The organism is Streptomyces sp. SP18BB07, from assembly GCF_036322545.1.
In the GTDB taxonomy this organism is placed as follows: Bacteria; Actinomycetota; Actinomycetes; order Streptomycetales; family Streptomycetaceae; genus Streptomyces; species Streptomyces deccanensis.
Genome location: NZ_JAQYWT010000274.1, coordinates 57,672 through 113,261, shown reverse-complemented (window position 1 = coordinate 113,261; position 55,590 = coordinate 57,672). Strand labels below are relative to the sequence as shown.

Here is a 55,590-nt window from a genome sequence, read left to right as displayed (position 1 = left end):
ACCGTCGGGCCTGGGCCGGTACCGGAACCGCACCTTCCCCAGCACCAGTTCGTCGGGGACGACCCCGTAGTCCGTGCTGTCCCCGCCCGCGTACACGTTGTCCCCGAGCACCCACCAACCGCCGTCGCGCCGCTCGGCGATCCGTTTCACGACGAGCAGGTCCTGCTGGAAGGGGTGGCGCAGCACGAGCACGTCACCGACCCCCAGGCGTGCCCCGTAGTGAACGAGCAGCTGGTCCCCGTGGCGCAGGGTGGGAACCATGGACGGCCCCGTGACCTCGGCCACCCCGAAGGGCAGGAGGGCCCTGCCCCGCTCGCTCTCCAGCGACGGCTCCTGCATCACCCGGCACCTCCCCGGTCCGTTCCTCTCCAGTGCTCCACCAGTCCCAGTCTGACCCCGGACTTTTGTCCTAAGCCCATGGGGGCACTCGCGAAAACCTCTCTCGCAGGGAGTAATCTCCCACCTGAGAAGACGATCACGAGGAAGGAATGCTCCATGCTTTCCCGCCTGTTTGCCCCCAAGGTCAAGGTCAGCGCCCACTGCGACCTGCCCTGCGGTGTGTACGACCCGGCCCAGGCCCGCATCGAGGCGGAGTCGGTGAAGGCCGTGCAGGAGAAGATGGCCGCCAACGACGACGCGCACTTCCAGGCTCGCGCGACCGTCATCAAGGAGCAGCGCGCCGAGCTCGCCAAGCACCATGTGTCGGTCCTCTGGAGCGACTACTTCAAGCCCCCGCACTTCGAGAAGTACCCGGAGCTGCACCAGCTGGTCAACGACACCCTCAAGGCCCTCTCGGCCGCCAAGGGCTCGACCGACCCGGCGACGGGCCAGAAGGCTCTGGACTACATCGCCCAGATCGACAAGATCTTCTGGGAGACCAAGAAGGCCTGACCCCGGCCTCTCTCGTCCGCACCCGGTCCGCATACCGCCGTCCCGAACGACGGTGTGACGGGCCGGGTGCGGTCGTGTTCGGGGCCTGTACGGGCCGTCGCCCGGCCGGGGTCAGGGGGTCGGATCAGGGCCGGGCCAGATCGCGGACGCGTCGTCGCGGTCGGGGTTCGGGAGGCGGAGGGGGCGGACGGGGACGGGGGCGGTGTGGTCGTCGGTGGTGACCGTCCAGGGGGCGGGGCGGCCGGAGTAGCAGAGGGCGGTCAGGGCGAAGACGCCGTCCGCGTAGACCTCGACGTACTCGCCGACCGTCAGGATGCGCAGTGACGTGGGGGGTTCGCGCAGGACCGTCTCGGCGAACGGGGCGCCGGCGGGGCCCGTGACGCGGACGTTCTTGCCGTCGCAGGTGACCGTGAGGGCGGGGCGGGCGGGGTCGGCCGCCTCGGTGCGCAGGGCGACTTCGACGGGGCGGTCGCCGAGGGCGATGTCGCCGACCGCGTGGAGAGCGGGGGCGGTCGTCGGATCGCCGAGCCAGGCGTCGAGGCCGGGCCACCAGGCCAGGTGCGGGGGCGAATCCGCCCCCACGACCAGGGACTTGGGCTGGGCGAGCATGCCCCGGCAGGGGTCGCCGGCGTCGGTGAGGCCGACCCGGCGGGGGGTCGTGTGCAGGACGACTCGGGCGCCGTCGGGGTCGGCTATGACGCGGGGGGCGTACGCCCCGGTGGGGCCGAGTTGGCCGTGCCGCGTCCATGGGCCGCGCAGGCGGGGGGCCGTCCACGCGTCGAAGCCGCGCGTCGCGCCGATGGAGCCGAGGAGGAGCCAGGTGCCGTCGTCGAGGCGTTCCAGGACCGGGCACTCCAACTCGTCCACGTCGCCCGGGGAGATCAACGGCGGGTGGACCGTCCACTGTTCGAGGTCCGGGGAGGTGGCCCAGGCCACGCAGCCGCTGACCTCCACGGGGAGCGAGGCGTCGCTCGCGCAGATCACCATGACCCAGCCCTCGCCCTCGTCGTCGCGTACGACGAAGGGGTCCCGCCAGCCCATGCGGTCGGCGGTGCGGTACCAGCGGGGGTCGGCCTCGACGACCGGTCCGGTGCCGTGGCGCCGCCAGCCCGTGCCGTCCGTGCGGTCGGAGTGGGCGAGGCCGACGGACTGGAGGGGCCAGCCCTCCGGCGTCAGCCCGCTCACCCCGGTGTAGAACATCGCGCTCCCCGTGCCGTGGCGGACGGGGTGCATCGTCCACACCGCCTGCTGGTCGAAGCGGCCGGGCAGACCGTTGCCGAAGGCGGTGCCCTCGGGCCGCCAGCCGACCAGGTCGACCGAGGTGGCCCGACCGTAGGAGGTCTCCATCCGCAGATGGTCGAACTCGGCGGTCCAGGGCCCCTGGAGATGCAGCACCGTGTAGGTGCCGTCGTCCTCGCGGAGCAGGGCGAAGTCGTTCACGCAGAGGCCGGGCGGGGCGTATCGCATGCGCAGCAGTCCTGTCGGCTCGTAGCGCCCAAACGCGTGCGCTGACCATGGATCGGATCGGTATCGCTTGAGAATCAGCGCAAGTAAAACTGAACGCAAACGCTTGCGCAACAGGGAGGCCGGGTTTACGGTCACGTCACCCCCAGACACACACCGACGTGAACCCGACGGGAGAAATCCGCCGTGACGGTCAGCATCACCGATGTCGCCCGCGCCGCCGGCGTCTCGGCGTCCACCGTGTCCCGCGCGCTGCGGGGCAGGCCGGGCGTCTCGGACGAGGTGCGCACCCAGATCGCGGCCGTCGCCGCACAACTCGGCTACACCGCGTCCCGTTCCGCGTCCAGCCTCGCCAGTGGGCGCACGTACACGATCGGGGTCGTCGCCCCGTACATCGGCCGCTGGTTCTTCGGGACCGTGCTGGACGCCGCCGAGCAGGTGTTCAGCGCCGCCGGGTACGACGTGCTGCTCTACAACCTGGGTTCGGCAGAGGCGCGCAAGCGGTTCTTCACCAAGCTCCCGGTGCGCAAGCGGGTCGACGCGGTGCTGTCGCTGCTCATCCCCGACGAGGACGAGTCCGCCGCGCTGCGTTCCCTCGGGGTGCCGCTGGCCTCCACGGTCGGCGGCGCCCGGCCGGGCTTCACGGTGGTCGGCATCGACGACCGGGCGGGCGCGGAGAGCGCCGTACGGCATCTGGTGAACCTCGGCCACCGCCGGATCGGCATGATCTCCGGGGCCAGCGGGCCGCTGCACTGGACCACCCCCGTCGACCGTCGCGCCGCCTATCTGCACGTCCTCGCCGAGGCCGGGATCGAGCACGATCCGGCGCTGGTGGCGGACGGCGACTACACGGTGGACGGCGGCGAGCGGGCGATGACCGAGCTGCTGGCCGCGTCCCGGCCGCCGACCGCCGTGTTCGCCCAGTCCGACGAGATGGCGATGGGGGCATTGCGCGCGCTCAGACGGCATCGGCTCCGGGTGCCGGAGGACGTGTCCGTGGTCGGCTTCGACGATCACGAACTCGCCGATGTGGTCGGGCTGACCACCGTCGCCCAGCCGGTCGCCGGGCAGGGCGCGGAGGCCGCCCGGCTGCTGCTGCGGCAACTGGACGAGCCGGACATCGAACAGCCGCCCGGCCGGGTGGAGATGCCCATCCGGCTCGTCCTGCGCGAGACGACGGCGCCGCCTCGCCCGCGCGGGCCCCAGTGACTTCCCCTACGCCCCCACCTCCCGAATCCCCCGCCCTCGCACCCTCACCCCGCACGGAGGCACACACCATGAACCCGACCACCAGCTCGACCAGCAGAAGGTTCCGCCGCACCGCCCGCACGGGACTGGCCCTGGTCCTCCCCCTGGCGGCACTGGCCGCCTGCGGCGGGGGCGGTGGGGGCGACACGTCCGCCGAGGCCGGCAGCGGCGAGGGGACGATCAGCGTCTGGGCCCACCAGGGTCAGAAGAGCGAGTCGGAGGCGCTGCAGAACGCGGTGAAGTCGTTCAACTCCTCGCAGAAGAAGGTCAAGGTCGAGCTGAAGCTGATACCGGAGACCGACTACACCAAGACGATCACCGCGACGGACGCGGGCGAACTGCCGGACGTGATGGAGTTCGACGGCCCGACGATGGCGAACTTCGTCTACAACAAGAAGCTCGCCCCGATCGACGACCACGTCTCCGCCAAGACGCTCGCCAACGCCACCGACGCGAGCAAGGCGCAGGGCGAGATCGACGGCAAGCACTACGGCCTCGGCATGTTCGACTCCGGGCTCGGCATGTACGGCAGCAAGAAGCTGCTGGACGCGGCCGGGGTGACGTACCCGAAGGGCCTGGACGACGCCTGGACCGCGCAGGAGTTCGACGCCGCGCTCAAGGCGCTCAAGGCGAAGGACTCCGACGGCAAGGTCATCGACCTCCAGGAGGGCAACGGCTACGCCAACGAGTGGGGGACCTACGGCTTCGCCCCGATCGTCTGGTCGGCCGGCGGCGCCCTGCTCAAGGACGGCAAGGCGGAGGGCGCCCTCGACACCCCCGCCGTGGTGTCGGCCATGAAGACCTTCCAGTCCTGGAAGGCCGTGACGGACGCCAACACCGACGGCAATGCCTTCGCCAAGGGCCGGGTCGCCCTGAGCTGGGTCGGGCACTGGATGTACCCCGCCTACAGCGAGGCGCTCGGTGACGACCTGGTCGTGCTGCCGCTGCCCGACTTCGGCGACGGCCCGAAGACCGGCCAGGGCTCATGGTCCTGGGGTGTCGGCGCGAACAGCGAGAACGCCAAGGCCGCGGGCACCTTCCTGGACTTCCTGCTCGACGACACCAACGTCGGCGCCATGACGAAGGCCAACGGTGCTCCGCCGGCCACCAAGTCCGCCCTCGCGGCGAGCCCCCTCTACCAGCAGGGCGGCCCGCTCCAGCTCTTCGCCGACCAGCTCGCCAAGCCCTGCGGCGACCGTGAGATCAGCACGTCGTGTGTCGCCGTCACCCGTCCGGTGACCGCCGGATACCCCGTGGTGACCGCGAAGTTCAGCGAGGCCGTCAACTCGATCTACGGGGGCGCCGACCCGAAGGAGGCCCTGGCGAAGGCCGCCCGCGCCATCGACCGGGACTTCTCGGACAACGCCGGCTACGAGATCCCGTAGCGACGCGCCCCGTCGGCCGCATCGCACCCATCGGTCCAGTCGAAGTCAACGGGTTCAGCCGAACCCATCGGCCGGGGCGGGCGCGCACTCCGTGTCCGTCCGCCCCTCCGGGAAGAGGACCCCTCCGTGAAAACCGTGGAACCCGCGCCCGCGGCGGCCCCAGGCCGGCAGCAGGCCTCACCCCCCGGCGCGCCGGCACGACGGCCGTCACGCCGCGACCGCGCATGGCTGCACGGACTGCTCATGTCCGCCCCCGCCGTCGCCGGACTGATCGCCTTCGTCGGCATCCCCTTCTGCTACGCCGTCGTGCTCTCCTTCTACAACGTGCGCCTCGGCTCCCCGCTGGAGCCCACGTTCTTCGGCGTCGAGCAGTACCGGCGGCTGTTCACCGACCCCGACCTCTCCGGCCCCTTCCTGCGGGCGCTGCTCAACAACCTGACCTTCGCCGTGGTCGTCGTCCCCCTCCAGACCGGCCTCGCGCTGGGCCTGGCGATCCTGCTGAACCGCAAGCTGAAGGCGATCGGGATCTTCCGGTCGGTGTTCTTCATGCCGGTGGTCTTCCCGATGGCCCTGGTCGCGGTGATCTGGCGGCTGATCCTCGCCCGCAGCGACCAGGGCATGCTCAACTCGGCGCTGGACGCGGTGAGCCTCGGCAACTGGGGCGCGTTCGACTGGCTCGGCGACGGTCTGACCGCGATGGCCTCGATCATCGTCCTGTCCGTCTGGCAGGGCGTGGGTTTCCAGATGGTCATCCTGCTCGCCGGGCTCCAGCAGATCCCGGGCGAGCTCTACGAGGCCGCCCAGCTCGACCGGGCCACGCCCTGGCAGCAGTTCCGGCACGTGACTCTGCCCGGCATCCGCTCCACGCTCGTCTTCGTCGTGATGCTCACCTCGGTGCTGTCCTTCCGCGTCTTCGACCAGGTGTATGTCCTGGTCAAGGGCGGTGGGCTCGACGAGGACGCGGCCCGCACGGTGATGTACCAGGCCGTCACCACCGCCTTCGACCAGAACAACATCGGCCAGGCGTCCGCGATCACCGTCGTGTTCTTCCTGATCGTCGTCGTCCTGACCCTGATCCAGCGCCGCGTCGTCCGGCCCGACAACGAGGACTGAGCATGACCACGACCACGAGCACGCACACGGGTGTGGGCGGGAGCGCGGGTGGCGGCCTGTCCCGGGGACCGCTGCGCCGCTTCCTCGACTACGCCGTCCTCTCGGTCCTGGCGTTCGTCTTCGCGCTGCCCGTCCTCTATCTCCTCCTCGGCAGCCTCAAGCCGTCCGACGAGGTCCTGAACGGGCTGTCCGGCTTCCTCCCCACCCATCTCTCCTTCGACAACTACTCCGCCGTCCTCGACAGCCTGAACTCCGACAGCACGGGCCACTTCTGGCAGTTCATGGGCGTCTCGCTGCTGCTGGCGTTCGTGGTGGTGACCGGCGGTCTGTTCGTCAACTCGATGGCGGCGTACGGGCTCTCGCGGCTGAGGTGGCGGGGCCGGGAGGCCGTCTTCACCCTGGTGCTGCTGCTGATGCTGGTGCCGTTCGAGTCGGTGGCCGTGCCGCTGTTCTACATGTTCAACGACCAGCGGAACACGCTCTTCATCCAGGCGCTCCCCTTCGTCGCCAACGCCTTCTCGGTCTACCAGTTCCACACGTTCTTCCGCTCGATCCCGCCGAGCATCGAGGAGGCGGCCCGGCTCGATGGCGCCGGCCCGTGGCGCACCTTCTTCGCGATCATCGTCCCGATGTCGAAGCCGGCCTTCGCCTCGGTCGCCATCCTGACCTTCCTCACCCAGTGGGGTTCGTTCCTCTGGCCGGTGCTGATGGTCTCCGACCCGTCGGTACGTCCGCTGCCGCTGGAGATGAGCGTCTTCCAGGGGCAGCAGCCCCCGGACTGGGGCCAGATCCTCGCCTTCGGCGTCCTCCTCGTCCTGCCCGTGCTGATCGTCTTCGCCTTCTTCCAGCGATGGTTCGTCCAGGGGGTGGCCAGCTCGGCGGTGAAGGGGTGACGGGGTGAAGGAGCGACGGGGTTGTCAGTGGTGGGTGCGATGCTGTGGGAATGAACCGGGACGATCTGGTGCGGCTGCGGCGGGCGCGCGACCGCATGGACCGCGAGTACGCCGAGCCGCTGGACGTGACCGCGCTCGCCCGCACCGCGCTGATGTCCCCCGGACACTTCCAGCGCAGCTTCCGCGCGGCGTTCGGCGAGACTCCGTACGGCTATCTCATGACCCGCCGGATAGAGCGCGCCAAGGCGTTGCTGCGCCGCGGCGACCTCACGGTGACCGAGGTGTGCATGGCCGTGGGGTGTACGTCGCTGGGCTCCTTCAGCTCCCGCTTCACGGAGCTCGTCGGCGAGACACCGAGCGCCTATCGGGCCCGCTCGCACGAGGAGGGCGCTGCCATCCCCGCGTGCGTGGCGAAGCGTCTGACCCGACCGACCCGACACCGCATACGCACGGCGGAACCGGGCGACCCGTCCTAGGTCGCGCCCGGACGGGACTGTGCGGACCGACCTAGTGTGAGGACATGGCTACGAACGATCCGAACACCGCGCCCGGCCGCCCCGCCCCGGACGTGAAGCTCGCCCAGTGCTTCCTCGCCGTGGACGACCATGACAAGGCGCTCGCCTTCTACCGGGACGTCCTGGGCATGGAGGTCCGCGGGGATGTGGGCTTCGAGGGCATGCGCTGGGTCACCGTGGGCTCCCCGCTCCAGCCGGACGTGGAGATCGTCCTGGAGCCGCCCGCCGCCGACCCCGACATCTCCCCCGCCGACCGCGAGACCATCGCCACCCTCCTCGCCAAGGGCGTCCTGCGTGGCGTCAACTTCACCACCTCCGACTGCGACGCCCTCTACGCCCGCGTCGAAGCCTCCGGCGCCGACGTGCTCCAAGCCCCCACGGACCAGCCGTACGGCGTCCGCGACTGCGCGTTCCGCGACCCGGCGGGCAACATGCTGCGCTTCATGCAGCGCCGGGACTGATCATCCGGGTACCGCCGCAGCGGCCCGGCCCCACGGAAACGGCGTTGCGCTGAACGGGACGGCAAGGGACCGTACGAGTCGTTCAGCCGTGGGGGCTGGACCGTACGACGAGGGGCGGCGCTGTGGGTGGAGTGGGCGAGACGGGTGGGCCGATGTCCGGTGGGCCGATTCGGTGGACCTACGCGTTCGTCGACCGGCCGACGGCCTCGTTCGAGCGGGCCTGCGCCTTCTGGACGGCGGTCACGGCGACGCGGCTGTCCGCGCCACGGGGCGATCAGGGCGAGTTCGTCACCCTGCTGCCGGAGAACGGCGACGCGTGCGTGAAGGCGCAGGGGGTCGGGTCGGGCGACGGCGGCGCTCACCTGGATCTCGTGGTCGAGAACGTCCGCTCGCTCGTCGACCGGGCGGTCCGGCTCGGCGCGGAGGTCGTCGCCCCGCACGACGACTGGGCGGTGCTGCGCTCACCCGCCGGGCAGCTCTTCTGCGTGGTGCCGTGGCAGGGAGAGACCAAGCGGCCGCCCGTGGTCGACGGGAGCCGGCTGGACCAGGTGTGCCTCGACGTGCCACCGGCCGCCTTCGCAGGGGAGGTCACCTTCTGGGCGACCCTGACGGGGTGGGACTCCCGTCCGGGTTCCCGCCCGGAGTTCCACGTACTGCGACCGCCGGCCGGTCTCCCTCTCCGCATCCTCCTCCAGCGCCTCGACACCCCACGGCCGGCCTCCGCCCACCTCGACTTCGCCTGCGCCGACATCGACGCCACGCGAGCCCACCACGAATCCCTCGGCGCGACGTGCGTGTCACGCCACCCCCACTGGACCGTGATGCGCGACCCGGCGGGCGCCACGTACTGCCTGACGGGCCGGTCCCCGGAGACAGGCGGGCTGCCCCTGACGGCGGGCTGAGGCCGGGGCTCCGGGAGGAGGACAGGTGAGCCGGACGGGCCGACCGTCCGAGACATGCGCCGACCGTCCAAGACACGCACCGGCCGTCCAAGACACGCACCGGGCCGTCCGAGACACCCGCCGGCTCAGATGTCCTCCGCCCCTTCCAGCACCGGGCGGATGACCACCGGATACTCCTTGATCCCCTCGGGGCCGGGGCACTGGGCGACGCGGGCCGCGATCTCCGTGACCCGGTCCAGGTCGGCGCAGTCCAGGAGCCAGTAGCCGGCGAGCAGTTCAGCCGTGTCGGGGTACGGCCCGTCCCTGACCACCGGTTTGCCGTCAACGTCCGCCGTGACGAACCGGGTGCTCGCCGGCTCGGCCAGCCCCTGCCCGTCGATCATCTCCCCGGTCTCGGTGAGGTCGTCGTTGATGGCGCTCATATAGGCGTACATGGCCCGCAACTGCTCCTGCGTCCAGGCCGGAGAGTGCTCGGATGCCTTGCCCCGCATGCCCTCGTAGTCCGCCTGCGTGCCCAGGACCATCATCAGGAACTTCATGAGTCCGCTCCTTCGTCCGCCACCCGCCTGAGCGAGGGCCGAGCCCGGTCCGACCCGGTCAGGCCTTCTCCTCGGTCCTCGCCTCGGCCGGAGCCGGCTCCGTCACCTCGGGCGACTCGACCACCGCCTCGGCCTCGCCCGGGGGTGCCTCATGACCGGGGTGACCACCGTGACCTGCATGGGCGGCATCGGCGACATGGGCGGTACGACTGCCGTGACCGCTCCGCGCACCATGGCTCCCGTGCGTCCGCCGGGCCACCGCCCGGGGCTTCTCCGCGGCGGCCTCGACGGCCTCGTCGACGTACGCCGCACACTCGTGATTCCTGCACGGACCCGGACTCCATACGGGTACCCACGCGCCCAGCGTCTTGTGTCGCCGTACGACCGTGGCCACAGGCTGTCCGCAGACCGAGCAGACATGCTCGTCGATGCCCATGCCCTCAGGGTAGGACCGACTCCGTCGGTGCGCTCCCTGCCGTACACCGACAATCTCCGCCGCTTGAACGGACGCTCGGCAGGGCACTCGGCGCTCAGCGCTTCCTGCTGTACTTCCGCACGACGACCCCGTTGTCGAAGCCGCGCACCTCGTCGAGCGTGAACTCGGTGAGGGCGAATCCGGAGCCGAACATCGGCATGCCGCTGCCCTGCACGACCGGATACGTCTTGATGATCAGCTCGTCGATCTCGTTCACGAGCTCTCCCGCGATCACCGAGCCGCCGCAGAGGTAGATCCCGAGATCGCCGTCCTCCGCCTTGAGTTCGCGGACCTTCCCGACCAGGTCGTCGGAGATGATCTCGACGTTCGGGTCGGGCGACGCCTTCAGCGTGCGCGAGGCGACGTACTCGCGCAGATGGGCGTACGGGCTGGTGATGCCCTCCTTCAGCGCCACGTCGTAGCTGGCACGGCCCTGGATGATCGTGTCGTAGTCCTTGTTGGGCAGACCGTCGATGCCGATGAGCCGACGGACATGGACCGGGTTGGTGTCCGGGTACTCCGCGATGACGTACTCGGCGTACTCACCCACGACGTAGGGATACATGTACGACGCGTCACCGCTCGGGTCTCCGATGAACCCGTCGATCGAACACGCGATGAAGTACGTGAGCTTGCGCAAATCGGTCTCTTCTCCTCGTCGGACAGACAAGTCGCGTCAGAGCCGGCGGCAGCCATCCGACGCCGCATCCCCCGCAACCACGTCAGTTATAGTACTTCAGTCGTAGTGGTTGCAAGGGAATTACACACTCAGGAGCCCGGATGGTCAGGAACCCCGAGCGCAGAGGCGCTCTGTTGGACGCGGCGGTGGCGGTGTTGGCACGGGAGGGAGCACGCGGACTGACGTTCCGCGCGGTGGACGCCGAGGCCGCCGTCCCGGTGGGCACCGCGTCGAACTACTTCGCCGACCGCGACGCCCTGCTCCACCAGATCGACGCTCGGCTGAAGGAACGCCTGGTCCCCGACCCGGCCGTGGTCGAGGAACTGCTCGCCTCGCCGAAGGACCGGACCCTGGTCGAGGCCTTCATGCGTGATCTGCTGGCGCGCGTCACCGGGGACCGCACCGGCTACCTCGCCCACCTCGAACTACGCCTCGAAGCCACCCGCCGCCCGGCCCTGTACGCCTCGTACACCGAGTCGGTGCGCGGCGAGCTGGACTTCGGCATGCGGTTCCACCGCGAGGCGGGCCTTCCCGGCGGCGACGAGACCGTCATGGTGCTCTACCTGGCCATGCAGGGCCTCCTGCTCGAACACCTGACCTTGCCGGACGTCCTCGACGGCGCCCTTCCCGGGGTCACCGCCCCCGAGGGCCTGATGGAACGCGTCGTGCGGACGATCGTCCCGTGAACAAGAACCGGCGGGCCCCGCACACCGTGGGGATGTGCGGGACCCGCCGACCACCCGAAGGCGGCAGCGCCGTACGGGGTCAGGTCCGCACGGCGCGACACCTCCGGAGCATCAACCGCCCCTCGAACCCCACCTCAGCTGCTGCGGCGCGTCACGAACTCGGCGAGGGCGAGCAGCCCGCCGGCCGACTCCGGGTCCGGGACCGCGCGAGAGAGTTCGTGCATGGCCCTGGCCATGCGATCGGCGGCCTGGCTCTGCGCCCAGTCGCGTCCACCGGCCCGCTCCACGGCCGAGGCCGTGCGCTCCAGGTCCCCCTCCGCGTAGGGCAGTCCGTACAGCTCAGCGAGTTCGACGGCCTCGGGGGTGCCGGAGGCGAGCGCGGCGACCACCGGGAGGGACTTCTTGCGCACCATGAGGTCCGCTCCGGCCGGCTTGCCGGTGTGGCTCGGGTCGCCCCAGATCCCGATCACGTCGTCGATGAGCTGGAAGGCCAGCCCGGCCTCCCGTCCGAACGCGTCGAGAGCCTCGACGTCCTCCTCACCGGCGCCCGCGTACAACGCGCCCACCGCGCAGGCGCAGCCGAGCAGCGCACCCGTCTTGGCCTCGGCCATGACGTGCACCTCGTCGAGAGTGACCTCCTCCGGCCGGCGCCCCTCCATCTCGGTGTCGGTGTGCTGGCCCGCGCACAGTTCGACGACACAGGTCGCGAGGCGGGCGGAGGCGGCGGCCGACGCCGGATGCGGGTCCTCGGCCAGTAGTCGCTGGGCCAGGGCCTGGAGCGCGTCCCCGGCCAGGATCGCGTCGGGAATCCCGAACACCGTCCACGCGGTGGCCCGGTGTCTGCGCGTGGTGTCCCGGTCCATCACGTCGTCGTGCAGCAGCGTGAAGTTGTGCACCAGCTCCACCGCCGCGGCTGCCCGCACGGCGGCGGACTCGCGCCCGCCGAGCGCGGAGACCGCGGCCAGGACCAGCGCCGGGCGTATCGCCTTGCCGGCGTTCCCCGTGACCGGGGTGCCGTCCGCGTCCTCCCAGCCGAAGTGGTAGCGCGCGACGCGGCGCATCGAACCGGGTAACGACCCGACGGCCCGGCGCAGTTCGGGATCGACCGACCTCCGCGCCCGATCCAGGATCCCCGCCGCCTCGTGTCCTTCGAGTCCGCTCGCCGCGCCGGCCGGGCCGACCGACCCGCCGACGTCGGCACTCAAGCCCAAACCCAAGCCCAAACCCGCACCCGCACCCGCACCCGCACCCGCACCGAGTTCGGTCTTCTCCGGTTCCGCGTCCCCTCCCGGCTCCAGAACTCCCCTCCGCTTCCGCTCGACGACCGCCGCCGGCCTCGGGACCCCGCCGACGGGGCTCCGCTCGGTCTCCGTCACGAACTCACCCATGGGGTCGCCTCGTCGAGGCCGCGGACGGTGGCGGTTCCGCGGTGGGTGGGCGCGTGCTCGCGCCGTGCCCCCGCCCCGTCGGGCGGGGACACGGCGTCCGGTCGGACAGGGTCACCGCCAGCGGCCGATCTCGACGTTCTCCAGCACGCCGAGCGCGTCGGGGACCAGGACCGCGGCCGAGTAGTAGGCCGTCACGAGGTACTTGATGATCGCCTGTTCGTTGATGCCCATGAACCGCACGGACAGACTGGGCTCGATCTCGTCGGGGATGCTCGCGGCCCGCAGACCGATGACACCCTGGTCCTCCTCGCCGGTACGCATGGCGATGATCGACGTGGTCCTGGCCTCGGTCACCGGGATCTTGTTGCACGGGTAGATCGGCACACCGCGCCAGGTGGGGATGCGGTTGCCCGCGATGTCGACGGTCTCCGGGACCAGTCCGCGCTTGTTCAGTTCGCGGCCGAACGCAGAGATCGCGCGCGGGTGGGCGAGCAGCAACTTGGTGCCCCGGCGCCGGCAGAGCAGCTCGTCCAGGTCGTCCGGGCTGGGCACGCCGTCGTGCGGCTGGAGCCGCTGGTCGTACTCGCAGTTGTGGAGGAGGCCGAACTCCCGGTTGTTGATGAGCTCGTGCTCCTGGCGCTCCTTCAACGCCTCGACCGTCAGCCTGATCTGCTGCTCGGTCTGGTTCATCGGCTGGTTGTAGAGGTCGGCCACGCGCGTGTGGATGCGCAGAACGGTCTGGGCGACGCTGAGTTCGTACTCGCGCGGCGCGGCCTCGTAGTCGACGAAGGTGTGCGGGATGTCCGGCTCACCGCTGTGGCCGGCGGCGAGGTCGATCTCCTTCTCGCCGTACTTGTTGGTGCGCTGCGACGGGATCGAGCGCTGTTCCTGCAGGTGCTCGCTCAGGGTCTCGGCGCGCTCGGCGAGTTGCTCGACGGCCTGACGCGGCAGGACGAGCACCGTGCACGCGGTGACCGCGCGGGCCGTGTACTCCCAGATCGCGTCGGGGTCGAGCAGGGCCTGCTCGCCGAAGTAGGCGCCGTCGGCCAGTACGCCGAGGACCGCGTCGTCGCCGTAGGGGCCGGTGCCGATCTTCTCGACCTTGCCGTGCGCGAGCAGGAACACCTCTCCCGCCTGGCTGCCGAACTCGGCCAGCACGTCGCCGGGGGCGAACTCCCGCTGCTCGCACCGCTGGGCCAGCTCGCCCAGGACGTCGATGTCCTCGTAGGTCCGCAGGACCGGCAGTTCGCCCAGCTCCGCGGGGATGACGGCGACCCGGTCGCCGGTCTTCACAAAGGTGACGCGGCCGTCGCCGACCGCGTAGGTGAGCCGCCTGTTCACCCGGTACGTGCCGCCCTGCACGTTCACCCAGGGCAGGGTGCGCAGCAGCCAGCGCGAGCTGATCTCCTGCATCTGGGGCGTGGACTTGGTGGTGGTGGCCAGGTTCCGGGCAGCGGCCGTGCCGAGACTCTGCTGCGGCCTGTCCTGCTGCGAGCGAACCTCTTCGCCTACCGACATGCGGATTCCCCTCCGGGTATGCACTGACAGCACTGATCGCGGTCACCGATCTCGCGACCCACCCTTGCATCACGGAGCGTGCTGATGCTATTACCCGAAAGAGCGGGAATGGATCTTTGAAGACTGGGCATCTCCGCGGACTTTGTCGACCACGCGTGCGCCCGTCGCGGCCCTCCCCGAATCTGACCGGATCGACTCGTACGGCCCACAGTCGACTGGCCCCTGTCGGGAGTCAGGGGTACAAGCGTGCGTACGAGGCGGCCACGACCAGCGGCCGTCGCACGGCACGAAGGAGTCGGCCATGGCCCCACCCATGTCCGCGAGCAGGTTTCTCACCGTCCTCAGGAACGAGGGCGTCCGGGTCGTCGAGGTGGGCGACTGGGAACATCACAACCGCAACCACGTGGGCCCGTGGGGGCCCGTCCACGGCGTGATGATCCACCACACCGTCACCTCCGGCAGCGAACGCACCGTCCGGATCTGCCGCAACGGGTACTCGGGCCTGCCCGGCCCGTTGTGCCACGGTGTGATCACCAAGGACGGCCGGGTGCACCTCGTCGGCTACGGCCGGGCCAACCACGCCGGTCTGGGCGACGACGACGTGCTGCGGGCCGTGATCGCCGAGAAGGCGCTGCCCCTGGACAACGAGGCCAACACCGACGGCAACCGCCACTTCTACGGCTTCGAGTGCGAGAACCTCGGCAACGGCGAGGACCCCTGGCCGGAGGCACAGCTCGACGCCATCGAGCGGGTATCCGCCGCCGTCTGCCGCCACCACGGCTGGAACCAGCGGTCGGTCATCGGCCATCTCGAATGGCAGCCGGGGAAGATCGACCCCCGGGGCTTCACCATGGCCCACATGAGAGAGCGCGTACGGGACCGCCTGAAATAGGACCGACGGCGGGCGGGCCCGACGCCGACCGGTCATGTGTCCGACAATGGGCACGTGACCGGCCAGCCCTCCGCCCCGGACGACCCCACCGTCCTGGACAGTTCCTCCGCCCCCGACGACCTCACCGCCGCCCTGAATCCCCGGCTGCCGTCCCCTCTCCAGGAGGTCGCGGACGAGCGCTTCGCGCGCCACGGCCTCCGGCTGCTGCTCAAGCGCGACGACCTGATCCACCCGTGGCTCGTCGGCAACAAGTGGCGCAAACTGGCGCCGAACCTGCGCGCGGCGGCGGGCCGCCCGCTGCTCACCTTCGGCGGCGCCTACTCGAACCATCTGCGCGCCACGGCCGCCGCGGGCCGCCTCCTGGGCCTGCCCACCATCGGTGTGGTGCGCGGTCAGGAACTGGCCGACCGCCCCCTCAACCCGTCGCTGGCCCGCTGCACGGCGGACGGCATGCGGCTCCACTTCGTCGACAGGTCGATGTATCGCCGCAAGTCCGACCCGGCCACCCTGGCGGCCGTCCTCCGCGCAGCCGACGCGGAGGGCGCGTTCGTGGTCCCCGAGGGCGGCAGCAACTCCCTCGCCGTGCGCGGCTGCCAGGACCTCGGCGCGGAACTGCGTGACCGGGCCGATGTGGTGGCCCTCGCCTGCGGCACCGGCGGCACCCTCGCCGGACTGGCCGCGGGGCTGGCCCCCGACCAGCGCGCCCTCGGCATTCCGGTTCTCAAGGGTGGCTTCCTCGCCGAGGAGATACGACAGCTCCAGGACAGGGCGTTCGGTGCCCCGCGCGACAACTGGAGTCTCGACGACCGCTTCCACTTCGGCGGTTACGCTCGGACCTCGCCCGAACTGGACGCCTTCGCGGACGACTTCGAGATCCGCCACTCCCTCCCGGTGGAACGTCTCTATGTCGCCAAGTTGCTCTACGGACTTGTCGCCCTCGCGGCGGAGGGTGCCTTCCCGCGCGGGACGACGGTCGCCGCGGTGATCACCGGCCGCCCGTTCCCGGAGCACGCGGCCCAAAGCGATCCGCGCCGGACGGATCCGGGCCGAGCCGACCCGGCCTAGGAGGCCTCCCGGTAGACCGCCGCCTCCTCCAGGTCCAGCCTCCGCAGCAGCGTGCGCAGCATCTCGTCGTCGATGTACCTGCCGTCCCGGAGCTTGACGAAGACCGCGCGTTCGGCGCCGATCATCTCTCGGGAGAGGCGGCTGTAGGTGTCGTCGGCGCTCTCCCCGGTCACCGGATTCACGGCGCCGAGCCGCTCCCAGACGGCGTTGCGGCGCCGTTCGAGGACCGTGCGGAGGCGGTCGACGAGCGGGGGCGGCAGCTCGTTGCTCTCGTTCGCCAGGAGTTCGTCCAGCCGGGCCTCGGCCGCTCGGGACGCCTGGGCCTGGGCGTTGGCCTCGGCGAGGGTCTCGGCCTGCTGGTCGCGTCCCGGCAGCTTCAGGAAGCGGATCAGCGGCGGCAGGGTGAGCCCCTGGATGACGAGCGTCCCGATGACCGTCGTGAAGGTCAGGAAGAGGATCAGGTTCCGCTCGGGGAAGTCCTCCCCGCCGTGCACGGTGAGCGGGATCGAGAAGGCGATGGCCAGCGAGACGACGCCCCGCATGCCGGCCCAGGCGACGACGAACGGGCCCTTCCAGGTGGGGTCGGCCTCCCGTTCCCGGATGCGTCGCGACAATATGCGCGGCAGGAAGGTCGCCGGATAGACCCAGACGAACCGGGACGCCACGATCACGAGGAAGACGGCCACGGCGTACCAGGTGGCGCGGACCCCCTCGTACTCGCCGAGCCCTTCGAGGACGACCGGGAGCTGGAGTCCGATGAGGGCGAACACGGCGGATTCCAGCAGGAAGGCGACCATCTTCCAGACGGCCTCCTCCTGGAGACGGGTGGCGAAGTCGACCTGCCAGTTGCGGTGGCCCAGATAGAGGCCGACGACGACCACGGCGAGCACCCCGGAGGCGTGCACCCACTCGGCGAGCCCGTAGGCGACGAAGGGGATCAGCAGGGAGAGGGTGTTCTGCAGCAGCGCTTCCTCCAGGTGCGTGCGCAGCCAGTGGAGGGGCACCATCAGCAGCAGGCCCACCGCGACACCGCCGACCGCCGCCACCAGGAACTGCACGATCCCGCCGGTCCAGCTCGCGCCCTCGCCGACGGTGGCCGCGAGGGCCACCCGGTAGGCGGTGATCGCGGTCGCGTCGTTCACCAGGGACTCGCCCTGCAGGATCGTGGTGATCCGCGACGGCAGCCCCACCCGCCGGGCGATCGCCGTGGCCGCGACCGCGTCCGGTGGCGCCACCACCGCGCCGAGCACCAGCGCGGCGGTCAGCGGCATCCCCGGCACGATCAGGTACGCGGCCCAGCCCACGGCGAGGGTCGCGAACAGGACATAACCGACCGACAGCAGGGCCACGGGCCGCAGTTGGGCCCGCAGGTCGAGGTAGGAACTGTCGCGGGCGGCGGTGTACAGCAGCGGGGGCAGGATCAGCGGCAGGACGATCTCGGGGTCGAGTTCGTAGTGCGGCACCCCGGGCAGGTACGACACCACGAGCCCCACCGCGACCAGCAGCAGCGGGGCGGGCACCGGCGTACGCCGTGCGGCCCCGGCGACCGTCGCACTCCCTGCGACCAGCAACAGCAAGGGCAAAAAGTGCATCGCTTCCGCCGCCTTCGTTTCCGCGCGTGGTTCAGCGCGCCCGTCGTAACCTGGCAATCATGAAACAGTGCACGCACACGGACGCGCTGCCGCACCCCGAGCCCGATCCCCTGAGCGACACCTGCCCGGAGTGCCTGGCCGCGGGGACCCACCCGGTGCAGTTGCGGATGTGCCTGGAGTGCGGGCACGTGGGGTGCTGCGACTCCTCGCCGATGCGGCACGCCACCGAGCACCACAAGGAGAGCGGCCATCCCATCATGCGAACGTTCGAGGCCGGCGAGACCTGGCGCTGGTGCTTCGTGGACCATGTACTCGTTTGACGAACACGGCCGAGACGTCGTACGACGGAACCATGTCACCCCGTGACACGTCGACGTACTCGTGTGACACGGTTCGGCGGTCCGGCGCCTGGGTACGTCAATCCGGCGCGCGCTCTTCCTATTTGAGGCCCGCAGACCTCTAGCCACCGAGCGTATTCATAGGCTTACTATGAGTGACAGCATGGGGTGGGGTCCTCAGGACCCCGAGGACACGGCGCTCGGTAGCGCGATAGCGTCACCGCTGAACCACGTAGCGCGTTACCCCGGGGGGCGACCCTCGGCCCCCGAAAAAGCTTGTACCACCTTGGAGGTGAGGGTGTCCCAGATCGCAGGCGAGCCCGGGACCCAGGACTTCGTCGAAGTCCGGCTGCCGGCCGCGGGTGCCTACCTGTCGGTGCTGCGTACGGCGACGGCCGGCCTCGCGGCCCGTTTGGACTTCACCCTCGACGAGATCGAGGATTTGCGCATCGCGGTCGACGAGGCCTGCGCGATCCTGCTTCAGCAGGCCGTGCCCGGCTCGGTGCTCAGCTGTGTCTTCCGACTGGTCGACGATTCGCTGGAGGTCACGGTCTCGGCCCCCACCACGGACGGCCACGCCCCTTCGCGCGACACCTTCGCCTGGACCGTGCTGTCGGCCCTGGCGGGGAAGGTCTCCTCCGCGGTGGCCGACGACAAAACCGTTTCGATCAGCCTCTACAAACAGCGCGGCGCGGGACCCGGGCCGGCGTGAGGAACGGGGACGGGCCGGTGCGGGACGAAGAACGCGGCACACGGGAACTGCCCGCGGAGGATGACGGCGGTCCGAGTGGGCCGGCGCATCTGGCGGACGGCGTCGACGGCATCCCCGAGCAGGCCCGGCCGCACCCGGAGGACGAGTCCTCGGCGGCCGGAGCGTCTCGGTGGACGGAGCCGTCCGACGACGAGGCGCCCTCCGACGGGCAACAGGATCCGGAGGGTGCCCTACGGAGCACCACGTCCTCACGAGGGCGGACTGGGGCCTCCCCCGCTCGAGCACAGTCGAGAGCTGGGGGAACGGTGACGGCGGGCGGGACTATGAGCGAGCACGAGCGACACGACGAGGCGGGCGCGCAGAGCGTGCGGAGCGCACAGCACGACCCTCACGACCGCAGCGGGGCGCGCGCGCTGTTCGTCGAGCTGCGCGCCCTGCCGGACGGCAGTGCCGAGTACGCGGAGCTGCGCAACCGGCTCGTCCGGATGCACCTGCCGCTCGTGGAGCACCTCGCACGCCGGTTCCGCAACCGCGGCGAGCCGCTGGACGACCTGACCCAGGTCGCCACCATCGGCCTGATCAAGTCGGTGGACCGTTTCGACCCGGACCGCGGCGTGGAGTTCTCCACGTACGCGACCCCGACGGTCGTCGGCGAGATCAAGCGGCACTTCCGCGACAAGGGCTGGGCGGTGCGGGTGCCGCGTCGGCTGCAGGAGCTGCGGCTCGCGCTGACCACGGCGACGGCCGAGCTGTCGCAGCAGCACGGGCGCTCCCCGACGGTGCACGAGCTGGCCGAGAAGCTGGCCATCTCCGAGGAGGAGGTCCTGGAGGGCCTGGAGTCGGCCAACGCGTACTCCACGCTCTCCCTGGACGTCCCCGACACCGACGACGAGTCCCCGGCCGTGGCGGACACGCTCGGCGCGGAGGACGAGGCGCTGGAGGGGGTCGAGTACCGGGAGTCCCTGAAGCCGCTGCTGGAGGATCTGCCGCCGCGCGAGAAGCGCATCCTGTTGCTGCGGTTCTTCGGCAACATGACCCAGTCGCAGATCGCCCAGGAGGTCGGCATCTCCCAGATGCATGTCTCCCGGCTCCTGGCGAGGACCCTGGCTCAGCTGCGGGAGAAGCTGCTGGTCGAGGAGTAGCGGGGAGCGGCCGGGAGCGACGGAGAGGCACGGGAAGGGCCGAGCACAGGCACGCGCGCGCGGACAGCACCGACGCCTGACCGTGCCGCCGCCTCGACCGCACCGCACGAAACGCTCCCGCCCCGCCGAACAACGCGCACCTCAGCGGCACGCCTGATCGGATACGCCCCCGGATGCCGTTCGCCCCGTCGGCCACGCCGCCTCGGGTGGGACACGGCTTCAGGAAGGCATGGCGGTCCGGCGCCCCCCGTTACGCCTTCGGCTCCTGGGTGCGGCCCGGGCCCTGGATGTCGAGGGCCTGGGTCGTGGCGGGGTTGATCAGCAGGATCAGGGCGGTCGCCGCGACCACGGCGAGCGCGATGCCCGCCGGGATCGCCACGCTGTCGGCGCGCAGCAGGTTGTAGGCCACCGGCAGCGCCATGATCTGGGTGATGACGGCGGGCCCCCGGCTCCAGCTCCGCCGCAGCAGGAGCCCGCGTGCGGCGATCAGCGGCAGCAGGGCCAGCGCGATCAGGGTGATGCCGCCGGTGACGCCGGTGCTCAGGTCGTCCGAGTCACCGGTGAGGCCGACGACCAGCATGGCCCCGCCGCCCACCAGCAGGGCGACCCCCTCCAGCGCGGCCAGCGCCGCCGCGGCGGTCAGCCGCCCGGGGCGGGGCTCGGCGTCGGGGGTGTCCGGCGTGGGGGTCTGCTCAGGGCTCACCCCTGAAGGGTAGCCCTCGCCCCGCCGCCCGCTCCGCCCCTGGCGTCCCGCACGTACCCGGCCTTCGCTCCGCCCCCGTCGTCCGGCCCGTACCCCGGGTACGCGCGCCCCCACGTGCTCATCGTCACTACCCGATCTCCCCCTTGATCCGCACCTCGGTATGGGCCGGGTACCACCCAGTAGGTACCCTGCAACTCATGCGTGCACTTCTCGTGGTCAATCCGGCGGCAACCACCACAAGCGCACGTACGCGCGATGTGCTCATCCACGCTCTCGCGAGCGAGATGAAGCTGGAGGCGGTGACCACCGAGTACCGGGGGCACGCCCGGGACCTGGCCCGCCAGGCCGCGGAGGGCAAGGGCGACATCGAACTGGTCGTCGCGCTCGGCGGCGACGGCACGGTCAACGAGGTCGTCAACGGCCTGCTGCACCACGGCCCCGACCCCGACCGCCTCCCCCGTCTCGCCGTGGTCCCCGGCGGCTCCACCAATGTCTTCGCGCGCGCCCTGGGCCTGCCCAACGACGCCGTTGAGGCGACCGGCGCCCTGCTCGACGCGCTGCGCGAGAGCCGCGAGCGCACGGTCGGCCTGGGCATGGCCTCGGGCACCCCGGGCACGGAGGACGAGGCGGTGCCGTCCCGCTGGTTCACGTTCTGCGCCGGCCTCGGATTCGACGCGGGTGTGATCGGCCGGGTCGAGCAACAGCGGGAACGCGGACGGAAATCCACACACGCCCTTTACCTGCGTCAGGCTTTCCGGCAGTTTTTGGAAGAGCCCCACCGCAGACTCGGCACGATCACTTTGGAGCGGGCCGGCGAGGACCCGATTTCCGATCTTGTGCTGTCCATAGTCTGCAACACGTCCCCGTGGACGTTTCTGGGTAATCGCCCGGTGTACGCATCGCCTAAGGCCTCGTTCGATAAGGGTCTCGACGTGCTCGGTCTCAGCCGTATGTCGACGCCCGCGCTCGCCCGATATGGCACACAGTTGCTCACTTCGTCCCCCGAGCGGGGACCCCAGGGCAAGCACGCCACCACCCTGCACGATCTGACCGACTTCACCTTGCATTCGAAGGCCCCCCTCCCCCTCCAGATGGACGGCGACCACCTCGGACTGCGAACGAGCGTGACGTTCACAGGCGTACGCCGTGCACTGCGTGTGATTGTGTGAGCGGAACGGGCAAAAGTCCTTCCACTCGAACGTTTAGGCCAGGATCCACCCCATGGAAGTACGGCTGTGACACAGTCGACACCGAGGAATCAAAAAAAACTTTCCGGAAGGGGTTGTATCCGCCGCTGAGGTTTGCGAGTCTCTACGTGGCGCTCGGGACAGCCCGCAACACCGGCTCAAGCAAGCGCCAGAACCCCTCCTCAACCCACAGGACCACACCAGTCCGTCTGGTGATCGGCCCTTCACTTGTTGAGGGATTCGTGAAAGCGTTCACATTCACAAGCTAACGTGCATGTAATACCAAGGAGAGGTAGCAGCCATGGACTGGCGTCACAACGCCGTTTGCCGCGAGGAAGACCCCGAGCTCTTCTTCCCCATCGGCAACACCGGTCCTGCGCTGCTGCAGATCGAGGAAGCCAAGGCTGTCTGCCGTCGCTGCCCGGTTATCGAGCAGTGTCTGCAGTGGGCGCTTGAGTCCGGCCAGGACTCCGGCGTCTGGGGTGGTCTCAGCGAGGACGAGCGCCGCGCCATGAAGCGCCGCGCCGCCCGCAACCGGGCCCGTCAGGCATCCGCCTGACATCCCACCCAGCAATAGCCTGAGCTTGGCGGCGCGCACAGCGAGTGCGCTTCTCCCGCCCCCGAGCCGCAGCGCGCAGTACCCCCGGTGCGCTTAATCAGCCACTTTGCCCGAGCCCCGGACCACTTGATGGTCCGGGGCTCGGTGCTGTTTCCGGTACGACCTACTTCTGAGCGCGCACCGGGATGTCCAGGATCACCTGGGTGCCCTGCTCCGGCGCCGGGACCATGTCGAAGGTGCCGCCCAACTCCCCCTCCACCAGCGTCCGTACGATCTGCAGGCCGAGGTTGCCCGAGCGGTGCGGGTCGAAGCCCTCGGGGAGGCCGACGCCGTTGTCCTGGACGGTGACGAGCAGCCGGGTGTCCTTGGAGCTGCCGCCGCGGACCGCCGAGACCTCGACCGTGCCGGTGTCGCCCTCGCGGAAACCGTGTTCGAGAGCGTTCTGCAGGATCTCGGTCAGGACCATCGACAGCGGGGTGGCAACCTCCGCGTCCAGGATGCCGAAGCGCCCGGTGCGCCGGCCCGTGACCTTGCCCGGTGAGATCTCGGCGACCATCGCGAGCACCCGGTCGGCGATCTCGTCGAACTCCACCCGCTCGTCCAGATTCTGGGACAGCGTCTCATGCACGATGGCGATCGACCCGACCCGTCGTACGGCCTCTTCGAGGGCCTCCCGGCCGCGCTCGGACTCGATGCGCCGGGCCTGGAGACGCAACAGGGCGGCCACGGTCTGGAGGTTGTTCTTCACCCGGTGGTGGATCTCCCGGATGGTCGCGTCCTTGGTGATCAACTCACGCTCGCGGCGCCGCAGTTCGGTTACGTCCCGCAGCAGCACCAGCGAACCGATGCGCGGGCCCTTGGGCTTGAGGGGAATCGCGCGGAACTGGATCACCCCCTCACTGGACTCGATCTCGAACTCGCGCGGCGCCCACCCGCTCGCCAGTTTGGCGAGCGCCTCGTCCACCGGTCCTCGGGAGGGGGCGAGTTCGGCGGTCGTCCGGCCGAGGTGGCAGCCGACCAGGTCTGCGGCGAGGCCGAGGCGGTGGTAGGCGGAGAGGGCGTTCGGGGAGGCGTACTGGACGATGCCGTCGGCGTCGAGCCTGATCAGCCCGTCGCCCACGCGCGGCGAGGCGTCCATGTCGACCTGCTGGTCGGGGAACGGGAACGCGCCCGCGGCGATCATCTGGGCCAGGTCGGACGCGCTCTGGAGGTACGTCAGCTCCAGCCGGCTCGGGGTCCGCACGGTCAGCAGATTGGTGTTGCGCGCGATGACACCGAGGACGCGCCCCTCCCTGCGCACGGGGATGGACTCGACCCGTACGGGCACCTCCTCGCGCCACTCCGGATCGCCCTCGCGCACGATCCGGCCCTCGTCGTGCGCGGCGTCGAGCAGGGGCCGGCGGCCGCGCGGGACCAGGTGGCCGACCATGTCGTCCTGGTACGAGGTGGGGCCGGTGTTGGGGCGCATCTGGGCCACGGAGACATAACGGGTGCCGTCGCGGGTGGGGACCCAGAGGACCAGGTCGGCGAAGGAGAGGTCGGACAGCAACTGCCACTCCGACACCAGCAGATGCAGCCACTCCAGGTCGGAGTCGCTGAGGGCGGTGTGCTGGCGGACGAGTTCGTTCATGGAGGGCACGAGTGCGAGCGTACCTGGCGGTACGGACATGACCGGAAACAGCGGTTGGTGTGGCCGGTACGGGCCCGGGGACACCCGCGGGCCGCGGCGCCTGAGAGGGACCCTCAACCCTCCCGGCACCGCAGCCCGGAGCAACATCGGCCGCGGGGTGTGCGGTCCCGTTCGGCCGAAGGATGAGGATCCGGAGCAGTCAGGGCAGAGAGCGCCGGGTCCTCGGTCCGCCTTCCTGTGCGGGGAAGACGGAGGCTTGTCGTCACGTGCGGTCTCCGGCGGCGGGGCCGCTGATCGATCACACGCTCTACCACGCATTGTTGACTAGACCACTGCGTGTGTCCATGCGTTGGCGGATGTTTGTTGTTGTTCCCTTGTCCGCCACCCACGGACGGTTCACTCGCAGGGTAGCCCGCTTCGGCCCGGGCGCGGACCGGAACGGCGGGTCGATCGCCCCCTGTGGAGAAGGAGCCACCCCTGCTAGATTGGTCTACACCACATGAAGGTGCTTGACCCCGCGGGTTCCGGTTGAGTCCTCTTGAGTCCTTACTTTCCAGATCGGCAGGCCCAAGCGTGGAAGTTGTCATCGTTCCGGATGCCAAGGCGGGTGGCGAGCTCATAGCCGAGGCGATGGCGGAGTTGCTCCGACGGAAGCCCGAGGCGTTGCTCGGGGTGGCCACGGGGTCGACCCCGCTGCCCATCTACGAGGCGCTGGCACAGAAGGTGCGCTCGGGCTCCGTGGACGTCTCCCGAGCACGCGTCGCCCAGCTCGACGAGTACGTGGGGCTGCCGGCCGAGCATCCCGAGTCGTACCGCTCGGTGCTGCGACGGGAGGTGCTGGAGCCGCTGGGGCTCGGGATGGACGCGTTCATGGGGCCCGACGGCACCGCCGAGGACGTGGCGGGGGCGAGCGAGGCGTACGACAGGGCGCTGGCCGAGGCGGGGGGTGTGGATCTGCAGCTGCTCGGCATAGGCACCGACGGGCACATCGGGTTCAACGAACCGTGCTCGTCGCTCGCCTCCCGGACCCGGATCAAGACCCTCACCGAGCAGACCCGGATCGACAACGCGCGGTTCTTCGACGGCGACATCGACCAGGTGCCGCACCACGTCATCACCCAGGGCATCGGCACGATCCTGGAGGCCCGGCACCTGGTGCTGCTCGCCACGGGCGAGGGCAAGGCGGACGCCGTCGCGGCGACCGTGGAGGGGCCGGTGGCGGCGGTGTGCCCCGCGTCGGCGCTGCAGCTCCACCGCCACGCGACCGTCGTGGTGGACGAGGCCGCCGCGTCGAAGCTGAAGCTGGCGGACTACTTCCGGCACACGTACGACAACAAGCCTGACTGGCAGGGGATCTAAGGCAAGGGAACCAGGCAAGGGAACCAGGCAGGGGATCTGGCAGGCGGAGGATGCGAGTAGGCGCCACGGCCCTGAGGAGGGCTGTGGCGCCTATGCGTGTGTGTGGGTGGGTGCGGGCTGCGGGTCGTCGAGCGGGCGCATGAGTGACCGGGTGGGTGCTCGCCGCCGCACCGTGGCTTCGGGGCCTCTGCCGAGTCCCGCCGCTAGCGCGCGCCCGCGATGATCTCCGCCGCCGCTCTGCCGCAGACCCTCGCCGCGCCGTGGGTGGCGATGTGGAGGGCGGCTCGGGGTGGGGACTGGGGGACGCCCATCTCGACGACGACGGTGTCGGGGCGGGTGCTGAGGAGGACGTCGAGGGCGGCGGTCATCCAGGGGTGGCGGTGTTCGTCGCGGACGACTGCGACGATACGACGGGTGCCGGCGACCGCCAGGGCGGAGGCACCGGCGCTGTCCCCGGCGAAGGTGCCCGTCTCGGTGCCGGGGAGCAGGCGGGCCAGTTCCGCACCGACTCCCCAGGGGGTCTCGTCGCCCACCGCGATGTTCGCCACCGGGGTGAAGGCCGCGACGTAGACGGGTTGGGTGGGCGGCTCGTACGGCTCCGTAAAGGTCGTCGTCACGGCGCGGCGGGCCGCCACGAGCCCGATGCCACCGCTGTCATGGGCGCGGCCGGTCTCCCCGAGAGGCCCGTGCGTCGTCCCGTCGGCGCCTACCGCTCCCCCGGCTGCCGAGCGGGTCCACCGCGCCAGTGCCCGGACCCGGTTCGCGGCGTCCGCCAGGCGTTCCTCGGGGAGCTCGCCGGTGCGGACGGCGGTGACGAGGGCGTCGCGGAGACGGCGGACGGTGTCGTCGTCGGCGAGGCCGCCGCCGACACAGATCGCGTCGGCGCCGGCGACGAGGGCGAGGACGCTGCCGTGTTCGATGCCGTAGGTGCCGGCGATGGCCTGCATCTCCATCCCGTCGGTGACGATGAGGCCGTCGTAGCCCAGTTCGTCGCGGAGGAGGCCGGTGAGGATGCCACGGGACAACGTTGCCGGGAGGTCGGGGTCCAGGGCCGGGACCAGGATGTGGGCGCTCATCATCGCGCGCGATCCGGCGGCGATGGCGGCCCGGAAGGGGGTCAGGTCCCGGGTGTCCACGAGCGAGCGGTCCGCGTCGATGCGGGGCAGGGAGAGGTGGGAGTCGACGGCGGTGTCGCCGTGGCCCGGGAAGTGCTTGGTGCAGGCGGCGACACCGGCGGCCTGGAGGCCGGTGACGTAGGCGGCCGTGTGGCGGGCGACCAGTTCGGGGTCGGCGCCGAAGGAGCGGACCCCGATGACGGGGTTGGACGGGTTGGCGTTCACGTCGGCCGACGGGGCCCAGTTGAAGTTGACGCCGCACTCCGCCAGACGGCGGCCCAGGGCGAACGCGACCTGCCGGGTGAGGTCCACGTCGTCGACCGCGCCCAGGGCGTGGTTGCCCGGGAAGGAGGAGCCGGTGCGGACCTCCAGGCGGGTGACGTCGCCGCCCTCCTCGTCGATCGCGACCAGGACGTCCTCGTGCTCGGCGCGCAGTTGGGCGGTGAGGGCGGCCAGCTGATCGGGAGAGGCGATGTTGCGGCCGAAGAGGCCGACGGAGGCGAGTCCCTCGCCGAGGCGGCGCAGCAGCCAGTCGGGGGCGGTGGTGCCCGTGAAGCCGGGCTGGAGGACCGTCAGTGCGTCCCGCGCGAGGCCGTCCTGTCCGGACGGGGAACCGGGCGTGCCGGTGGCGAATGTCGTCGGAGACATCGGGGTGGTTATCCCTTCACGGCGCCCGCGGTGAGGCCCGCGGCCATCTTGCGCTGGACGAGGAGGAAGAGGACGACGATCGGCACGGCCATCATGGTGGAGCCGGCCATCATCGGGGCGTATTCGGTGCCGTGCTTGGTGGTGAAGTTGCCGAGCCAGACGGTCGCGGTCTGGTTCTGCTGGCTCATCAGCATCAGGGCGTACAGGTACTCGTTCCACGCCTGGATGAAGCCGTAGACCGAGGTCGCCACCATGCCCGGGGCGAGCAGCGGGAACACCACGCGGAGGAAGGCGGTGGTGCGGGAGCAGCCGTCGACCATGGCCGCCTCCTCCAGTTCGCGCGGGATGTTGACGATGAAGCCGCGCAGGGTCCACACCGTGAACGGGAGGATGAAGGTCAGATACGTGATGATCAGGCCGGTCAGGCGGTCGTACTGACCGAGGTCGTTCAGGAGCAGGAAGACCGGGATGATCATGGCGACCAGCGGGACCATCTGCACCGCCAGGATGCCGACGATGACGATCTTCCGGCCGCGGAAGGCGAAGCGGGAGATGGCCAGGGCGGCCAGCATGCCGACGACGACGCCGATCACGACGACCGTGAGGGAGACGACGAGGCTGCGGCCGACCGGACCCCAGAAGTCGGCGATGTCCAGTGCGCGGCCGAAGTTGGAGAAGGTGATCGACGTCGGCAGCAGGCTCGGGTCCGGGTCGATGGCGTCCTTCGCCGGTTTGAACGCCGTGTTCAGCATCCAGTAGACGGGGAAGCCGGCCGTGACGAAGACGAACAGACCGAGGAGGTTCCAGCCGAGCTTGGACTTCCGGGGGCCCGAGACAGTGGTGGTACTCATTCGACCTCTCCGATCTTCAGCATCTGACGCATGTAGACGCCGATCACGCCGAGCAGCAGCAGCACGGTGAGCAGGGCGATCGCCGAGCCCTGCGCGTAGTCGTTGACCACGAACGCCTTGTCGTACGAGTAGGTCGTGAGCAGCTGGAACTCGGCCTCCGGGTGGCCGCCCCGCATCACGAAGACCTGGGGGAAGACGCCCATGTCCCAGATGACGGAGAGGGTCGTGAGCATCACGATGATGGGCTTGAGGATGGGGAGGGTGACATAGCGGAAGACGCCCCAGGCGCCGGCGCCGTCGAGGCGGGCGGCTTCCTCCAACTCCTTGGGGACCTGGGTGAGTCCGGCGCTGAGAGTGATGACGACGAACGGCACCGCGCCCCAGACGACCAGGAGCGTGATGACGGCCAGTCCCTCGGGTCCGCTGGCGAACCAGTTGTGACCGATCATGTCGACGCCGGGGAGTTTGCTGAGGAGCGCGTTGAAGATGCCGTAGTCGGAGTCGAAGAGCCACTTGAACACGGTGGTGGCCACGATGATCGGCATGCCCCAACTCGCCACGAGCGCGATGTTGATGAGTGTCTTCACCCAGCCGGAGACCCGCTGGAGCAGCAGGGCGATCGCCATGCCGATGACCATCGTGAAGACCACGCAGGCGGCGGCGAAGACGATGGTCCGGACGACGACCGCCCAGAACTCGCTGTCGCCCAGCACCTTGGCGAAGTTGCCGAAGCCGACCGACTCCGCCGGCTTGAACCCCCACAGCTGGGACTGGCCGAACTCCTGGAAGGAGAGGGTGCCGAGACGGACGAGCGGGTAGCCGAGGACGACGGCGAGGATCAGCAGACAGGGGGCCAGCAGGGCCCAGGGCACGGCGGCTCCGCCGGACGTCCGCTTCCTGGCGGGACGTTCCGGGGCCGCCGGCGGTGGCGGGAGCCCCGGCCGCGCGGGCGGCACCTTCGCGGGGGCAGTCGTGTCTGCGGCACTCATCGCGCGCTCCTAAGCAGATGAAGGAGGGGCCGGCAGCGGCGCCCCCCGAAGGGGCGCGGGGAACTGCGCGACCAGCCACGACGCACCGGCACCGAACCCGACACCTCATCGCGGCACTTTCGTCAATCGCCACCGGCCGGCTCTGTGGCACGCACCGGCCGGACGCGAGGCCCCACCGGCCGAGCCGATGCGGCACCCCCGGTCGGGCCCGGCCGCCACGGCCAGGCCCGACCGGCAGGTCACCTCACTCGTTGTTGATGACCTTGTCGATCTCGGCGTCAGCCGTCTTCGCGGCCTCCTCGACCGACTGCTCGCCGGTGCCGATGGACTGCAGCATCGTCTGGAGGATCTGTGCCTTCTCGACCTGGCCCCAGCCCGGTGCCATCGGCACGAACCAGTTGGACTCGGCCGCGGTGGCCGGGACCGCCGTCGCCGGGTCGTCCTTCAGCGTGGCGAGGTCGGTCTTGTTGTTGGGCAGGTTGCCCTTCTCCATCAGACCCTTCTGCCCGGCGGGCCCGGTGAAGGCGTTGATCCACTCGGCGGCGACGGTCTGCGCGTCGGACTTCACCGGGACGGCGAGGTCGCTGCCGCCGAGGAAGACGGGCAGGTTCTTGCCGGACGGGCCGGGCATCACGAAGTTCTCGACGTTGCCCGCGAGCTTGCCGGTCTTGTCGTTCTCCTTGGCCGCGGCGGTCGCGCCCTCCCAGGCGGGGGCGAAGATCATGCCGGACTTGCCCTGGCCGTAGACGATGTACCGGTCGGACTCGTCCTTGGTCTTGTCGCCGTGCATGTAGGTGTCGACGACGTTCTTGAACTCGTTGAGGCCCTTGATGGACTCCGGGGAGGAGAGGCTGGCCTTCCACTTGCCACCGGACTCGACGGCTATGGAGCCGCCGGCGTCGTAGACGAAGGACATGGCCGCGTACCAGTCGCGGGTGGGTTGGTACCAGGCGCTGAACTTGTCGCCCCGCTTCTTCTGGACCTTGTCGAGGGCGGCGGTGAGCTCGTCGTACGTCTTCGGCGGGGTCTTGACGCCCGCGGCGGCGAAGACGTCCTTGCGCCAGTTGGCGACGCGGCCACCGGCGTAGTACGGGACGCCGTAGGTCTTTCCCTCGTAGGTGACGGAGGCCTTGAGGCCGTCCAGCCAGGCGTCCGCGTTGTCGAACTTCGCCTGGTCGAGGGGGGCGAAGGCGCCCTTGACCATGTAGGCGAGCATCTCCGTGTTGCCCATCTCGACCACGTCGGGGGCCTTGTCGGTGGCGAGGACGGCGTCGAGCTTGGCGTTCTTGTCGGGCCAGCCGTAGTACTCGTGCGTGATCTTGATGCCGGGGTGCTTCTTCTCGATCGCCGTGTCGGCGGCCTTGACCAGTTCCGGCCAGTTGTTCTGCGCGTCGACCGTGAGCCAGACCGTCAGCTCCTTGGTGTCCGCCCCCGTGTCCGAGCTCTTGTCCTCGCCGCCCCCGCACGCCGCGATGGAGACCATCATGCCCGCGACACAGATCGCGGTCGTCAGCTTCCTCTTCACGCCACCCTCCTCAGGGATGCCATTGCTCAGGGATGCCACAAACCCCCCTGCTCCCCGCGGTGACAGACGTACCGCCCATGGGGCCAGGACCTGGACCAATGGTGTAGACCAGTACGCCGGAGCTTGGCTCAGACCATTCGCCGTGTCAAGGGTGCTCGAACCCCCTCCCACCAGCCGTTATGCGACCTACATATGCAGGAACCTTTATGTAATAAGCCAGCGAAAACCGCGCGACTGAGCCACACTCTTCGGGTAGACCACTGCGCCTTTCCCAGGTGGACCACCGGAGACCCCTCCGTGGACTAGACCAGCGGGGCCTGTGCGGGTATACAGAGGGATCACGCCACGAGGAGCCGGGAAGGCGGAGCATGAGCACCGACGTCAGCAGTGCGGAGAACGAGAACGGGGCGACCGTCCGTACCGCACGCGTGCCCAAGTACTACCGCCTGAAGAAGCACCTGCTCGACATGACCGAGACGCTTCCGCCCGGCACCCCGGTACCGCCCGAGCGCACCCTCGCCGCCGAGTTCGACACCTCGCGGACCACCGTGCGCCAGGCGCTGCAGGAGCTGGTCGTCGAGGGGCGGCTGGAGCGGATCCAGGGCAAGGGCACGTTCGTGGCCAAGCCTAAGGTCTCCCAGGCGCTGCAACTCACCTCGTACACCGAGGACATGCGCGCCCAGGGGCTGGAACCCACGTCCCAGCTGCTGGACATCGGCTACATCACGGCCGACGACACGCTCGCGGGCCAGCTCGACATCACCGCCGGCGGCCGGGTGCTGCGCATCGAGCGCCTCCGCATGGCGAACGGCGAGCCGATGGCGATCGAGACGACCCATCTGAGCGCCAAGCGCTTCCCGGCCCTGCGCAGGTCGCTGGTGAAGTACACCTCCCTCTACACGGCGCTCGCCGAGGTGTACGACGTCCGGCTCGCCGAGGCCGAGGAGACCATCGAGACCTCGCTGGCCACCCCGCGCGAGGCCGGTCTGCTGGGCACGGACGTGGGTCTGCCGATGCTGATGCTCTCCCGGCACTCGCTGGACAAGGACGGTCAGCCGGTGGAGTGGGTGCGGTCCGTGTACCGGGGCGACCGCTACAAGTTCGTGGCCCGGCTCAAGCGGCCACAGGACTGAGCCACTACCTGGAGCTCTCCTGCGTCGAACACCCGCCACTCCACACAACCTCCGCATCCGATATCCGGACTGGGGGTTCCGTACGACGGAACGCGTCCCTTAGATTTCCTGCGCGCTCAGCAGGTGACCAGCGAGGGGACGGAGTCGGACATGTCAGAAGCACCCGAAGTGAGACCACCGGGGGCACCGGTGGTGACACCTGTCAGGGTGGTCATCGCCGTGTGTCTGCTCGCCCCGTTCGTGGCGATGCTCTGGGTCGGCTCGTACGCCAAGACGGACCCTGCGTTCATCGGCATCCCCTTCTTCTACTGGTACCAGATGGCCTGGGTGCTCATCTCCACGGCGCTGACCGGCACCGCGTACGTCCTGTGGCAGCGTGACCAGCGCGCCCGCAAGTCCGAGACGCAGGGCGGGGGTGTCGCGAAGTGAAGGACGGCGTGAACGGCGTGGCACTCGCCGTCTTCATCTTCTTCTTCCTGGCCGTCACGGTCATGGGCTTCCTGGCCGCGCGCTGGCGCAGGGCCGAGAACGAGCACAGCCTCGACGAATGGGGCCTCGGCGGCCGGTCGTTCGGCACCTGGATCACCTGGTTCCTGCTCGGCGGTGACCTCTACACGGCGTACACCTTCGTCGCCGTGCCGGCGGCGATCTACGCGGCGGGCGCGGCCGGTTTCTTCGCGGTGCCCTACACGATCCTGATCTACCCGCTGATCTTCACGTTCCTGCCCCGTCTGTGGTCGGTCTCCCACAAGCACGGCTATGTGACGACCTCGGACTTCGTACGCGGCCGCTTCGGCTCGAAGGGCCTGTCGCTGGCGGTCGCGCTGACCGGCATCCTCGCGACGATGCCGTACATCGCCCTCCAACTCGTCGGTATCCAGGCCGTCCTGGACGTGATGGGCGTCGGCGGCGGCGAGGACACCAACTGGTTCATCAAGGACCTGCCGCTGCTGATCGCGTTCGGTGTCCTGGCGGCCTACACCTACTCCTCCGGCCTCCGGGCCCCCGCGCTGATCGCGTTCGTCAAGGACACCCTGATCTACATCGTCATCGCGGTGGCGATCATCTACATCCCGATCAAGCTCGGCGGCTTCGACGACATCTTCGCCAAGGCGGGCGAGGCCTACAGCCAGACCAACCCGGCGACGGACAAGCCGCGCGGCGCGCTCGTCCCGGGCGACGCCACCCAGTGGACGTACGCGACCCTCGCCCTCGGCTCGGCGCTGGCGCTCTTCATGTACCCGCACTCGATCACGGCGACGTTGTCGTCCAAGAGCCGCGAGGTCATCCGCCGCAACACCACGATCCTGCCGCTGTACTCCCTGATGCTGGGCCTGCTGGCCCTGCTGGGGTTCATGGCGATCGCGGCCGGGATCCAGGTGCAGAACGGCCAGCTGGCGATCCCGCAACTGTTCGAGACGATGTTCCCGGACTGGTTCGCGGGCGTGGCCTTCGCCGCCATCGGCATCGGCGCCCTGGTGCCCGCGGCGATCATGTCCATCGCGGCGGCGAACCTCTTCACCCGCAACATCTACAAGGACTTCATCAAGCCGGACGCCACGCCCGCGCAGGAGACCAAGGTCTCCAAGCTGGTGTCCCTGCTGGTGAAGGTGGGTGCGCTGGCCTTCGTCCTCACCATGGACAAGACGGTCGCCATCAACTTCCAACTCCTGGGCGGCATCTGGATCCTCCAGACCTTCCCGGCCCTCGTCGGCGGCCTGTTCACCCGCTGGTTCCACCGCTGGGCGCTCATCGGCGGCTGGGCGGTCGGCATGCTGTACGGGACGATCGCCGCGTACGGGGTGGCCTCGCCGACCCAGAAGCACTTCGGCGGCTCGTCCGCCGAGATCCCCGGCATCGGCGAGATCGGCTACATCGGCCTGACGGCCTTCGTCCTCAACGTCGTGGTCACGGTGGTCCTCACGTTCGTCCTGCGGGCCGCGAAGGCTCCCGACGGCATCGACGAGACCAGGCCCCAGGACTACACGGCGGACGCGGGCGACCCGGGCGTCCAGGTCGAACTGCCTCCGGCGACGGCGGGAACGAGCCACTAGGCGGGCGCCTCCGGCCGACCCGCGTCCGGTGCGTTGTCGGGTGCGGGTGGGTGGGGGCTTCTCGCGCAGTTCCCCGCGCCCCTGAAAAAGCAGGGGCTGCGCCCCATGCTTTTCGGCCCGAAAGGGCCGGAGGCCCTTAAGGGGCGCGGGGAACTGCGCGACCAGCCCCCACCGGACGGACGCCTGGGGGTCGAAGGGGCACAGCCCCTCGGTGGGGGCACCTCCCGCTCGAGCGAAGCCGAGAGTGGGGGAGGGACGGGTAGGGGCGGCGGGGGCGCAAAACACCCGGCTACGCTGAAGCGGTGACCCGCCCCCCGATCGTCCTGGACAGCGACCCCGGCATCGACGACGCCGTAGCCCTCCAGTACCTCCTGGGAACCGGCCTGTGGGACCTCAAGGCATACACCTCCGTCGGCGGCAACCTCCCCGCCGACGCGACCTACACCAACGCCCGCGCCCTGGCCAGAGCCCTCCGCATCGCCCCCCACGTCCCGGTCCACAGAGGCGCCGGCCGCCCCCTCTCCCGCCTCCCCTACCGCGAGGCATCCGCCTTCCACGGCCCCGCGGGCCTCGGCGACGAGACCCTCCCCGACTCGACGGCCCCCCACCCGACGGAGTCGTCCGCCCAGGCCCTGATCCGCCTGTCGAGGGAGTACGAGGGCGAGCTGACGGTCTGCGCCACCGGTCCCCTCACCAACGTGGCCATCGCCCTGCTGGAGGACCCGCACTTCGCCCACCGCGTCCGCAGGTTCGTGTTCATGGGCGGCGCCGCCCAGGTCCCGGGCAACTTCACCCCGGTCGCCGAGTTCAACATCTGGGCCGACCCGGACGCCGCCGAGATCGTCCTCTCCTCCGGCATCCCGTTCACCATGGTCGACCTGGACGCCTCGCACCGCTGGCTCTTCCGTCCCGAGGACCTCGCCGCGCTGGAGGCCGCGGGCCCCGGTACGGCCCTCGCCGCCCGGCTGATGCGGACCTACATGGACGCCTACACCCGCCACGGCGGGGACGGCACCTGTCCGCTGCACGATCCGCTGGCCGTGGGCGTGTGCGGCGACGAGGCGTTCGTCGAGGCCGTCGAGGGTGCCGTCGTCGTGGAGTGCGCGAGCGAACTCACGCGCGGCCAGACCGTGTTCGTGCCGGCCGCCGCCCGGCGCGTCTACTACTCCGAGTCCCCCGCCCTGACCGCCCGTCTGCGCGCCACCGGCCGCGTCGCGCTCGGGCCGGGCACCCGCGACTTCAGCGAGGACTTCGTGACGACCCTGCCCAGGTGGCCTGCGACGGCCTGACAAATCCGATAGTCCGACGGACGGCGGCCCCTGTGGAAAACCGCCGACCCGCGCAGCCGCCCCTCGTGCACACTGCGACGCATGGACATCACGATCAGGCCGGCGGCTCCCGACGAGTACGCCGCGCTCGGCGAGATCACCGCCCAGGCCTACCTCGGCGACGGACTGCTGGACTTCGGAGAGAGCGACCGGTACCTCGACGAGCTGCGGAACGTGGCGAAGCGGGCGGCCGAGGCCGAGGTGCTCGTGGCGGCCGCGGACGGGCAGGTGCTGGGCGGGGTGACCTTCGTCCCCGCAGGCGGGCCCATGGCCGACATCGCCCGCGCGGGAGAGGCCGAGATACGGATGCTCGCCGTCTCCCCCGAAGCCCGGGGGCGGGGTGTCGGCGAGGCACTCGTGCGGGCCTGCCTGGAGCGTGCCCGCACCGTCGAGGGCTGTGTGCGTGTCGTGCTGTCGACCCAGCGGAGCATGCACGCGGCCCATCGCATCTACGGACGCCTGGGCTTCACTCGCACACCTGAGCGCGACTGGAACCCCCTCCCCGACCAGCCCGACATCACTCTGATCACCTATGAGTTGACGCTCTGACACCCTGCGAAGCCGAATGCGACACAACATGTGGGGGTGACACCGCGCCCCGGCACTAGATGTATGCTCATGCTCGCTGTCGCCGCAGGGGAATCCGGTGTGAATCCGGAACTGTCCCGCAACGGTGTATTTGCGTGCATACATCGCCATGTGTGCACGCCTGTTCAGTCCGAACACCTGCCGACAGTGCGCCCGGCCGTCCGGTCCGGGTGCCGTGACGTCCGGGCCTCGTGGAATGGGCCGGTGGACGCGACGCTCCCGTGCGCTCGTGTGCTGCCGCCTGCCCTCCGCAAGGCCCCAGCCGAGCGAGGGAGAGCCCCACGTGACCATCGCGCCAGCCGATCCGGTGTCAGCCGACCTGACCGCAGCCGAGCCGGTGTCAGCCGACCCGGTGTCAGTCGACCCGGTGACGGAGACCGACGGTCCCGGTACCGCGTTGCTGCGGATCCTGACCGAGCTGACCGCCGACCTCCCCGACGCCGACCCCGGCCGGGTCGCCACCGCCGCGCTGCGCGGCCGGTCGGTGCGCGCGTCCTCCGCCGAGATGGTCGCGGAGCTGCGTGAGCTGGCCACGGAGGCCGCCGCGGGCCTCATCGCCGAGGACCCCGCCTATTCGAGACTGGCCGCCCGGCTGCTGGCCGTCGGCATCCGTGCCGAGGCGGCCTCGCAGGGTGTCACGACGTTCACCGAGTCCATCGCCGTGGGCCACCGGGAGGGTCTCGTCGCCGACCGTACGGCCGCGTTCGTCCGCGCCCACGCCGAGCGTCTCGACGCCCTGATCGACCCGGCCGGGGACGACCGCTTCGGCTACTTCGGTCTGCGCACCCTGCACAGCCGCTATCTGCTCCGGCACCCCCTCACCCGCAAGGTCGTCGAGACGCCCCAGCACTTCATGCTGCGGGTCGCCGCCGGCCTCGCCGAGGACACGGGTGCCGACGCGGAGGCGGGCCTGCGCGCCCTCGACGAAGTGGCCGCGCTCTACGGGCTGATGAGCCGCCTGGACTACCTCCCCTCCTCCCCCACGCTCTTCAACTCCGGTACGCGACACCCCCAGATGTCGTCCTGCTACCTCCTCGACTCCCCGCTGGACGAGCTGGACTCCATCTACGACCGCTACCACCAGGTGGCCCGCCTCTCGAAGCACGCCGGTGGCATCGGTCTGTCGTACTCCCGCATCCGCTCGCGCGGTTCGCTGATCCGGGGCACCAACGGGCACTCCAACGGCATCGTGCCGTTCCTGAAGACGCTGGACGCCTCGGTCGCCGCCGTGAACCAGGGCGGCCGACGCAAGGGCGCGGCCGCGGTCTACCTGGAGACCTGGCACTCCGACATCGAGGAGTTCCTGGAACTGCGCGACAACACCGGCGAGGACGCCCGGCGTACGCACAACCTGAACCTGGCGCACTGGATCCCGGACGAGTTCATGCGCCGGGTCGCCGCCGACGAGCAGTGGTCGCTGTTCTCCCCGTCCGACGTGCCCGAGCTGGTCGACCTGTGGGGTGCGGAGTTCGAGGCCGCGTACCGCAGGGCGGAGGCGGACGGCCTGGCGAAGAAGACGATCGCGGCCCGTGACCTGTACGGCCGGATGATGCGCACCCTCGCACAGACCGGCAACGGCTGGATGACCTTCAAGGACGCGGCCAACCGCACGGCGAACCAGACGGCCGAGCCGGGCCATGTCGTCCACTCCTCCAACCTCTGCACGGAGATCCTGGAGGTCACGAACGACGGGGAGACGGCGGTCTGCAACCTGGGCTCGGTGAACCTGGGCGCGTTCGTCGACCGGGCGACGGGCGACATGGACTGGGCGCGGCTGGACGCGACCGTCCGCACCGCCGTCACCTTCCTCGACCGCGTGGTCGACATCAACTTCTACCCGACCGAGCAGGCGGGCCGCTCCAACGCCAAGTGGCGTCCGGTCGGGCTCGGCGCGATGGGTCTCCAGGACGTCTTCTTCCAACTGCGGCTGCCCTTCGACTCCCCCGAGGCGAAGGCGCTCTCCACCCGGATCGCCGAGCGGATCATGCTCGCCGCGTACGAGGCCTCCGCCGACCTCGCCGAGCGGGTCGGCCCGCTGCCCGCCTGGGAGAAGACCCGTACGGCACGCGGTGTGCTGCACCCCGACCACTACGGCGTCGAGACCACCTGGCCGGAGCGCTGGGCGGCCCTGCGCGAGCGCGTCGCGACGACGGGCCTGCGCAACTCCCTGCTCCTGGCCATCGCGCCGACGGCCACCATCGCCTCGATCGCCGGTGTGTACGAGTGCATCGAGCCGCAGGTGTCGAACCTGTTCAAGCGCGAGACACTGTCCGGTGAGTTCCTCCAGGTCAACTCGTATCTGGTGAAGGACCTGAAGGAGCTGGGCGTCTGGGACGCCCGCACCCGTGAGGCGCTGCGCGAGTCGAACGGCTCGGTGCAGGACTTCGCGTGGATCCCGGCCGACGTCCGGGCGCTGTACCGCACGGCCTGGGAGATCCCGCAGCGCGGTCTGATCGACATGGCCGCCGCCCGCACGCCGTATCTGGACCAGTCGCAGTCGCTCAACCTGTTCCTGGAGACGCCGACCATCGGCAAGCTCTCCTCGATGTACGCGTACGCCTGGAAGTCGGGCCTGAAGACCACGTACTACCTGCGCTCCCGCCCGGCGACCCGCATCGCCCGCGCGGCACAGGGCCAGGGCCGGGCGCAGACCCCGGCCCGGCCCGAGAACACCATCCCCGTCCAGCAGTCGGCCGACCCGGATGCCGTCGCCTGCTCCCTTGAGAACCCCGAGTCCTGCGAGGCCTGCCAGTGATGCCCAGCAACCAGAATCTCCTCGACCCCGGCTTCGAGCTGACGCTCCGCCCGATGCGCTACCCGGACTTCTACGAGCGCTATCGGGACGCGATCAAGAACACCTGGACCGTCGAGGAGGTCGACCTCCACTCGGACGTCGCCGACCTCGCGAAGCTCTCCCCGGCCGAGCAGCACCTGATCGGCCGTCTGGTCGCGTTCTTCGCGACGGGCGACTCGATCGTGGCGAACAACCTCGTGCTGACCCTCTACAAGCACATCAACTCCCCGGAGGCACGCCTCTATCTGAGCCGCCAGCTCTTCGAGGAGGCCGTGCACGTCCAGTTCTATCTGACGCTCCTGGACACCTACCTCCCCGACCCGGAGGACCGAACGGCGGCCTTCGCGGCCGTGGAAAACATCCCCTCCATCCGGGAGAAGGCGGAGTTCTGCTTCCGGTGGATGGACTCGGTCGAGAAGCTGGACCGGCTGGAGTCCCAGGCGGACCGCCGCCGGTTCCTGCTCAACCTGATCTGCTTCGCGGCGTGCATCGAGGGCCTCTTCTTCTACGGCGCCTTCGCGTACGTCTACTGGTTCCGCAGCCGGGGTCTGCTGCACGGCCTGGCGACCGGCACCAACTGGGTGTTCCGCGACGAGACGATGCACATGTCCTTCGCCTTCGAGGTGGTGGACACCGTCCGCAAGGAGGAGCCGGAGCTCTTCGACGACGCGCTGCAACAGCAGGTCACGGACATGCTGAGGGAGGCCGTCGAGGCCGAGCTGCAGTTCGGGCGCGACCTGTGCGGTGACGGTCTGCCGGGCATGAACACCGAGTCGATGCGGCAGTACCTGGAGTGCGTGGCCGACCAGCGGCTCACGCGCCTCGGCTTCGCCCCGGTGTACGGCTCGGAGAACCCCTTCTCCTTCATGGAGTTGCAGGGCGTGCAGGAGCTGACCAACTTCTTCGAGCGACGTCCGTCCGCGTACCAGGTCGCGGTGGAGGGCACCGTCGACCTGGACGAGGACTTCTAGCTCGGCGACCCTGCTCGAACGGGCAGGGATCCGTGCTCTTCACGCGATCAGGCGGGGCGGGCGACGCGGTGCGACGCCCGCCGCTCCTCCGCCGCCCGTTCGAGCTGCCGGTCGACGCGCCGGTCGTGCACGGCGCCGACGACCGCGGGCAGCACCACCAGGGCGAGGAGTCCGAGGACGGCCAGTGTTCCGATGAGTCCTTGCAGCTGTGTCGTATCCATGGACACCACTGTCGCGCCGAACACTCCTGACAAACAGTGGCAGGACTGCCGCATCCCCTCGAATTACTGCCACTTCCAAGGCACACTGGCAGCATGCTGAAGAACGTGGCCGCCGTCCTCATGGACGGCGTGCATCCCTTCGAACTGGGCGTCGTCTGCGAGGTCTTCGGCCTCGACCGCAGCGACGAGGGCCTGCCGGTGTACGACTTCGCGGTCGCGTCGGCGGAGGGCCCGACCCTGCGGACGCACGCGGGCTTCACCGTCTCCACGCAGCACGGCCTGGACCGGCTCGAAGAGGCCGACCTGGTGGTCGTACCGGCGGGCGACAGCTATGTGCACCGGATCTACCCGGCCGAGTTGCTGGACGCGCTGCGCCGGGCCGCGGACCGGGGCGCCCGGGTACTGAGTGTGTGCTCGGGCGTCTTCGTGCTCGGCGCGGCCGGACTGCTGGACGGCCGGCCCTGCACGGTCCACTGGCAGCACTCCGAGGAACTGGCCCGGCAGTATCCACGCGCGGTGGTCGAGCCGGACGTGCTGTACGTGGACGCGGACCCGGTGATCACCTCGGCGGGCACGGCGGCCGGTATCGACGCCTGTCTGCACATCGTCCGCAAGGAACAGGGGCCGGAGGTGGCGAACAGGATCGCCCGGCGCATGGTGGTACCACCGCACCGCGACGGCGGCCAGGCCCAGTTCATCGAGCGGCCGCTGCCGCGCTCGCAGTGCGACACGGTCGGCGAGGTGCTCGTGTGGATGGAGCGACATCTCGACGAGGAGGTCACCGTCGAACAGCTCGCCGCCCGCGCGCACATGTCCCCGCGCACCTTCGCGCGCCGCTTCCAGCAGGAGACCGGGACCACCCCGTACCGCTGGATCCTGCGCCAACGGGTGCTGCTGGCCCAGCGGTTGCTGGAGGCGACGGACGAGACGGTGGACGCCATCGCCTGGCGCACCGGCTTCGGCACCGCCGCCGCCCTGCGTCATCAGTTCGTCCGGTCCCTGGGCACGACGCCGCAGGCCTACCGCCGGACGTTCCGGGGCCCGGAGGCCGCCTGAGGGCGGCGCCGCACCGGCTCAGTCGTTGGCGACCACGGGGTAGCGGGGCTCGTTCTCGGCCATCTGCCGCAGCGCGTCCTTGCGGTCGCGCTTGGAGAGCCGGTCGATGTAGAGGTAGCCGTACAGGTGGTCGGTCTCGTGCTGCAGGCAGCGCGCGAAGTAGCCGGTGCCGCGCACCTTGATCGGGTTGCCCTTCTCGTCCTGCCCGGTGACCTCGGCGTAGTCGGGGCGGGCGAGTGGCATGTACGCCGTCGGCACGGACAGGCAGCCCTCGTTGCTGTCGTCCAACCGGCGCTTCTCGGCGGGCAGTTCGACCAGCTTCGGGTTGCAGACGACACCGGTGTGGCGCTTGCCCTCGTCGTCCGGGCAGTCGTACACGAACACCTTCAGATCGACGCCGACCTGGTTCGCGGCCAGGCCCACGCCCTCCGCCGTGCGCTGGCTGGCGAACATGTCGTCCACCAGCTTGGCCAGCTCGTCGCCGAACTCCGTGACGTCCTTGCACTCCTTGTGCAGCACCGGGTTCCCGACCACGGTGATCGGCAACGACGTGCCGCGCTCGCGGTAGGCCTGCTCGCGCTCCTCGCAGTCCTCCGTGTCGATGACGAACCCCTCGTCATCGACGGGGAGCACGCCCACGTGCTGCTGATCGGTGTCCTGCTGGGCCATGACAGACGTACGCCTTCCTCAAAACAACAAGCGATGAAGTTGCTGATACAGGGTACGGGGACCGCGCCCCGTAAGGGGCGCGGGGAACTGCGCGAGCAACCACCTCGAACCCGCGGCCGAGAGCCGAACCGTACGCCCCCTAGCAGACCTCTTCCAGATCCCGCCAATCACGAGAATCCGGACTGTCGGCGACCCACCCGTCCAGCAACCCCCGCACCAGCGAGGCCGGCGCGGCGATGCCGCACTCCCGCTCCGGCGCCCACAGCTGCCCGTCCGTCACGTGCTGCAACGGCCCGGGATGCCCGGGCTCGCTGTGATCGTGCGGGTCGAGATGCTCCCCGTCCCCCTCGTCGGACGGCATACGCGACTCCGAGCACAGCCGGCACAGCAACCGCACCGAGGACGACCAGTCCTCCGCCGCGAATCCCGCGTCCGCCGCGAGCCGCTCCAGCGCGTCCCGGTCCGCCTCGGTCGCGGCCTCCAGCAGCACCACCCAGGTCGGGACGGGGGACGGCGCCCACAACTCGATCTCGTCGAACACCGGATACGCGTGCCCCGCGGCCGTGGTCCGCTCCCCGTGCGGCACCCCGTCGTGCAGGACGACCTCGCCCCAGCGCCGCCCGGAGGACGGCAACGGGATGGAGAGCACCTCGATCCGGGCGGGGTCGAGCCGCCGCCCCCACACGACCTCGGCCTCGCCCTCGGGCGAGAGCCGTACGGCCGCGCTGCCGAGGTCCATGCCCACCGGCTCCCCGGAGTCCCCAGGTCCGCTTCCGGGTTTCGGCCGGGACGCGCCCCCGGGCACCCGCAGCCCGTACGCCTGCCAGGCCCGGCGGGCCAGCGGCCAGTCCTGGAGGGCCGTGGCGGCGATGCCCACGTTCCACCAGTCGGGCGCGCCGGTCTCGCGGTCGAGCAGCGCGACGGCCCGCAGACCTGCCGCTCTCGCCTGTTCCCAGTCGTGCCGGAACTTGTGCAGCAGGGCCAGGTTGAACCAGGACTCGGACAGCCACGGCTCCAGGTCCGCGGCACGTGTCAACAGCGCCCCCGCGTCCTCGTACCGACCGTCGCCGATCAGCGTGAACGCACGATCGGTGGCCTGCCGCCAAGAGGCGGAGGGCCGATGCCGTCCCTTGCCGAAGATCCTCACGATTCCCGCCTGCCAGTTACGGTTCCCGCCTGCCAGTTCCGTCGGAGTGGGCTGGCCGTCGCCCCCGGTACACCCTCTCCCTCGCATCCAACCACGACCGGATGGAGAGGCGCTCATTACCCATGGGTTACCCCACCGCGGGCAAGGTCAGACAGTCTCTCGACAGTACCCGCGCGAGCGACTCCACCACCTCCGGGTGATAGTCCCGAGCCGTGCCCAGCCGCAGTTCCTCCAACGCCCTGAGCGGTCCTTCGGGCCCTGCTTCCCTGACCTTCTCCTCGTATGCGTTCACGGCGCGCACGATTCGCGCGCCGACCGGCTGTTCACGGTACGGATCCGCCTGCCGCTCCACCACCACGGCGACCTCGGCGTCCACCCCGGTCTGCCGTACGACGGCGCCGCCCAGCAGCGCGATACGGCGCTGTTCGGCCGCCGGGAGCCCGGCGGTGGCCCCGGCGGGGACGGGGTCGACGAGGCTGAGCTGACCGATGTCGTGCATCAGGGCCGCGTACTCGACGACGATCAGCTGGGATTCGCAGAGCCCCAGCTCACGGCCCACCTCGCGGCTCAGCAGGGCCACCCTCCGGGCATGCCCGGCAGGCGTGTACCCGGCGATCTCCGTGGCGCGGGCGAGGGAGGCGATGGTCTGGCGGTAGGTGGTCCGGACGAGGGCGTACCGCCGGAACGACAGCGTGGTGAGCAGCAGCGGCAGCGAGAAGACCGGCAGCGCCCACAGTCCGGCGACACCGACCGCGAGGGCCATGACGGCCCCCGTCGCGCACACCGCCGACCCTATTCCGGCCAGCGCCCGCAGCTCGTCCCCGAGGAGCGGGCCGAACGGCCACCGGGTCCGTGCGTGCGCCATGGCCGCCGCCAGCATCGCGTCGCACAGCGCGGTCAGTACGAGCAGCGCGACGAGCAGCAGGGCGTACGAGGGGCCGCTCCACTCCGCCGACAGGCCCCGGTGGTGCAGTGACCGGAGGCAGAGGGCGGCGATGGCGACGGTGAGGACGCGCCGGGTGAGGTGATCGACAGTCGAACCGCGCCCCTTGGCCACATGCGGCACACATCCCAGCAGCGCGGCCCCGACGACGACGGCGACGACCTGGAGCACCCCGTGACCCGTCGGCACCCCGCCGTTCTCCCCCAGCAGCGCGTAGGCCAGCGCCCCGGCGGCGCCGAGCGGGGCCACGTCACGCCCCTCCGCCCCACGCCACCGCGACAGCTCCCCCACGCTCACGAGCGCCCCGAACGCGAGAGCGACACCGGGGTCGTCGAGACCGTGCCAGAGGGTATGGCCGAGGGCCAGCAGGGCAAGGCCCCCGGCGAGACAGCGAAACCCGAGGAGCGACGTCACGGCACCCGCCCCTCACCGGCACGGCCCCGTGCCTGCCCACCGTCCGCCGGAGCGAGGCCCGCCCGCGGACCGTCCGCCCGAGGGTCGGCCCCCGTGTCCCCAGCCGCCTCCGCCTCCCCCGGCCCCGCCTCCCTCGGCATCTCGCCGGCCGGGATGTTTCCGCTGGGGTCCGCGGTGACGGTCGGGGTCCAGCCGTGGTGGGCAAGGGCGCGGGTCAGTGCGGTCACCATGACGGGGTCGAACTGCGCGCCCGCGCAGCGCCGCAGTTCGGCGAGCGCGGCGGCGACGGGGCGGGCCCGGCGGTAGGAGCGGGTGGACGTCATCGCGTCGAAGGCGTCGGCGACCGCGACGATCCGGGCGAACTCGGGTATCTGGCCCCCGACCAGCCCGTAGGGGTACCCGCTCCCGTCCAGCCGCTCGTGGTGGTGCAGCACGGCCGCCCGGGCCTCCCCGAGGAAGGCGATCCCGCGCACCATCTCGTGGCCGTACTCGGGATGCAGTTCGACGACCCGTCGCTCCTCGGGCGTCAGCGGCCCGTCCTTGCGCAGCAGCCGCGTGGGCACCCCCAGTTTCCCCACGTCGTGCAGGATCCCGGCGAAGCGGAGGACCTCGGCCCGTTCGTCGTCCATGCCCAGTTGCCGCGCGATCAGCAGGGACGCCTGCGCGACCCGCTCGCTGTGCCCGCGCGTGTACCCGTCCTTGATGTCGACGGCCTGGACGAGCGCGCGAATCGTTGCCCGGTGCGCCGCCCGCTCCCGGTGGTACTGCGCGAACACCCAGCAGGACAGGTACATCGGCAGCAGCACGAGCAGCGCGGCGACGGGCCCGTGCGGACTGCGCCACAGCACGGCCATCATCAGCCCGGCGAGCCCGTGCACGGTGACGGGCGCCAGCGAACGCCAGAAGAGCCCGCGCCAGGCGGCACGTGCGGGCACCCGCTCGGCGAGCGCCAGGATCCCGCCGTCGAGCAGCGTGAGCACCGCGCAGAACACCACCGCCGCGGCCCCGGCGGGCAGCAGCGCGTACGGGAAGTCGGGGCCGGCGACCGCGTCCCGGCCGCCGAGCGCCGCGTGCGCGTGCGCCGCGGCCCACACCGCGAGCACCAGCCGGCCCGCCCGCCAGATCCGCCGCAGCCCTCGCGGCCGCTGCTCGACCCGGGAGACCAACGCGCCCGGCACGGCCACGAGCGCGGCGGCGGGCACCGGCAGCAGAAAGGCCCCGGCGAGGAGGACGGGGAAGAAGGTGCCCATGCCCTGGGGCGCACGGTGGCCCATGAAGGGGCAGCGGGTGATCTGCTCGCACGCGGCGTACAGCGCGGCGAGCAGGGCGACCGCCTCCCACGGGACATGGCCGCCCGGCAGGGCCGCGAGACAGGCCAGGGCGCCGAGGACGACACAGGCGACGTACACACGTGCCCCTGTCGGCACCGACCCCATGGCACCCTCCCGAGTTCAGGCTCCGGAGCCTAGGACGGGCCGGAACCGGAGGGGACGGCTACGGATGAATCCATCGCGCCACGACGGCCGGATTAACCCCTTCGAGTGAAGCAGCACTCTCAAGTTGACCGGCCCGAGCGAGGAACCGTCGAAGCCTCGCTCGAATCACCGAGCCCCCTCAGTGCGCCACATCCGCCGCGAGCACCTTGTTGAGCTGCTCCACGGTCGCCGGGGACTCACGTTGGAAGGCGGCGAGGTCGAGACCGTCGTCGCCCATGACCGTCAACAGCGTGCGCTCGCCCACGGCGACGACGATGACGTGCCCCGCACCGCACCGGACGACGACCTCGCGGAGCGCCCCGGCCCCGGACTGGTCGGCCATCCGACGGCTGACGCCGAGGGTGGCCGCGGCGAGGGCGGCGACGGACTCGGGGTGGACCTTGTCGACGTCGGCGACGACGAGGAGCCCGTCCACGGTGGACAGGACGCTCTCGGCGACGCCCATCACCCTGTCACGCAGCGAGGCCAGGATCCCGGTCAGCGATTCGGTCGATGCGTGTGCGGTCATGAGCACGTGCTCCTTGGTCCATACGTCTGCGGTGGGTGTGCGGTCCGAGCGGCAGGGGGTGCTTGCGGGACTGCCCGGCGCCCGCTACTCGGGCAGGTGCCGGTCGGACTCGGGGAGAGCCCGCAGCCCGCGGCGGACACGCCGCAGCATTTCGACGGAGGGTTGGTCGGCCAGCAGTTCCTCGGCCGACAGCGGGGGCATGGGCGGGAAGGGGGACGGCACGGCCGGGTTGTCCGACGTGCCGTCACCGGCGTCTGCGGGAAGACGCGACGCGCCCCGCACGGGTAACGGTGGCGGCTTCGCGGCGACCTCACCGGGTCCGGCGCGCGACGGCCGTTCCACGGCCGGGACGTCGTTCTCGGCGAGCGGTGCCGATTTTTCCGCCGTCCCCCCGGACGGTGGCGGTTCGGCAGGTGTGCCGCCACCGGGCTCGGTGGACGGCGGTCGTGCTGTCTTCGTGGGGACGTCCGCGGCGGACGGCGGGGCTTCGGCGGGCGGGACCGGGTGGTCGTCCGCGGGCGCTCTCGGCACTTGACGCCGTCGGAGGCGGGCGACCTTGCTGCGTATACGGCGTTTGCGGGCCGGGTCCTTGTGGGGGCTCACTACCCGCCCTTCGCTCCGAGGTCTCCGGTGGGAGAGCCTCCACCGGGCCTGCGTCTCGGCAGGGGACCGGCTCTCGGTGACGGTTCGTCTGCTGCCGGCTGACCCCGGTGGACCCGGGGCGCGGTGCTGGGCCGGCTGTCGGGGGCCGGCCTGGTCTCCCAGTGGACGGCCCGGCGCGCTTCCAGCCGGACGAGGTCCAGCATCACCGCGTACAGTCCGCGCCCCCGGGCGAAGGCGATGTCCCGTGGGGTACGGCGGCCGTTGGCGCTCTCGACGACGTCCCGGTGGCGTCGGGTCAGCCGCCCGTCGGACTCCGGGGTGCCGCGATCGCCGACCGGTCGGGGCCGGACCCGGGCCAGTTCGCCCGCGGGACCCCAGAGCCGGGTCAGCAGCGCCATGCGGCGGGTGGTCTCCTCGGCCAGCGGTCGCGGCTCGACTCCCGGCCGGGCCAGCAGGGTGGGCCGGCGTTCGGTCAGTTCCCAGCCGCCGGGCGGACTGAGCGCCATCGCGAAGGCCCCGTCGAACACGGCCGCCGTGCAGACGACCTCCAGCTCGGCGGCGCCGATCAGACCGGCGCCGATCAGGTGCGGAGCGAGCCGGTCCGCGTCGGGTTCGGCCGCGCAGGCCGCCAGCCAGGCCTCGTCGTCGATCCGGCCGGAGGCGAGCAGCGTGGACGTCGCGGTCGGCGCGCCCGGCGTCTCGATCGCTCCGATCAGCCCGTCCCGCAGGTGAATCGTTCCACCGGGGGACCCCGCGACCCGTACCGTGCCGGTGTAGCCCTCCTGGTGCAGTGCCTGCAGCAGGGCGGGGACGTTGCGTGCCGAGGGAGTCTTCACGCCAGCACCTCGCGTGCCCGGTCGCCGAGGCTGCGCAGGGCCAGCGCCACGTTCGCCCGGTCACGGTCGAGGCCGGCCGCGAGCAGCAGCGGGTCACCGGCCGACCGGTCCACCGAGAGCAGCACATGATGGCGTCGTCTGCTGGTCATGACCACGCTCTCCAACTCACCCTCGGCCCCGGCCGCGCCGAGCCGATCGGAGATGAGCGTGGCGAGATCCGAGCACTCCGCCCCCGTCCCCGCCTGGGCGGCGTCGCCGGCGACGGCGTAGGTGAGGCCCGTGACCGCGTCGATCAGGGCGAGGCCGGTGACGCCGGGCGAGTCGAGAAGCCGGTCCAGGGAGGCCTGGAGCGCGGGCTTCCTTTCCTCAAGTCCCCCCATTCGCCCTCCACGTTGACGCGCCGCACAGTACTTTGAACGCCAACTTCCATAACACACAGAAAAGTTGATGTTTGTGACCGGTAGGTCACTCGCGTCGATCGTAGTTGGCCGGACAGTGACCGGTCAGCAGCACTGAGGAATTGGGGCAGCAAATGAACATCGAGACGGCGCTCAAGGAAGCCATGGCCCTCGACGGCGCGATCGGTGTCGCGCTCGTCGACTACGAGAGCGGTATGTCACTAGGCGCCCTCGGTGGCGGGCAGCACCTCGACCTCGAACTCGCGGCGGCCGGCAACACCGAGGTGGTGCGCTCCAAGATGCGCACCCTGGCCTCGCTGGACATGGACGACGTGATCGAGGACATCCTGATCACCCTGGGCCGGCAGTACCACCTGATCCGCCCGCTGACCAGCAGCAAGGGCTCGCTCTTCCTCTACCTGGCGCTGGACCGCTCCCGCAGCAACCTGGCGCTGGCCCGGCACGGCCTGAAGCGCATCGAGAACGGCCTGGAGGTCTGAGCCCGTTCCACTTCGTTCCACCACCGCGCTCCGCACACGACTGAGCCCGTTTCGGGAACGGCCGTCCGACCGCCCCCGAAACGGGCTCAGAAGTAAGCCGGCGAAGTACGTCAGCTCTCCTGCGGTGTGACCGGCGAAGCCGTCACATCATGCTCGGGAACGGTCTGTCCCGATCGGATCAGATCGATCCTGCCCATCACCTTGGCGCGCAGATCCGTGGGCACGTCGTCCTGCCCGCAGCACCGCTTGACCAGCTTCTTGACGGCCTGTTCGAGCCCGTACTTCTCCAGGCAGGGCGAGCACTCCTCGAAGTGGTGCTCGAACTTGGTGCAGTCGGAGTCGGGCATCTCCCGGTCGAGAAACTCGTAGAGATGATCGAGGATCTCGCTGCACTCCGTCTCATGCGGCTCTCCGCAGCTCATGAGCCCGAGCCTTTCGCTTCGTTCGACTCTCCGGCGCCGGCCGGGACAAGCCCGCGGTCACGGGCGTAGTCCTCGAGCATGCCGCGCAGTTGACGGCGGCCCCGGTGCAGCCGGGACATCACCGTACCGATGGGTGTCCCCATGATGTCGGCGATCTCCTTGTACGCAAAGCCCTCGACATCGGCGAGATAGACCGCGATGCGGAACTCCTCGGGGATCGCCTGCAGCGCCGCCTTCACATCCGAGTCGGGCAGGTGGTCGAGCGCCTGCGACTCGGCGGAACGCAGCCCGGTCGACATGTGCGACTCGGCGCGCGCCAGCTGCCAGTCCTCGATCTCCTCGGCCGCGCTGCGCTGGGGTTCGCGCTGCTTCTTGCGGTACGAGTTGATGAAGGTGTTCGTGAGGATGCGGTACAGCCAGGCCTTCAGGTTGGTGCCCTCACGGAACTGGTGGAAGGACGCGTACGCCTTCGCGTACGTCTCCTGCACCAGGTCCTCGGCGTCGGCCGGGTTGCGCGTCATGCGCAGCGCGGCCGAGTACATCTGGTCGAGGAATTCCAGAGCGTCCCGCTCGAACCGGGCGCTGCGCTCCGCGGCGGTCTCGGTGCCCTCGGGCTGCTCCGCCTGGCCCCGTTCGGTCCCTGCGTCGGTCCCAGTGACCGGACCCACCTCCTCCAGCGTCTGTGCGATACCGAAACCGGTACCACCAGAATCGGAGGATAGACGACGATCCATGCCCGCCGCCGCCCGAACAGGGCCGCTCTTGGCCGCGTGCAGCACCGTCCAGTCCAGGTCAGCGCGGCTGCTGCGGCTCGGGCAATAGGTCGAACCCATGCGGCGGACTTCCTCTCCTACGGCGGTCAGCACGGTCTTTCGCGCTGTCTGATCCGCACAACCAAGGCCCGTCGCTCCACATTCCCGGACACCGCCGGACGGGTCAGCGAAGTGACGCGATCCACTCCACGACACCGTCGGTGATCACGGTCAGCGCCTCGTCCTGCCCGAGGGGCGCCCGCTTCGGCACGGCGAACCCATGATCGCCGTACGGCACCTCGACGAGCCCGTACGTCCCCGCCGGGAACTCCTCCGGCCTCCCGAACGGATCGTTGCCGCCCTGGACGACGAGGGTGGGCGCCCCGGCCCCGAGCAGTTCGTCGGCCCGGGACTTCTCCGGCTTCCCCGGCGGATGCAGCGGGAAGCTCAGCGCCAGTACGGCCGCCGCGCCCAGCTCCGCCGCCGTACGACAGGCGACCCGGGCCCCGGCGCTGCGGCCGCCCGCGATCACCGGCAGCCCCGGCTTCGCCAGCGCGGGCCACAGGCCCCGCCAGCCCACGTCCAGCGTCTTCGGCGCGGGCGCGAGCTTCTTCCCGGCCACCCGCCACGGCTGCTCCACCAGGGCAACGGTCACACCGTGCGCGGGGAGCGCGGCGGCGAGGGCCCGCAGATCACGGGCCTCGATCCCGCCACCGGCCCCATGGCTGACGGCGAGGACGAATTCCGGCCCCTTGGCCTTGTACCAGCTGACGCGGCCCGTACCGGCCTCGGTGTCGATCTCTTCCGTCGCTGCTGCCTCGATCTCGGTCACGTCAGAAGAGTGTGCCCTCCTCCGGCCCCTCCAGCTCCTTCAGCAGCTCCGGGCCGTTGTTGCGGACGTTGCTGACGGCCGTGGTGACGGGGTAGGCGCGCATCAGCCCGGCGGGCGGCGGTTCGAGCAGCCCGCGCAAGTCGTCGAGATCCGTACGCGCCGGATCGAGCCAGCTGTCCCAGCGGTCCGGCGTCAGCATCAGCGGCATCCGGGGGTGGATCTCGGCCAAGGCGTGCGGGCCGTCCTCCGGCGCCACCGCCAGCGGGGTCGTCTCGGCCTCCGTCGTGATCACCGAGCAGGTCGCCCACCAGGCCCCCGGATGGTCGTCCGGCAGCGTCCTGTCCCGCCAGAACTCGTACAGCCCGGCCATCGCGAAGACGGAACCGTCGGCCGGGAGCACGAAGTAGGGCTGCTTGCGCGGCCGCTTCTTCTTCCCCTCGACCTCCAGCTCCCGCTCCCCCTTGCCGGTGACCCACTCGAAGTAGCCGTCGGCGGGCAGGATGCACCGCCGGGTGGCGAAGGCACGGCGGTACGACGGCTTCTCGTGCACGGTCTCCGCGCGGGCGTTGATCATCCGCGCCGCGCCCTCGGGGTTCTTGGACCAGGAAGGGACCAGCCCCCACTTCAGCTTCCGCAGCTGGCGAACCGGCCGCTTGTCGTCGGCGTCCTTCAAAGGACGGTCGAGGACCGCGTAGACCTCCTTGGTGGGAGCCACGTTGTAATCCGGCTCCAGGGTCTCCTCCGGCTCCCACTTCTCGATCTCAAAGATTCCTGCGAGATCCTCGGGCCTACGACTCGACGCATACCGTCCGCACATAAATGCCACACTGCCAGGCCCACCCGTCACCCGACCACCACCCCCCAACGATGGCGCTACGCGCCAGCCCCCGTTGATCGCGACCCGAGGGAGCCACCGCAGAACATGGAAAGCACCGCAGCCACCTCCCTGGCCAGCCTGTGGGACGAAGTCTTCGGCACCCAGCCCGACCCCGACCTGTGGGTCGTCATAGCCACCTCGGTCGCCGCGCTCGCCGCGATCGTCCCGCACGGCGTCTGGCGGCTCTCGCGCAACGCCATCACCATCGCGCACGAGGGCGGCCACGGGCTGGTCGCGCTGCTCACCGGCCGCACCCTCACCGGCATCCGACTGCACTCCGACACCAGCGGCCTCACGGTCAGCCGCGGCAAGCCCACCGGCATCGGCATGATCCTCACCGCCGCCGCCGGCTACACGGCTCCCCCGCTCCTCGGCCTCGGCGGCGCCGCCCTCCTCGGCTCCGGCCGCATCACCCTGCTCCTCTGGCTCGCCACGATCCTGCTGGTCGCCATGCTGGTCATGATCCGCAACGCCTACGGCGCCCTGACGGTCCTCGTCACCGGCGGCACCTTCGTCGTCGTCTCCTGGCTGGCGGGCCCCCAGGTCCAGGCCGCCTTCGCCTACGCGGTCGTCTGGTTCCTGCTGCTGGGGGGCGTACGCCCGGCCTTCGAACTCCAGGCGAAGCGCCGCCGAGGAAACGCCGGCGACTCCGACGCCGACCAGCTCTCCCGGCTGACCCACCTCCCGGCGACGGTCTGGCTGGTGATGTTCCACGTGGTGTCGCTGTGCGCGTTGATGGGCGGCGGGCGCTGGCTGCTGAACCTCTGAGCGCCTCGGATCCGATGGCGGGGGCGCCCCTCAAGGAACGCGGGGAACCGCGCGAGAAGCCCCGCCGGACCCTCAGCCGCCCCCGGCGATCACGAGGCACCCCCGTGGGCGAACCCCTACTAAAGTGGCCGCATGGCCCTGAACGCACAGCCCGCCCTCTGGCCCGCCCCCACCGCGAGCGGAGCCGTCGACGCGACGGTCCACGTCCCGGGGTCCAAATCGGTCACGAACCGCGCCCTCGTCCTCGCCGCCCTCGCGAGCGAACCAGGCTGGCTGCGCCGCCCCCTCCGCTCCCGCGACACCCTTCTGATGGCGGGCGCCCTGCGCGCGATGGGCGTCGGCATCGAGGAGACCGTCTCGTCCAGCTCCGCCGCCACGGACGCCTCCGCCGGCTCCGGCGAGGCCTGGCGTGTCCTGCCCACCGGGCTGCACGGCCCGGCCACGGTCGACGTCGGCAACGCGGGCACGGTCATGCGCTTCCTCCCCCCGGTGGCGGCCCTGGCGGACGGCCCCGTCCGCTTCGACGGCGACCCCCGCTCCTACGAGCGCCCCCTGAACGGCGTGATCGACGCCCTGCGCGTCCTCGGCGCCCGGATCGACGACGACGGCCGGGGCGCGCTCCCCCTGACCGTCCACGGCGGCGGCGCCCTGGACGGCGGCCCGGTGGCCATCGACGCGTCCTCGTCGTCGCAGTTCGTCTCGGCGCTCCTCCTCTCGGCCCCCCGCTTCAACCAGGGCGTCGAGGTCCGCCACACGGGCGCGACCCTGCCTTCGCTCCCCCACATCCGGATGACCGTCGACATGCTGCGCTCGGTGGGCGCGCAGGTGGACACCCCGGAGTCGGGCGGCGAGCCGAACGTCTGGCGGGTCACCCCGGGCGCCCTGCTGGGCCGCGACCTGACGATCGAGCCGGACCTCTCCAACGCGCAGCCGTTCCTGGCGGCGGCCCTGGTGACCGGCGGCAAGGTCGTCGTCCCCGACTGGCCCGCGCGCACCACGCAGCCCGGTGACCAGCTCCGCGAGATCTTCACGGAGATGGGTGGCCTCTGCGAACTGACCGAGTACGGACTGGTGTTCACCGGTTCGGGCGCGATCCACGGCATCGACGTGGACCTGAGCGAGGTGGGCGAACTGACCCCGGGCATCGCAGCGGTCGCCGCCCTCGCCGACTCCCCCTCCACGCTGCGCGGCGTCGCCCACCTCCGCCTCCACGAGACGGACCGCCTGGCCGCCCTCACCAAGGAGATCAACGAACTCGGCGGCGACGTCACCGAGACCGCCGACGGCCTCCACATCCGCCCACGCCCGCTGCACGGCGGCGTCTTCCACACCTATGACGACCACCGCATGGCCACCGCCGGTGCGATCATCGGCCTGGCCGTGGAGGGTGTGCGGATCGAGAACGTGGCGACGACGGCCAAGACGCTGCCGGACTTCCCCGACATGTGGGCCGGGATGCTGGGGAAGAACTGACGGGCGGACCGGGATCATGCGCCGTTACGGCAAGCACACCGACGAGGACGACATCCGCAGCCGCCCGAACCGCAAGGGCAACCGTCCCCGTACGCACATCCGCCCGAAGCACGAGGACGCCGCCGAGGGCATGGTCCTCACCGTCGACCGCGGCCGGCTGACCTGTCTGGTCGAGGACCGTGTGGTGATGGCGATGAAGGCCCGTGAACTGGGCCGGAAGGCGGCCGTCGTCGGCGACATTGTGGCCCTCGTGGGCGACCTCTCCGGCAAGAAGGACACCCTCGCTCGGATCGTCCGCATCGCCGACCGTACGTCGGTGCTGCGCCGCACCGCCGACGACGACGACCCGTACGAACGCGTCGTCGTCGCCAACGCCGACCAACTCGCCATCGTCACCGCCCTGGCCGACCCCGAACCCCGCCCCCGCCTGATCGACCGCTGCCTGGTGGCGGCCTACGACGGCGGCCTGGAGCCCCTCCTCGTCCTCACGAAGTCGGACCTGGCCTCCGCCGACAAGCTCCTGGAGCTCTACGGCGACATCGACATCCCGTACGTCGTGACGAGCCGCGAGGAACTGGAGACGGGCGGCGCCGCCGACCGCGTCCGCGCACACCTGGCCGGCAAGGTCACGGCGTTCGTCGGCCACTCGGGTGTCGGCAAGACGACCTTGGTGAACGCTCTGGTCCCCGAGGACCGCCGCCGTACGACGGGCCTTGTCAACGCGGTGACGGGCCGGGGGAGGCACACCACGACCTCCGCGCTCGCCCTCCCCCTCGCGGACTCGGACGGCGGCTGGGTCGTGGACACCCCCGGCGTGCGCTCCTTCGGCCTCGCTCACGTCGATCCGTCACGGGTGATCAACGCCTTCCCGGACCTCGTCCCGGGCACGGAGGGCTGCCCCCGCGCGTGCGGCCACGACGAGCCGGACTGCGCGCTGGACCAGTGGGTGGCGGACGGGCACGCCGACCCGGCCCGGCTCTACTCCCTGCGCCGATTGCTCTCGACGCGCGAACGGCGGGAAGGCGACTGACCTCCGCGTTGTTTGCGCCCCCGCCCACCCGGTAAGTGCATAATCGCACCGAGTCGGACCCAGACCAGACGAGATCAGCCGAGAACAGACGAAGCGGTCACGGAACGTGGGACACGGGAGGGACGAGACATGGCGTGGCTGCTGGTGGTCGTGGCGGGGCTTCTGGAGACCGGATTCGCCGTCTGTCTGAAACTCTCGCACGGCTTCACCAGACTCTGGCCCACGGTCGCCTTCTGCGTCTTCGCCCTCGGCAGCTTCGGCCTGCTGACCCTCTCCCTGAAGAAGCTCGACGTCGGCCCCGCCTATGCTGTCTGGACGGGCATCGGCGCGGCCGGCACCGCGATCTACGGGATGATCTTCCTCGGTGACATCGTGTCGACCTTGAAGATCGTCTCGATCACCCTGGTGATCGTAGGCGTCGTGGGACTCCAACTGTCGGGCTCGGCCCAATAGTTCGGCCCGCGTGTCGCTTCCGGCGGCGGCTAGCCGAGGGTCCGGCTGAGCTGACGGGGCAACGCCGTCCGTACGAGGTCCGTGACCCCGCCCTCGACCGGGGGCGCCGCCACGCACGAGAGGGCGAGCCGCACCGCGAGTTCGCAGGAGCGGGCGAGCTCCGCCGTGTCCGACTTGGGGGTGCCGGGCGCGGACAGCACGGCCACAGCGCGCTCGCGCACCAGGGCCACGAAGTCGGTGGGCGCGGGCAGCGGTCCGTCCGCGCGGCGCTGCGCGGGCACCGCGGAGGGCGAGCGCACGGCGGCGAGCGGCGGTGCCGGCAGTCGCTCGCTCCAGCAGCCGGTGAGCATGGCGCGAATCAGCGCGTTGTTGCGGGAGGCGGCCACGGTCCACTCGGCGGTCGCGGCCAACCGGTCCCGGGAGTCCACGGGGGTGGCCAGCGCCCGCTCGACGCCCGCCAGATAGCCGTCCGCTTCCCTGCGGACCAGGGCTCTGGCGAGCCCGTCCTTGCTGCCGAACTCGTTGTACAGCGTCTGACGTGACACTCCGGCCACCGCCGCCACGTCCACCATGCGCACGGCGGACCACGGCCGGCGCACCAGCGCCGTGTAAGCGGCGTCCAACAAGGATTCCCGCGCTGCAGGCATCATCGCCTCCCTAAAAGCGAGCGGGCGGCTCTGGCCCTCAGATTTGACGCGCATCAGGTCACTGTCAAGGGTTCACGGCGCTCCCCAGGGGCGCACTCCGGCCAACGTGCGCGGCCCTCGCCGGGCCCGTGATGACAGCCCCAACTCGTGTGCCCAGCACCACGATCCCCATACGTACCGCCCGGCGCGGCTGGGGGGCGGTCGTACCGCCGC

59 protein-coding genes and 1 riboswitch (2 of these 60 running past the window's edge) are annotated in these 55,590 nt (G+C 70.6%); of the genes, 31 read left to right on the top strand and 28 right to left on the bottom strand.

Translation table 11 applies throughout. From position 1 onward, the window contains the following. Window position 1, top strand: a 1-nt sliver of a protein-coding gene (locus PUR53_RS13420) for a CGNR zinc finger domain-containing protein (protein WP_329898339.1). Its footprint begins 629 nt before the window's first position; a 1-nt sliver of its 630-nt coding sequence is all that appears in the window; its start codon lies off the left edge, out of view; only part of the stop codon is in view: it crosses the left edge, with 1 base visible at window position 1. Here PUR53_RS13420 and sodX read toward each other — a convergent pair. After that, window positions 1-339, bottom strand: the 5' portion of a protein-coding gene (gene sodX / locus PUR53_RS13415) for a nickel-type superoxide dismutase maturation protease (protein WP_329898338.1). Its footprint begins 96 nt before the window's first position; 339 of the gene's 435 nt are visible here — the first part of the coding sequence; the start codon lies at window positions 337-339; its stop codon lies beyond the left edge, outside the window. The two genes, PUR53_RS13420 and sodX, sit on opposite strands and share 97 nt — an antisense overlap. 156 nt (window positions 340-495) lie before the next feature. On the opposite strand from sodX, the gene sodN reads away from it, so the two are divergent. Further along, a complete protein-coding gene (sodN, locus tag PUR53_RS13410) occupies window positions 496-891 on the top strand; it encodes a superoxide dismutase, Ni (protein WP_045558998.1) in 396 nt (131 codons plus the stop codon). Window positions 892-1,002: 111 nt separating this feature from the next. Here the strand turns inward: sodN and PUR53_RS13405 are convergent, their stop codons facing one another. Next, window positions 1,003-2,358: a mucin-1 gene (locus PUR53_RS13405; protein WP_329908415.1), complete on the bottom strand. Its 1,356-nt coding sequence runs from the start codon at window positions 2,356-2,358 to the stop codon at window positions 1,003-1,005. A 183-nt stretch (window positions 2,359-2,541) separates the two neighbouring features. Here PUR53_RS13405 and PUR53_RS13400 point away from each other — a divergent pair, with 183 nt between their 5' ends. The 7 genes from PUR53_RS13400 (at window position 2,542) to PUR53_RS13370 (ending at window position 8,872) form a co-directional block, all read left to right on the top strand. Continuing rightward, window positions 2,542-3,564, top strand: a complete 1,023-nt coding sequence (locus PUR53_RS13400) for a LacI family DNA-binding transcriptional regulator (protein WP_329908414.1) — start codon at window positions 2,542-2,544, stop codon at window positions 3,562-3,564. A gap of 68 nt (window positions 3,565-3,632) precedes the next feature. Further along, window positions 3,633-4,988 (top strand): ABC transporter substrate-binding protein, encoded by a 1,356-nt coding sequence (locus PUR53_RS13395; RefSeq protein ID WP_329898335.1) that lies wholly within the window; start codon window positions 3,633-3,635, stop codon window positions 4,986-4,988. A gap of 126 nt (window positions 4,989-5,114) precedes the next feature. Beyond that, the gene (locus tag PUR53_RS13390; protein WP_329898334.1) at window positions 5,115-6,101 is read left to right on the top strand and encodes a carbohydrate ABC transporter permease; all 987 of its coding nucleotides are present in this window, start codon (window positions 5,115-5,117) and stop codon (window positions 6,099-6,101) included. 2 nt (window positions 6,102-6,103) lie between these two features. Beyond that, the gene (locus tag PUR53_RS13385) at window positions 6,104-6,994 is read left to right on the top strand and encodes a carbohydrate ABC transporter permease (RefSeq protein ID WP_443078172.1); all 891 of its coding nucleotides are present in this window, start codon (window positions 6,104-6,106) and stop codon (window positions 6,992-6,994) included. 50 nt (window positions 6,995-7,044) lie between these two features. Continuing rightward, window positions 7,045-7,470 carry a helix-turn-helix transcriptional regulator gene (locus PUR53_RS13380; protein WP_329898333.1) on the top strand — a complete coding sequence of 142 codons (426 nt, stop codon included), beginning with the start codon at window positions 7,045-7,047 and terminating at the stop codon, window positions 7,468-7,470. A gap of 44 nt (window positions 7,471-7,514) precedes the next feature. Further along, the gene (locus PUR53_RS13375; RefSeq protein WP_329898332.1) at window positions 7,515-7,970 is read left to right on the top strand and encodes a VOC family protein; all 456 of its coding nucleotides are present in this window, start codon (window positions 7,515-7,517) and stop codon (window positions 7,968-7,970) included. Between the two features lie 152 nt (window positions 7,971-8,122). Continuing rightward, window positions 8,123-8,872, top strand: coding sequence for a VOC family protein (locus tag PUR53_RS13370; protein ID WP_329908413.1), 750 nt, complete (start codon window positions 8,123-8,125; stop codon window positions 8,870-8,872). A 125-nt stretch (window positions 8,873-8,997) separates the two neighbouring features. Here the strand turns inward: PUR53_RS13370 and PUR53_RS13365 are convergent, their stop codons facing one another. From PUR53_RS13365 to PUR53_RS13355, 3 genes are all read right to left on the bottom strand, one after another. Further along, window positions 8,998-9,411: a YciI family protein gene (locus PUR53_RS13365; RefSeq protein ID WP_329908412.1), complete on the bottom strand. Its 414-nt coding sequence runs from the start codon at window positions 9,409-9,411 to the stop codon at window positions 8,998-9,000. A gap of 58 nt (window positions 9,412-9,469) precedes the next feature. Further along, entirely contained in the window at window positions 9,470-9,847 is a 378-nt protein-coding gene (locus PUR53_RS13360; RefSeq protein WP_329898483.1) for a hypothetical protein, read from the bottom strand. A gap of 94 nt (window positions 9,848-9,941) precedes the next feature. Continuing rightward, window positions 9,942-10,526 carry a dihydrofolate reductase family protein gene (locus PUR53_RS13355; protein ID WP_329908411.1) on the bottom strand — a complete coding sequence of 195 codons (585 nt, stop codon included), beginning with the start codon at window positions 10,524-10,526 and terminating at the stop codon, window positions 9,942-9,944. 140 nt (window positions 10,527-10,666) lie between these two features. Between PUR53_RS13355 and PUR53_RS13350 the strand changes: the two genes are divergently transcribed. Next, window positions 10,667-11,251 carry a TetR/AcrR family transcriptional regulator gene (locus PUR53_RS13350; protein WP_329898329.1) on the top strand — a complete coding sequence of 195 codons (585 nt, stop codon included), beginning with the start codon at window positions 10,667-10,669 and terminating at the stop codon, window positions 11,249-11,251. 134 nt (window positions 11,252-11,385) lie between these two features. Here PUR53_RS13350 and PUR53_RS13345 read toward each other — a convergent pair whose 3' ends face one another. Both PUR53_RS13345 and PUR53_RS13340 read right to left on the bottom strand, forming a co-directional pair. Continuing rightward, a complete protein-coding gene (locus tag PUR53_RS13345; protein WP_329908410.1) occupies window positions 11,386-12,639 on the bottom strand; it encodes a family 2 encapsulin nanocompartment cargo protein polyprenyl transferase in 1,254 nt (417 codons plus the stop codon). A gap of 111 nt (window positions 12,640-12,750) precedes the next feature. Next, window positions 12,751-14,157: a family 2B encapsulin nanocompartment shell protein gene (locus tag PUR53_RS13340; RefSeq protein WP_329898327.1), complete on the bottom strand. Its 1,407-nt coding sequence runs from the start codon at window positions 14,155-14,157 to the stop codon at window positions 12,751-12,753. A 301-nt stretch (window positions 14,158-14,458) separates the two neighbouring features. On the opposite strand from PUR53_RS13340, the gene PUR53_RS13335 reads away from it, so the two are divergent. Together PUR53_RS13335 and PUR53_RS13330 are read left to right on the top strand one after the other, a co-directional pair. Further along, complete coding sequence (locus tag PUR53_RS13335; RefSeq protein ID WP_329898326.1) at window positions 14,459-15,049, top strand: N-acetylmuramoyl-L-alanine amidase; 591 nt, start codon at window positions 14,459-14,461, stop codon at window positions 15,047-15,049. Window positions 15,050-15,142: 93 nt separating this feature from the next. Then, window positions 15,143-16,114 carry a 1-aminocyclopropane-1-carboxylate deaminase/D-cysteine desulfhydrase gene (locus tag PUR53_RS13330; RefSeq protein WP_329908439.1) on the top strand — a complete coding sequence of 324 codons (972 nt, stop codon included), beginning with the start codon at window positions 15,143-15,145 and terminating at the stop codon, window positions 16,112-16,114. Here the strand turns inward: PUR53_RS13330 and PUR53_RS13325 are convergent. After that, a complete protein-coding gene (locus PUR53_RS13325; protein ID WP_329908409.1) occupies window positions 16,111-17,706 on the bottom strand; it encodes a Na+/H+ antiporter in 1,596 nt (531 codons plus the stop codon). The two genes, PUR53_RS13330 and PUR53_RS13325, sit on opposite strands and share 4 nt — an antisense overlap. Window positions 17,707-17,765: 59 nt before the next feature. Between PUR53_RS13325 and PUR53_RS13320 the strand changes: the two genes are divergently transcribed. The 3 genes from PUR53_RS13320 to PUR53_RS13310 all read left to right on the top strand — a co-directional run bounded on the left by PUR53_RS13320 (window position 17,766) and on the right by PUR53_RS13310 (window position 19,898). Further along, entirely contained in the window at window positions 17,766-18,026 is a 261-nt protein-coding gene (locus tag PUR53_RS13320; protein WP_329898324.1) for a UBP-type zinc finger domain-containing protein, read from the top strand. Window positions 18,027-18,342: 316 nt separating this feature from the next. After that, window positions 18,343-18,756, top strand: coding sequence for an anti-sigma regulatory factor (locus PUR53_RS13315; protein WP_033525425.1), 414 nt, complete (start codon window positions 18,343-18,345; stop codon window positions 18,754-18,756). Further along, a complete protein-coding gene (locus tag PUR53_RS13310) occupies window positions 18,753-19,898 on the top strand; it encodes a SigB/SigF/SigG family RNA polymerase sigma factor (RefSeq protein ID WP_329898323.1) in 1,146 nt (381 codons plus the stop codon). The genes PUR53_RS13315 and PUR53_RS13310 overlap by 4 nt, the downstream gene beginning before the upstream one ends. 250 nt (window positions 19,899-20,148) lie before the next feature. On the opposite strand, the gene PUR53_RS13305 is transcribed toward PUR53_RS13310, so the two are convergent. Then, window positions 20,149-20,601 carry a hypothetical protein gene (locus PUR53_RS13305; RefSeq protein WP_329898322.1) on the bottom strand — a complete coding sequence of 151 codons (453 nt, stop codon included), beginning with the start codon at window positions 20,599-20,601 and terminating at the stop codon, window positions 20,149-20,151. 197 nt (window positions 20,602-20,798) lie between these two features. On the opposite strand from PUR53_RS13305, the gene PUR53_RS13300 reads away from it, so the two are divergent. After that, complete coding sequence (locus tag PUR53_RS13300; protein ID WP_033525427.1) at window positions 20,799-21,770, top strand: diacylglycerol/lipid kinase family protein; 972 nt, start codon at window positions 20,799-20,801, stop codon at window positions 21,768-21,770. A gap of 319 nt (window positions 21,771-22,089) precedes the next feature. After that, a complete protein-coding gene (locus PUR53_RS13295) occupies window positions 22,090-22,347 on the top strand; it encodes a WhiB family transcriptional regulator (RefSeq protein WP_003992873.1) in 258 nt (85 codons plus the stop codon). 163 nt (window positions 22,348-22,510) lie between these two features. Here the strand turns inward: PUR53_RS13295 and PUR53_RS13290 are convergent, their stop codons facing one another. Next, a complete protein-coding gene (locus tag PUR53_RS13290; protein WP_329898321.1) occupies window positions 22,511-23,986 on the bottom strand; it encodes a sensor histidine kinase in 1,476 nt (491 codons plus the stop codon). Window positions 23,987-24,550: 564 nt separating this feature from the next. On the opposite strand from PUR53_RS13290, the gene nagB reads away from it, so the two are divergent. Then, entirely contained in the window at window positions 24,551-25,336 is a 786-nt protein-coding gene (gene nagB, locus PUR53_RS13285; protein WP_329908408.1) for a glucosamine-6-phosphate deaminase, read from the top strand. A gap of 203 nt (window positions 25,337-25,539) precedes the next feature. Here the strand turns inward: nagB and PUR53_RS13280 are convergent, their stop codons facing one another. The 4 genes from PUR53_RS13280 to PUR53_RS13265 form a co-directional block, all read right to left on the bottom strand. Further along, window positions 25,540-27,099 (bottom strand): glycoside hydrolase family 3 protein, encoded by a 1,560-nt coding sequence (locus PUR53_RS13280; RefSeq protein WP_329908407.1) that lies wholly within the window; start codon window positions 27,097-27,099, stop codon window positions 25,540-25,542. A gap of 8 nt (window positions 27,100-27,107) precedes the next feature. Further along, a complete protein-coding gene (locus PUR53_RS13275; RefSeq protein ID WP_329898318.1) occupies window positions 27,108-27,950 on the bottom strand; it encodes a carbohydrate ABC transporter permease in 843 nt (280 codons plus the stop codon). Next, the gene (locus PUR53_RS13270) at window positions 27,947-28,939 is read right to left on the bottom strand and encodes a carbohydrate ABC transporter permease (protein WP_329908406.1); all 993 of its coding nucleotides are present in this window, start codon (window positions 28,937-28,939) and stop codon (window positions 27,947-27,949) included. Before PUR53_RS13270 ends, PUR53_RS13275 begins: the two co-directional genes overlap by 4 nt. Window positions 28,940-29,183: 244 nt before the next feature. After that, entirely contained in the window at window positions 29,184-30,464 is a 1,281-nt protein-coding gene (locus tag PUR53_RS13265) for an extracellular solute-binding protein (protein ID WP_329908405.1), read from the bottom strand. A 368-nt stretch (window positions 30,465-30,832) separates the two neighbouring features. Between PUR53_RS13265 and PUR53_RS13260 the strand changes: the two genes are divergently transcribed. The 7 genes from PUR53_RS13260 (at window position 30,833) to PUR53_RS13230 (ending at window position 39,332) form a co-directional block, all read left to right on the top strand. After that, window positions 30,833-31,597, top strand: a complete 765-nt coding sequence (locus PUR53_RS13260; RefSeq protein WP_033525434.1) for a GntR family transcriptional regulator — start codon at window positions 30,833-30,835, stop codon at window positions 31,595-31,597. Between the two features lie 150 nt (window positions 31,598-31,747). Further along, window positions 31,748-32,026 (top strand): DUF3311 domain-containing protein, encoded by a 279-nt coding sequence (locus tag PUR53_RS13255; protein ID WP_329898315.1) that lies wholly within the window; start codon window positions 31,748-31,750, stop codon window positions 32,024-32,026. Next, window positions 32,023-33,651 carry a monocarboxylate uptake permease MctP gene (mctP, locus tag PUR53_RS13250; protein ID WP_329908404.1) on the top strand — a complete coding sequence of 543 codons (1,629 nt, stop codon included), beginning with the start codon at window positions 32,023-32,025 and terminating at the stop codon, window positions 33,649-33,651. The genes PUR53_RS13255 and mctP overlap by 4 nt, the downstream gene beginning before the upstream one ends. Window positions 33,652-33,953: 302 nt before the next feature. Continuing rightward, window positions 33,954-34,940, top strand: coding sequence for a nucleoside hydrolase (locus tag PUR53_RS13245; protein WP_329898313.1), 987 nt, complete (start codon window positions 33,954-33,956; stop codon window positions 34,938-34,940). Window positions 34,941-35,021: 81 nt separating this feature from the next. Continuing rightward, complete coding sequence (locus PUR53_RS13240) at window positions 35,022-35,528, top strand: GNAT family N-acetyltransferase (RefSeq protein ID WP_329898312.1); 507 nt, start codon at window positions 35,022-35,024, stop codon at window positions 35,526-35,528. 63 nt (window positions 35,529-35,591) lie between these two features. After that, a riboswitch (cobalamin riboswitch) is annotated at window positions 35,592-35,727 on the top strand. Between the two features lie 123 nt (window positions 35,728-35,850). Continuing rightward, window positions 35,851-38,322, top strand: coding sequence for a ribonucleoside-diphosphate reductase subunit alpha (locus PUR53_RS13235; RefSeq protein WP_443078170.1), 2,472 nt, complete (start codon window positions 35,851-35,853; stop codon window positions 38,320-38,322). Continuing rightward, entirely contained in the window at window positions 38,322-39,332 is a 1,011-nt protein-coding gene (locus PUR53_RS13230) for a ribonucleotide-diphosphate reductase subunit beta (RefSeq protein WP_329898311.1), read from the top strand. The genes PUR53_RS13235 and PUR53_RS13230 overlap by 1 nt, the downstream gene beginning before the upstream one ends. Window positions 39,333-39,379: 47 nt before the next feature. Here the strand turns inward: PUR53_RS13230 and PUR53_RS13225 are convergent, their stop codons facing one another. After that, the gene (locus PUR53_RS13225) at window positions 39,380-39,553 is read right to left on the bottom strand and encodes a hypothetical protein (protein WP_329908403.1); all 174 of its coding nucleotides are present in this window, start codon (window positions 39,551-39,553) and stop codon (window positions 39,380-39,382) included. Between the two features lie 93 nt (window positions 39,554-39,646). Between PUR53_RS13225 and PUR53_RS13220 the strand changes: the two genes are divergently transcribed. Then, complete coding sequence (locus tag PUR53_RS13220) at window positions 39,647-40,609, top strand: GlxA family transcriptional regulator (RefSeq protein ID WP_329898309.1); 963 nt, start codon at window positions 39,647-39,649, stop codon at window positions 40,607-40,609. Window positions 40,610-40,627: 18 nt separating this feature from the next. Here PUR53_RS13220 and def read toward each other — a convergent pair whose 3' ends face one another. The 8 genes from def to PUR53_RS13180 all read right to left on the bottom strand — a co-directional run bounded on the left by def (window position 40,628) and on the right by PUR53_RS13180 (window position 47,563). Then, window positions 40,628-41,278, bottom strand: coding sequence for a peptide deformylase (gene def / locus PUR53_RS13215; RefSeq protein WP_239757153.1), 651 nt, complete (start codon window positions 41,276-41,278; stop codon window positions 40,628-40,630). 139 nt (window positions 41,279-41,417) lie between these two features. Beyond that, the gene (locus tag PUR53_RS13210) at window positions 41,418-42,425 is read right to left on the bottom strand and encodes a tetratricopeptide repeat protein (protein WP_239757151.1); all 1,008 of its coding nucleotides are present in this window, start codon (window positions 42,423-42,425) and stop codon (window positions 41,418-41,420) included. Window positions 42,426-42,552: 127 nt separating this feature from the next. Further along, entirely contained in the window at window positions 42,553-43,782 is a 1,230-nt protein-coding gene (locus PUR53_RS13205; RefSeq protein ID WP_329908402.1) for an HD-GYP domain-containing protein, read from the bottom strand. Next, window positions 43,779-45,218 carry an HD-GYP domain-containing protein gene (locus PUR53_RS13200; protein ID WP_329908401.1) on the bottom strand — a complete coding sequence of 480 codons (1,440 nt, stop codon included), beginning with the start codon at window positions 45,216-45,218 and terminating at the stop codon, window positions 43,779-43,781. Before PUR53_RS13200 ends, PUR53_RS13205 begins: the two co-directional genes overlap by 4 nt. Window positions 45,219-45,396: 178 nt before the next feature. After that, window positions 45,397-45,786: a roadblock/LC7 domain-containing protein gene (locus PUR53_RS13195; protein WP_239757147.1), complete on the bottom strand. Its 390-nt coding sequence runs from the start codon at window positions 45,784-45,786 to the stop codon at window positions 45,397-45,399. An 84-nt stretch (window positions 45,787-45,870) separates the two neighbouring features. Then, window positions 45,871-46,389 (bottom strand): hypothetical protein, encoded by a 519-nt coding sequence (locus tag PUR53_RS13190; protein ID WP_329908400.1) that lies wholly within the window; start codon window positions 46,387-46,389, stop codon window positions 45,871-45,873. Further along, window positions 46,389-47,225, bottom strand: coding sequence for a hypothetical protein (locus PUR53_RS13185; protein ID WP_329898306.1), 837 nt, complete (start codon window positions 47,223-47,225; stop codon window positions 46,389-46,391). Before PUR53_RS13185 ends, PUR53_RS13190 begins: the two co-directional genes overlap by 1 nt. Continuing rightward, complete coding sequence (locus PUR53_RS13180; RefSeq protein ID WP_045559249.1) at window positions 47,222-47,563, bottom strand: hypothetical protein; 342 nt, start codon at window positions 47,561-47,563, stop codon at window positions 47,222-47,224. The genes PUR53_RS13185 and PUR53_RS13180 overlap by 4 nt, the downstream gene beginning before the upstream one ends. Window positions 47,564-47,757: 194 nt before the next feature. Here PUR53_RS13180 and PUR53_RS13175 point away from each other — a divergent pair, with 194 nt between their 5' ends. Then, entirely contained in the window at window positions 47,758-48,123 is a 366-nt protein-coding gene (locus PUR53_RS13175) for a hypothetical protein (protein WP_329898305.1), read from the top strand. A gap of 110 nt (window positions 48,124-48,233) precedes the next feature. On the opposite strand, the gene rsrA is transcribed toward PUR53_RS13175, so the two are convergent. The 4 genes from rsrA to PUR53_RS13155 all read right to left on the bottom strand — a co-directional run bounded on the left by rsrA (window position 48,234) and on the right by PUR53_RS13155 (window position 50,946). Further along, window positions 48,234-48,545 carry a mycothiol system anti-sigma-R factor gene (gene rsrA / locus PUR53_RS13170; RefSeq protein WP_329898304.1) on the bottom strand — a complete coding sequence of 104 codons (312 nt, stop codon included), beginning with the start codon at window positions 48,543-48,545 and terminating at the stop codon, window positions 48,234-48,236. After that, window positions 48,542-49,213, bottom strand: a complete 672-nt coding sequence (gene sigR / locus PUR53_RS13165; protein WP_045559042.1) for an RNA polymerase sigma factor SigR — start codon at window positions 49,211-49,213, stop codon at window positions 48,542-48,544. The genes rsrA and sigR overlap by 4 nt, the downstream gene beginning before the upstream one ends. 268 nt (window positions 49,214-49,481) lie before the next feature. Further along, on the bottom strand, window positions 49,482-50,129 hold the full coding sequence (locus tag PUR53_RS13160) for an alpha/beta hydrolase family protein (RefSeq protein WP_329908399.1): 648 nt from the start codon (window positions 50,127-50,129) through the stop codon (window positions 49,482-49,484). A 1-nt stretch (window position 50,130) separates the two neighbouring features. Beyond that, window positions 50,131-50,946 (bottom strand): SOS response-associated peptidase, encoded by an 816-nt coding sequence (locus tag PUR53_RS13155; RefSeq protein WP_329898302.1) that lies wholly within the window; start codon window positions 50,944-50,946, stop codon window positions 50,131-50,133. 105 nt (window positions 50,947-51,051) lie between these two features. Here PUR53_RS13155 and PUR53_RS13150 point away from each other — a divergent pair, with 105 nt between their 5' ends. From PUR53_RS13150 to PUR53_RS13135, 4 genes are all read left to right on the top strand, one after another. Beyond that, the gene (locus tag PUR53_RS13150) at window positions 51,052-51,774 is read left to right on the top strand and encodes a M50 family metallopeptidase (RefSeq protein WP_329898301.1); all 723 of its coding nucleotides are present in this window, start codon (window positions 51,052-51,054) and stop codon (window positions 51,772-51,774) included. Between the two features lie 132 nt (window positions 51,775-51,906). After that, window positions 51,907-53,247 (top strand): 3-phosphoshikimate 1-carboxyvinyltransferase, encoded by a 1,341-nt coding sequence (aroA, locus tag PUR53_RS13145; RefSeq protein ID WP_329898300.1) that lies wholly within the window; start codon window positions 51,907-51,909, stop codon window positions 53,245-53,247. Between the two features lie 16 nt (window positions 53,248-53,263). Further along, window positions 53,264-54,277, top strand: a complete 1,014-nt coding sequence (rsgA, locus tag PUR53_RS13140) for a ribosome small subunit-dependent GTPase A (protein WP_329898299.1) — start codon at window positions 53,264-53,266, stop codon at window positions 54,275-54,277. Window positions 54,278-54,406: 129 nt separating this feature from the next. Further along, on the top strand, window positions 54,407-54,730 hold the full coding sequence (locus PUR53_RS13135) for a DMT family transporter (protein ID WP_319244820.1): 324 nt from the start codon (window positions 54,407-54,409) through the stop codon (window positions 54,728-54,730). Between the two features lie 29 nt (window positions 54,731-54,759). On the opposite strand, the gene PUR53_RS13130 is transcribed toward PUR53_RS13135, so the two are convergent. After that, window positions 54,760-55,377 (bottom strand): TetR/AcrR family transcriptional regulator, encoded by a 618-nt coding sequence (locus PUR53_RS13130; RefSeq protein ID WP_329908438.1) that lies wholly within the window; start codon window positions 55,375-55,377, stop codon window positions 54,760-54,762. Between the last annotated feature and the right edge of the window lie 213 nt (window positions 55,378-55,590).

Coding starts and splice junctions, on each gene's coding strand:
- sodN (WP_045558998.1), top strand. CDS start 496: ATGCTTTCCCGCCTGTTTGCCCCCAAGGTCAAGGTCAGCGCCCACTGC.
- PUR53_RS13405 (WP_329908415.1), bottom strand. CDS start 2,358: ATGCGATACGCCCCGCCCGGCCTCTGCGTGAACGACTTCGCCCTGCTC.
- PUR53_RS13395 (WP_329898335.1), top strand. CDS start 3,633: ATGAACCCGACCACCAGCTCGACCAGCAGAAGGTTCCGCCGCACCGCC.
- PUR53_RS13385 (WP_443078172.1), top strand. CDS start 6,104: ATGACCACGACCACGAGCACGCACACGGGTGTGGGCGGGAGCGCGGGT.
- PUR53_RS13380 (WP_329898333.1), top strand. CDS start 7,045: ATGAACCGGGACGATCTGGTGCGGCTGCGGCGGGCGCGCGACCGCATG.
- PUR53_RS13375 (WP_329898332.1), top strand. CDS start 7,515: ATGGCTACGAACGATCCGAACACCGCGCCCGGCCGCCCCGCCCCGGAC.
- PUR53_RS13370 (WP_329908413.1), top strand. CDS start 8,123: ATGTCCGGTGGGCCGATTCGGTGGACCTACGCGTTCGTCGACCGGCCG.
- PUR53_RS13365 (WP_329908412.1), bottom strand. CDS start 9,411: ATGAAGTTCCTGATGATGGTCCTGGGCACGCAGGCGGACTACGAGGGC.
- PUR53_RS13360 (WP_329898483.1), bottom strand. CDS start 9,847: ATGGGCATCGACGAGCATGTCTGCTCGGTCTGCGGACAGCCTGTGGCC.
- PUR53_RS13350 (WP_329898329.1), top strand. CDS start 10,667: ATGGTCAGGAACCCCGAGCGCAGAGGCGCTCTGTTGGACGCGGCGGTG.
- PUR53_RS13345 (WP_329908410.1), bottom strand. CDS start 12,639: ATGGGTGAGTTCGTGACGGAGACCGAGCGGAGCCCCGTCGGCGGGGTC.
- PUR53_RS13340 (WP_329898327.1), bottom strand. CDS start 14,157: ATGTCGGTAGGCGAAGAGGTTCGCTCGCAGCAGGACAGGCCGCAGCAG.
- PUR53_RS13335 (WP_329898326.1), top strand. CDS start 14,459: ATGGCCCCACCCATGTCCGCGAGCAGGTTTCTCACCGTCCTCAGGAAC.
- PUR53_RS13325 (WP_329908409.1), bottom strand. CDS start 17,706: ATGCACTTTTTGCCCTTGCTGTTGCTGGTCGCAGGGAGTGCGACGGTC.
- PUR53_RS13320 (WP_329898324.1), top strand. CDS start 17,766: ATGAAACAGTGCACGCACACGGACGCGCTGCCGCACCCCGAGCCCGAT.
- PUR53_RS13300 (WP_033525427.1), top strand. CDS start 20,799: ATGCGTGCACTTCTCGTGGTCAATCCGGCGGCAACCACCACAAGCGCA.
- PUR53_RS13295 (WP_003992873.1), top strand. CDS start 22,090: ATGGACTGGCGTCACAACGCCGTTTGCCGCGAGGAAGACCCCGAGCTC.
- PUR53_RS13280 (WP_329908407.1), bottom strand. CDS start 27,099: ATGTCTCCGACGACATTCGCCACCGGCACGCCCGGTTCCCCGTCCGGA.
- PUR53_RS13275 (WP_329898318.1), bottom strand. CDS start 27,950: ATGAGTACCACCACTGTCTCGGGCCCCCGGAAGTCCAAGCTCGGCTGG.
- PUR53_RS13270 (WP_329908406.1), bottom strand. CDS start 28,939: ATGAGTGCCGCAGACACGACTGCCCCCGCGAAGGTGCCGCCCGCGCGG.
- PUR53_RS13260 (WP_033525434.1), top strand. CDS start 30,833: ATGAGCACCGACGTCAGCAGTGCGGAGAACGAGAACGGGGCGACCGTC.
- PUR53_RS13255 (WP_329898315.1), top strand. CDS start 31,748: ATGTCAGAAGCACCCGAAGTGAGACCACCGGGGGCACCGGTGGTGACA.
- PUR53_RS13240 (WP_329898312.1), top strand. CDS start 35,022: ATGGACATCACGATCAGGCCGGCGGCTCCCGACGAGTACGCCGCGCTC.
- PUR53_RS13230 (WP_329898311.1), top strand. CDS start 38,322: ATGCCCAGCAACCAGAATCTCCTCGACCCCGGCTTCGAGCTGACGCTC.
- PUR53_RS13225 (WP_329908403.1), bottom strand. CDS start 39,553: ATGGATACGACACAGCTGCAAGGACTCATCGGAACACTGGCCGTCCTC.
- PUR53_RS13220 (WP_329898309.1), top strand. CDS start 39,647: ATGCTGAAGAACGTGGCCGCCGTCCTCATGGACGGCGTGCATCCCTTC.
- def (WP_239757153.1), bottom strand. CDS start 41,278: ATGGCCCAGCAGGACACCGATCAGCAGCACGTGGGCGTGCTCCCCGTC.
- PUR53_RS13200 (WP_329908401.1), bottom strand. CDS start 45,218: ATGGGGTCGGTGCCGACAGGGGCACGTGTGTACGTCGCCTGTGTCGTC.
- PUR53_RS13195 (WP_239757147.1), bottom strand. CDS start 45,786: ATGACCGCACACGCATCGACCGAATCGCTGACCGGGATCCTGGCCTCG.
- PUR53_RS13175 (WP_329898305.1), top strand. CDS start 47,758: ATGAACATCGAGACGGCGCTCAAGGAAGCCATGGCCCTCGACGGCGCG.
- rsrA (WP_329898304.1), bottom strand. CDS start 48,545: ATGAGCTGCGGAGAGCCGCATGAGACGGAGTGCAGCGAGATCCTCGAT.
- PUR53_RS13155 (WP_329898302.1), bottom strand. CDS start 50,946: ATGTGCGGACGGTATGCGTCGAGTCGTAGGCCCGAGGATCTCGCAGGA.
- PUR53_RS13150 (WP_329898301.1), top strand. CDS start 51,052: ATGGAAAGCACCGCAGCCACCTCCCTGGCCAGCCTGTGGGACGAAGTC.
- aroA (WP_329898300.1), top strand. CDS start 51,907: ATGGCCCTGAACGCACAGCCCGCCCTCTGGCCCGCCCCCACCGCGAGC.
- rsgA (WP_329898299.1), top strand. CDS start 53,264: ATGCGCCGTTACGGCAAGCACACCGACGAGGACGACATCCGCAGCCGC.
- PUR53_RS13135 (WP_319244820.1), top strand. CDS start 54,407: ATGGCGTGGCTGCTGGTGGTCGTGGCGGGGCTTCTGGAGACCGGATTC.
- PUR53_RS13130 (WP_329908438.1), bottom strand. CDS start 55,377: ATGCCTGCAGCGCGGGAATCCTTGTTGGACGCCGCTTACACGGCGCTG.